Source organism: Flagellimonas meridianipacifica, assembly GCF_003001695.1.
Lineage (GTDB): Bacteria > Bacteroidota > Bacteroidia > Flavobacteriales > Flavobacteriaceae > Flagellimonas > Flagellimonas meridianipacifica.
Genome location: NZ_PVYX01000002.1, coordinates 922,747 through 980,417, shown reverse-complemented (window position 1 = coordinate 980,417; position 57,671 = coordinate 922,747). Strand labels below are relative to the sequence as shown.

The window sequence follows — 57,671 nt, the reverse complement described above, 5'->3', positions numbered from 1 at the left end:
ATTTTAACGCATAGTTTAAACCGCTGCCATTTCATACATTTTCTCCCGCTGTGCTTTGATGTTCTTGTCAGACATATAGTCATCAAAACTCAAGTAGCGGTCTATGGCTCCTTTAGGCGTTATTTCTATGATTCTGTTAGCGACCGTTTGCACGAATTCGTGGTCGTGGGTGGTTAAAAGTACCGTCCCTTTAAAATTTTTCAAAGAGTTGTTGAAGGCTGTAATACTTTCTAAATCCAAGTGATTTGTAGGTTCATCCAATAATAGAACGTTGGCTCTTAAGAGCATCATACGGCTCAACATACAGCGTACTTTTTCACCACCTGATAAAACGGTGCTCTTTTTAAGGGCTTCTTCACCACTGAACAACATTTTTCCCAGAAAGCCTCGAACGTATACCTCTTCCCTTTCTTCTTCTGTTTTGGTCCACTGACGTAACCAGTCTACCAAATTGATATCGTCTTCAAAATATTCGGCATTATCGGCCGGCAAGTAGGACTGTGTAGTGGTAACTCCCCATTGATAGGTGCCGCTATCGGCCTTTGTCTTGCCTGAAATGATATTGTAGAAAGCAGAGGTTGCTCTAGAATCCCTTGAAATGATGGCTACTTTGTCTCCTTTGGCCAAATTGATATCCACCCCTTGGAACAATATATCTCCATCATCAGAAGTAGCTGCCAGTTTTTCAACATTCAGGATTTGGTCCCCAGCTTCACGCTCACGTTCAAATATAATTGCTGGATATCTTCTGCTTGAAGGCTTTATTTCATCTATCTTGAGCTTATCCAACATTTTCTTCCTAGAAGTGGCTTGCTTACTCTTAGCTACGTTCGCACTAAAACGTTGAATGAATTCTTGAAGCTCTTTAGCTTTCTCCTCGGCCTTCTTGTTTTGTTGGGCTCTTTGTCTGGCTGCCAACTGACTACTTTGGTACCAAAACGTGTAATTTCCAGAATACACATTGATTTTCCCAAAGTCAATATCCGCAATGCTAGTACATACCGCATCCAAAAAGTGCCTATCGTGAGATACTACAATAACAGTATTGTCATAGTTGGCCAAAAAATTCTCCAACCATTGAATGGTCTCGTAGTCCAAATCGTTGGTAGGCTCATCCATAATCAACACATCTGGATTCCCAAAAAGGGCTTGAGCCAAGAGCACGCGAACTTTCAGCTTGGAATCCATATCGGCCATTTGAGTGTAATGTAAGTCTTCAGGAATGCCCAAATTGGACAAAAGTGCAGCAGCATCACTATCGGCATTCCAACCGTTCATTTCTTCAAACTGCACTTGTAACTCCCCTATCTTCTCAGCATTTTCATCCGTATAATCAGCATAAAGGGCATCTATTTGAGTTTTAATATCAAAAAGAGGCTTGTTACCCATCACCACTGTTTCCAAAACTTGGTGTTCGTCATGTGCATTGTGGTTTTGTTCCAATATGGACATTCGCTTCCCTGGCTCCAAATGCACATGTCCAGAAGTAGGGTCTATTTTTCCCGACAAAACTTTTAGAAAGGTGGATTTCCCCGCTCCATTGGCACCAATAATGCCATAACAGTTGCCTTCCGTAAAAGCCACATTTACCTCATCAAACAACACTCGCTTACCAAACTGGACCGATAAATTGGATACTGATAACATCTCTCAAAATTTTTGGCAAAAATAGATAAAACCCTTATGTATTTCCAATAGAAATGGAGATATTTAAAAATCAGAAAAGCAGGGTTTTACAACATTTAACTAGCCATTAACAAGGCAGTCGTCAGGTATGTTTAAATTTGTAGGTCGAATATGATGGAGATTTTTGTATGACTAGACTATTACTCGGCCTCTCTTTCCTATCTATAATTGCGTGCTCCGACAAAGCTAAAGAGTGTCCGTCCGTTATTCTCAGCGGAGAAATTGTGAATCCCACTAGTGACTTTGTGGTTTTGTATAAAGACGATGCGGTTATAGATTCTGCCAAGCTGAACAACAACGACCATTTTTCATTCAAACTCCAGGGTATTGAAGAAGGGCTTTACCATTTTGACCATAGCCCCGAATTACAATATGTATATCTTCAAGAAGGAGATAGCCTACTTATCCGTTTAAACACCATTGAATTTGATGAATCGTTGGTCTTCTCAGGCGAAGGTGCCGAAATAAATAATTTTCTTATTGAAATGTTCTTGGCCCATGAAGATGAGGAAATGATGATTTACAATTTTTATAAACTACCTCCAGCTGAGTTTAGCCAGAAAATAGATTCACTTCGTTCAAAGAAAATTCAACATCTAGAAGAATTGGTCAAAGAGAATGATTTAACAGAGAAGGTTTTCTCTATGGCCAAAGCCTCAATTGACTATAACAGTTATCTCTATAAAGAAAAGTATCCATTCTACCACAAAAAGAAGACTGGAGAGGAAACCATTCATGATTTAGACAATTCTTTTTATGGATACCGGAAAACCTTGAATCTTAATGATCACAACTTAACATATTTCCGGCCCTACTTTGATTTCATGAAACATCACCTAGGAAATCTAGCGTACATGTCATGTATGAAGGACTGTTCTGCGAACGGAGAGGTTGTAATCAGTCATCTTCATTTTAACAAGCATATCCTAAAATTGGTGGATAGTTTGGTTCAAGTGCCTGAGATAAGAAACAATCTGTTCCGAAACGTGGCTATGGATTACTTACTTAAAGAACATAACACCAATGAAGAATCAAGGATTTTCATAGATAAGTTCAAGAGGCTTTCTACTAATGAAGAGCATAAAAAGGAAATCGCATACCTATATGAAGGCATTCAAAGTCTTCAACCCAATAATAGCTTACCCGATCTTCAGGTTTGGAATGCAAATAACCAACAAGTACATCTCAAAGAAATCAGTAAGCAGAAAAAGACCGTTTTCTACTTCTGGACCTCTACCCAAAAAAAGCATTTAAAGAATATATTATCTCACGTAGCCTATCTGGAGAAAAAACATCCTGACCACAATTTTGTGGGTATTAGTATAAGAACCTCTCAACCTCAGTGGCTTAAAACTCTTGAGGAGTTTAATCTCGACAAAAGTAGACAGTTTAGGGGAGAAGATTTTGAGAAAGTACAAACCACAATGATTGTGGATGGCCTCAACAAATGCGTTATTGCTGAGGACACACTGATAGTGGATGCCTTTGCCAACCTTTATAAATCTTTCTAAATAAAAACAACCCTGAACTTTCATTCAGGGCCTTGGTAATCATAATATCTTAATTGTTTTTTCTTAAGAATTTCCCTTCTTGTAATCTGCCAAGAACTTTTCAAGACCTATGTCTGTCAAGGGATGCTTCAATAATCCTTCGATAGCCGACAACGGACCGGTCATCACATCAGAACCAATTTTAGCACAATCAATAACATGCATGGTATGGCGTACCGAGGCGGCCAATATTTGCGTTTCAAAACCATAATTGTCATAAATTGTTCGGATTTCCGCTATCAGATTAAGCCCGTCGGTTGAAATATCGTCCAATCTGCCAATAAAAGGAGATACATAGGTGGCGCCAGCTTTAGCCGCCAACAATGCCTGTCCAGGAGAGAATACTAGTGTGCAATTGGTTTTAATGCCCTTATCTGAAAAGTATTTTAATGCCTTTACCCCATCTTTTATCATAGGCACTTTTACCACAATCTGCTCGTGCAATGCGGCAAGCTCCTCTCCTTCTTTCACCATGCCCTCAAAATCAGTGGACACAACTTCCGCAGAAACATCGCCTTCAACGATGGAGCAAATATCAACATAGTGCTTTAAAATATTCTCTTTTCCGGTAATCCCTTCCTTAGCCATAAGTGAAGGGTTTGTGGTCACCCCATCCAAAACCCCAAGTTGTTGGGCTTCTCTTATTTGGTCAAGGTTGGCCGTATCGATAAAAAATTTCATACGTTCTTGTTGTTTAGATTTTAATCCAATTTCTGGCTAATTTACAACAATAAGAGGCCTTTGCATTCAAAATGATGTAAAATAAATGTAGCGTTTTGAGGGCTAACCTTTTTATTCAACAATTATGGTTTCCCTCAATGACACTGGAATACCTTTTTTGGAGAACCCCTCAACACATATTTCGAACTCCCCCTTTATATCGGAGGTAAAAAAGGTGAAACTCCCAGATTCGTTGATAAAGACATTGGGCATCCACAGAAGTTGATAGCGAAAATCAGGAATACTTTGGTTGTTTAGGTCTTCACTCTCCAAATACCTTTGTATAAAATATTTTTTCCGAGCTTGGGGTTTAACCAATTTTACGCTCATTCTTGATGTACCATCTAAAGGAAAGTTGTAATCCTTCTTAAAGGTTTCAATGCTTATTACCCCATCATATACCTCTTTACCAAAAACATACCGCCCCCGTCCGACAGATATTTTTTCGATTTGCCGTGCATTATACTCCATAAGGCTCTCATGATTCAATACCTGAAGTCCATCCATCAACACCAAAGGCTTTTTATCAGATTCCGAATACGGTGGATTCACACGCACTTTAAAGGTTCTTTTCCCTGAAGACTCTCTTTTTATCCAAAGATGCTCCAAAATCTCAACCACCGTTTCCCTTAAGGTTGGGAATCTTGTATAGTCATCCAAAATATACTCCAAATTATTCTCCAGAAAAAAAGGGGTTTTCGAACCAATGGTCTGGACGGTATCCGGCTTAACACTAAAAAAAGCATTTTCAATTTGGTTGTGAAAGCTACGCTCTAAGATACCTGCTTCCATCTCTTCCTCTAATTGAAAAGAGAAGAAATCCTCTTCTTTTACTATGGGTTGTTTATTATCGAATATTTCAAGTTTGTATGCTTCATTCTCATCGCCAAGAATTTGAACTATAGCTGTTTCCCCTCCATAATCGTCTTGGATGGAAAAATGAAACGTTCCATCTAGATTAGTATAAGCTGTTTTAAAGTGTGAATTATAACCGGAAATGGAAAGAGAAACTCCCATTGCCTTAGCGGGTCTCATTGTCGACTTATTCAAAATTCTTCCGGAAATCAACTCTCCCCTTATCTCTGGAAGATAGGGATAGGAATTTGATTGGGAAGACGGTTTAATAGCATCCTTACCTTCTAAAGTCTTCATGAAATGTGAGGAGACGAGACTAGGTGAGGGCATGTAAGGTTTTCTCCTCACGGAGACAGAAACGCTGTAATCTTTAGTCTTTAGTTCTTTTAAAGCTAATTGGAAAACCACCTTTTCCCTAGTACCGAATCTAGAGGATTCAAGCTTGATGGCAAGGTCAGTTGCAATATTAGATGTTAAATCATTGCCTTTTAAAACTTGTGTTTGAATTACCGAGGATGACTGGGCAAGTGAATCCGGTCCTTGTTTCAGAAACACCCTTTGATCGCTGGTATACGGATTTATGACGGTAATATTTTGCCTGAAAAATTCTTCCCTGTCAAAGTTTTGCATCCACTGGGTGTACCCAATCAACTTATAGTTTCCTGAAACTACGGTAGTGGGAATAAAAAAGTCTGAATATGATCGACCATCGTTCAATTTAACCTTTTGTTGAAAAACCAGCTTGCCATCTTCACCGATTAAATCCACATAGGCAATCTTACTTATCCTGCTGGGTTTACGTGTTTCTTCATCTAAGCAATAGATACTATACAACAAATACTCTCCCACGAAAGCTGTGGTCGAATTCACATGCACATACACCCTTTCCTTTGGAAATTGATTCTTGTTTGTTGCCATATTCTGACCAAATCCTTCGGAAGTCACCAGAAGCATGAAACCCAACACGCTCACTAGGGCTGTAATGTCTTTCCGATATATTCTTTTAGTACCCATCATTCCTCCCAAAAATCCGGTATCACATTACTTCCTAAAGCAGTACAATCACCGCATGGACGACTAACGAGTACAAACGGTCTGCTATCATCACCTGTAGATTCAACAAATTTTTGTCCTAAGCTATTTATGGCCTGCACCAGGGGAGAAGGTCCATCAGGTGAGCCTGGCAAAAGATCAGGTGTGAACTCAAGGCTACAATCACTCGCATATGGTGGTAAGGGCTCTCCTGGGAAAAAATCCTCATAATCAAAAAAGATTCTTCTGGAAGTTACCGATGATACTTCAAAAAAACCAAGAACGTTCTCCGATTCGCTCTCCAACGAGAATACATTACCAATCAAAAAACCGGGCTGAATCTGGGAGAACAGGCTTTCGGTCCGGGAGGAAAACTCGTTCAAGGTCTCATAAAAAGCAAAGGCCTCCCTGGTTTGCGCAAATTGCCTAACCAGAATACTATATCTATGGGATATGATAAAGTTATCCCTGCCAATAAACCGAACTGGGAAACGGGTAAGGCCATTTTGATCGGTATTTTCAGTGTCTCCCAAGATTATGGTATTTGAAAGTTCCGTATTGTAACACACTTGTTGTTCCTCAGTTTTGGGTTCAAGAATAACAATTGCCGGAGGTGGTCGGTCCCTTACCACTACGGCATCAACCGCGACCCACCTTGGTGCAATAATCTGATATGTTTCTTCATATTCAAACCGAAAGGACTGTGTCCCTGATTGACTCCCTTGGTTATCCACTAAAATGGCAATACCGTCCTGACCGTTCGAATTCTCTTCCCGCGAAGCGTACAAATCAAGTATTTGCGATTCTGGGGTAAGGGATACGGACTCCGAGCCATACGTTCTTCCATCCGATGTAGCAATGGAAAGCTGATATTGTCTATTGGGCACTGCAGAAAATGGTAGTGCTGATAAATACCTCCCTGGTTCCACTTCTTCAAAAACAAATTCATTTTGTTGGTCATCGATGACTCGCACAGTTGCCGAAGACTCAGGGTTGGGACCATCCTCTTCCAACCGAAAAGTCCTTGTCAGTAGGACTTGTTGTCTTTTATCCTCATTCGTAATGGCTGCTTCCACAATAAGAACACTTTCAAAAACCTCTGTTTCAGGTTCAAAAGTCTCCACACAAGAAGCGAAGAACAGGGAAAATACAAAAGGAACCACTAAAAAAGAGGAACCCAAGTACTTTGAAACAACATCTATTCTCATGTTTTAGAATTTGAAATTGTAGGTTATTGATGGAATAGGAATCGCAAAAATGGAACTTTGCAATGCCTTTACTTCTCCGTTCTCTGTTAGAAAAAATACAGAATACGGGTTATTTCGACCCAGTACATTATAGACCGAAATTGTCCAAAAACTATGGGCAAACTTTTTAATCTTGTGGTTGCCCTCAATATTCAAGCCTATATCCAATCGGTAATAATCCGGTATCCGAAACTCATTTCTATTGCTGAAAAGAACGAACTCAGAATTATTGAAATTAAACGAGCCTACCGGAAACGTAATTGGTCGTCCGGTTTGATAGACAAAATTGGTTGACAGACTGAATCGTCGTGTTAATTTATAGTTGGCAACCAAACTTACATCGTGCGGCCTGTCAAAATTAGAAGGAAAAAAATCCCCATCATTGATTCGTTCCTCCCTAAAGTCGCTATCAAACCGTAAAAAAGAACGAGAGTAGGTATACCCTAGCCAACCGTTCAACTTTCCTCGATTTTTTCTCATCAATAACTCTACGCCATAGGCTTTTCCTTCACCTTGCAGAATCTCTTGCTCAATCTCTTCATTCAACAATAAATCAGCTCCCACCTTAAAGTCCAGTACATTATCAGAAGTTTTATAATATCCTTCAAGGCTTAATTCATACATATCTTCCTGAAGATTTTTATAAACGCCCAAGGAATATTGGAACGCTCTCGCAGGCTCAATGTTTGTATCAGAAAGTTTCCAGGTATCAATAGGTGATACCGTTGTGGTATTTGAAAGCGTATGAATGTATTGAAAGGTATTGTTGAAACTCGCCTTGACCGATAAATCAGGAGCCAATAAATACCTTGCAGAAAGTCTAAATTCAGGTCCAACATAGGTAGTAATGAAATCCCCCGAACCAAATTCACGCTCCTCTATTAATGTACCTTCATTGCGTGGTTGATTCTCTTCATAGATTCTTTGGGTAGACGGCCCCAAAGCTGAAAAAAGAGAGACGCGGACTCCTGCATCGATAAGGAACTTGTCGCTTAGTTTATAATTATCTGAAATGAAAACCGCGGATTCCAACCCTTTTTCCCTAGGAATTTCAAGGGATTCTATCACGGACTCATTATTTAGTGGGTCACGATTGCCAGGGTCAACCAAATAGAGTTTTGAAGAAACGCCAAAATCCACAGTGTGCCTGTCATTCAAAACATGAACAAAATTCAGTTTTGCCTCGGTTTCATTAATTGTATATCCCAATTCAAAATCCTGATTCGAGTTTCCATCAAATTCGATATCAAAATCATATTGGCTGTTGGTCAAAATCAATTGGCCTTTTGTTTTTTCACTGAACTTCCTATCCCATTGTAAAGAAGCCATCCGGTTTCCAAACCCAAACAAGGAGTCAGAGGTTATACTAAAATTATCCTTGCTATAATAAGCAGTAGCACTTAGGTTATTGTTCTCATCCAACTTATGGGTGTACTTTGCAATAAGGTCATAAAACGATGCCTCGCTGTTATTCAGCGCTTCATCATCCAGAGAACGTAGAATCCAGTCAGAATAGGTTCCCCTTCCCCCTATCAACAAAGAGGCCTTATCCTTTACAATGGGGGTTTCCAAAACCACATTGCTGGTCACCGGTCCGATGGAGGCCTCGGCAGAAAAATCAGAAGTGTTTCCATCTTTGGTCGAAATATCAAAAACCGAAGAAAGCCTTCCTCCAAACCTGGCTGGAATATTTCCTTTGTAAATAGTGGCGTCTTTTACAGCAAAAGGGTTCAATGCTTGAAAAATTCCGAAAAAATGGGAAGGATTGTAAATTACCGCTCCATCAAGGAGTATTAGGTTTTGGTCAGTATTTCCACCCCGCACATTGAATCCTGCGGCACCTTCACCTGCAGTGGTAATACCCGGTAGTGTGGTGGCTACTTTCAGCACATCACGCTCACCTAGAACGAGCGGAATATTTTTGGTCTCTTCAGAAAGAATCTGATTTGATCCCGTAGTGGCATCCTCAACATTGGTCCTCGCAGAACCCTCTACTACCACCTCCTCCAATTGTTCAAGACTTTCATTCAATGCGAAATCATACTGCCCGTTATTGAACATTATGACATTGGTTTCGGAATCCGCAAAACCCAAAGATTTGGTAATCAGGGTATTTTTTCCGTAGGGAAGTTCAATCTGGTAATATCCTCGGATGTTAGTAACAACACCTTCTTCACCTCCCTTTACAATAACTGCCAGATTAGGTATGGGTTCTCCAGTGGAGTTGGATTTTGCAAATCCCGTCAGTGTATACTTTCTGTTGCGAGCTTGAGGACTTGCTTTTCCAATCCGTACGGTTTCAATTTCCGAGGGTCCATCGACTTTATCCAAATTCAGAAAAATAGGATTTGAATCTTCCGAAGGGCTTACTTCTGTGGTAATATCTTCTTGAACTGACTTCCTTCCAAAAAAACCTGAGGGCAGTTCATCATAAATGATTTGGTTACGAATAAGATATATTTTCTTGTCCGGCCCTAGATGATATTGAATATTGGTTTCCTTAAAAAGGAAATCGAGTAATTCCGAAAGTTCCACGTTCTCAAAATTTCCTGATAATACCCTGGTCCCCAACCACTGCGGAACGTAAAAGAACTGATAATCCGTCTCCTCTCTCAACTGCTCTACAATTTCCGTCGGGGTTTTATCCTGAAAAGCTATTGAAATCCTAGGGCTGCCATCCTGAGCGGTCATCAAAATTGGCAATGAAAACATGAAAACCCAGAGAACTCTCTTCATACCCCCCTACCCCGATTTTTTTGTTAAATGCGCCTCAATTTCCTGAAGGAGTAAGCGAAGCCCGGTATCGGTAAGTTCCTTTGCCATTTTTTTCGCTAAAAATTCCTTTTGGATATCCTTGGAAATAGGAAAAACACTGATCACATCTCTTCGGTTTTTAATTTCATAAAACACGCCTTTGTATGCCAGGGCATACTCATTCTTCTCCTTAAACTCGTAGTACACTCTATTTCTATTAAGCTTCCTAACATCCGTTTTTCGATGTTTCTTTAACAAAGTGAAATCCGTACCCTTTAAAAGCACTTCGAAAAATCCATTTACAGGATTAGACTTAGTGTCAACAATGCTTTTCTTCACAAACTTTCGGTTTTGTATCTGAAAGCTATCCACTTTAGCCAAATCCAGTTTAACCGAAGACGCTCCTGATATGCCTTTAGGGTATACGATTATTTGGTCTTCAAAAAGGTCATATTTTAAAAAGACCTTATGAAAGGGTATGCTTTTTTGCCATAGCGTTCCAGTAAGGTAATTCGGAGATTCAAAAAATCGGTGTTTATCATTGATAACCTGATATTCCTCTACATATTCTTGGGAAGCATAGAGTCCAGTATTTAATAGGCCTATTTGTTCATCAAACCATAGATATAGGGAGTCCGTCGGCGTGTTCTGTCCATTTAATGCAACGGTGTAACCGCAGAAAATGGACAAAAGAAGTGCAATCGTAGATTTCCTCAAGGATACTTGGGGCATTTATGTAATTGGTTTCAGGTGGCCAAGTCCACCGGACTTGAATTAGCTTACATAAATTTAAGGAATAAACTCCAAAACGAACCTGCTGGTTATCCGAAAGTTGAATTTATTATAAAGGCTCCTTTGATTTTATCAAAACGTAAATTTTACCTCCGAATAAATGTAGTCCAATCAAAAAGGCATTATAGCTGTGCCTCCATTTTTTTTGCGTAATTCATTTTGATGCTCTCTGGATTCCTCTAATCCTTATTTGATTTATCGAAAATCAATCTATGACCTGTAGGGTAAACTCACGTATATCGGATTCTGAACAAGTTGGACTGCCATCAAATCCATCGAAATCAAATCTTTCTACAAAGAGTTCCACTTGAAATCGGTAGACGCCTGATTCTTCAGGCACTCCAAAAATATCGACGGACCTTCTGTTGAATTCAACCAAAATTCCAGGAGGGAGTTCTCCTATGACATCGAAGAAATAGTCATAGTCATTGTCGTTGACCTCATTGTTTATTTGAGCCGTTATTCGGTCTCTATAGCGTTCTCCTACTACACCCACAACCAGCTGCTTTTGGTTGATCTGAGGATTGATATTAAAAACACATTCCAAAATCTCGTCACATCCACTGAAAATGAAGACAAACGAGGCAACAATACAAATCTTGAACAATCGTGTACTTTTCTCCATGTCTTTTGTCAATCAAAAAACATGCCATCACATTACAGCTTATAGTGATTGAGCAACATTTTTTCATACACCTTATCGGGCAAAATCCGTTTTAGCCGCAAAGAAAACTTCTGTAAAAAAGCGCCTACCGGATTATGAACCTTAGGATGGTTCTGTTGGATAATGCCATATATCTTTTTTGCAACATCAATTGGGTTTCCCCCTGAGTCTACATGGTCGTCCATGGAGGTAAGCGCGCTGGAATACGGTTCTTTATATGGCGAATCCTCCAATAATGGCGAATGATAACGCCCTGCGGCTATATTGGTAGCAAAATCGCCTGGTGCCACATTGGTGATTTTTATACCAAAACCTTTGGTTTCCATACGAATACTTTCAGTAAGGATACCCAAAGCTCCTTTTGAAGCGGAATAGAAGCCTCTGTATGGTAATCCCATAAACCCCGCTATGGATGTAATATTAATGATGAGTCCAGAGTTTTGCTCACGCATTTGTGGGAGCACCGTCTTCATCATGCGGACTGGACCATATAAATTAATGTTGAATACATTTTCAATAGCATCTTGAGAAGTTTCTTCAACGGGTCCCGTAATGCCCACGCCAGCATTGTTTATCAAAATGTCCAATCTCCCTTCTCTTTCCAGAACGCGTTCTACAGCAAGCTGGGCACTGGCATCGTCTCGAACATCCAAATCAATCAATTTAAATGCAGTAAAATCTGGGTATTTTTGGACATCCCTGGCAGTGCCATAAACTTTGTATCCTTTTTCGGTTAGGAAGGTACCAATGGCCTTTCCAATACCGGAAGAACCACCTGTTATCAATACAACTTTGCTATCCATGAAACACCAATTTTGCTGGGGAACAATGCATAGTTAGGTAAATTTAGGGAACAAAAAAAGGCAAGCTACCTACATCGCACCGCTACGACCGCATACCCTTGCTGCGTTCCCGCCCTGGGGGATTTTGCAGGAGCTGGTCGTGTAGGACTTGCCAAATGCAAATATACGACCTTTTAAATTTGCCGCAATCCTATTTGATCCTTAATTTCGAGGGAGAATGATATATAATGAAAGATACATTGAAAACCATGTTTAAACTCATCTCCTCTGGATTTCTACTTTTATTTATGGCTTGTGGTGGCAATGGAGACCCAACCACTTTCTTTGAAATTCAACTGGAGGGAAACAAGAAAAAAATACAGAATGGAGAGGTAATCGGCGTTGCCATCAACAATAAAAAAAATATTGATATCAATAGTATTTCGTATAGTTTGGACAATACAATATTGCCCCTTTCCGACGGAAAAATCACCTTGGCCTCAGAAACACTTGGAAACAAACTCCTTAAGGCCAATATTAATTATGAGGATGGTGCTTCCATAGAGGTTTCAAAGAAAATTCAATTATTGGCGGGTTCTTCCCCAGACATTTATACCTACGAAATTTTGAATACCTATCCTCATGACCCCTCTGCATACACCCAAGGGTTGGAGTTTTTTCAAGACACTTTGTATGAAAGCACAGGAAAGAAAGGGGCATCAACAGTTAGAAAGATTGATTTCAGAACCGGTAAAATCTTACAGAAAATCGATTTGGACGATTCCGTTTTTGGAGAAGGGATTACCCTCCTCAACAACCAGTTATATCAATTGACCTGGCAAAGTGGTTTAGGCTACGTATACAATCCAAATACCTTGGAAAAAATTAAAAACTTCAGTTATGGGGAAAGCCGCGAAGGTTGGGGATTGTGCAACGATGGAAAACAAATCTACAAAAGTGATGGTACGGAACGTATCTGGCATTTGGACCCTGAAAGCCTTCAAGAGGTGGGTTATATAGAAACGGTAACCAACAAATCCATTTTCAACAAAGCCAATGAACTGGAATATGTAGATGGAAAAATCTATGCCAACGTATACCAAAAAGAAAGCATGATGATAATCAACGCTACTTCTGGTGCCATTGAAGGGGTTGTCAATTTTGGTGGGCTTAAGTCACAAGTGACGAGAGGCCCCCAGTGGGACGAAATCAACTCCGTTCTCAACGGTGTGGCCTATCATAAAGAACGAGGCACTTTCTTTGTAACCGGAAAGAACTGGGACAAGCTCTTTGAGGTTTCCATACGAAAAAAGTAGTGGATGCGATTCTACGACAAAACACTAACCGTAGGGCCTGATGACCTGGATGAATTGAATCACGTCAATAATATTCGATACATCGATTGGGTACAACAAATTTCCAAGGAACATTGGGAAACCGTGACCACTCCCGAAATTCGAAGTGAACTTATTTGGGTAGTTCGCAAACATGAAGTCAACTATTTCAAATCTGCGGTTTTAGAAGATGTTTTGACCATACATACTTATATTTCCCAAAACAAAGGTCCTATTTCAACAAGAATCGTTGAAATCTGGAACAATAAAACCAATGACCTTTTAGTTAAAGCTAGTACGGATTGGTGCCTTTTGGATGCATCTACCTTTAGACCCAGGCGAGTACCTGAGCAAATTGCTACCCTATTTGAATAGTGTGACCCAAAACTTCACAAAATATAGCGTCCTTTCCCTGCTATTTCTATCAGCACTGATTTGGAGTTCTTGTCGTAATGATTTTGATTTTGAAGCCAATAGCGGTAATCTCACTTTTTCCAAGGACACTGTTTTTTTGGATACCGTATTCACCAATATTGGAAGTAGCACCTACACCTTAAAGGTGTACAATGGGCTCAATCGGGATATTTCCATTCCCTTCGTGGGTCTTGAGAATGGACCCAACAGTAGCTATCGCCTTAATGTGGATGGTGTGGCTGGAAAGGAATTTACCGACGTCCCCCTTCTGGCAAGAGACAGTCTCTTTATCTTTGTTGAAACCACTTTTGATGTTGCCCCGACTGGAGAAAATGAATTTTTGAACACCGACCGCATTCTTTTTGGGGAAGGTGCTTCCCAACAAAACGTGGAACTGGTGACCTTGGTAAAAGACGCCATCTTTTTGTACCCAGTCACAAACGCTGATGGAACACGGGAAACCATTCCAATTGGGATGGATGAAGAAGGAAATGAGATTGTTGTTGAAGGCTTTTATCTGGAACCCCAAGAACTCAACTTTACCAATGAAAAGCCATATGTAATTTATGGATATGCTGCCGTACCCTCAGGAAATATGCTGACCATAGATGCCGGTACTCGAGTTCATTTTCATAGGGATTCAGGTATTTTGGTAGATTCGGGAGCGTCCCTACAAATAAATGGAGCACAGAGTGAAGACCAGGAACTTTTGGAAAATGAGGTCATCTTTGAGGGTGACCGCCTGGAGCCTTCATTCTCTGATGTCCCCGGGCAATGGGGCACTATCTGGATTCGCTCTGGAAGCACCAACAATACCATCCAAAATCTAAGGTTGAAGAACGCAACGGCGGGATTGATTGTAGAAGGTAATCTATCCAATCCAGAAGCTACCTTGACCCTAAGCAACTCTCAAATCACTAACAGTTTGGAATTTAACCTTTGGGCATCAGGTGCACGCATAACTGCTTCCAACTCTGTATTTGGAGGTGCTGGAGCCACATCTGTGCTATTGGGCAATGGGGGCAATTACCAATGTACCCACTGTACTTTCGCCAATTATTGGGGCAACGGACCTCGGGGTGGAGTAGCCTTATTATTGGACAATACCAACGCAGATTTGGAACAAGCCAATTTTATCAATTCCATCGTGGATGGTTCTTCCCGTTTGGAGCTTTCATTGATTGAGGACACCAACTTTGCCTTCAACTTTAGTTTCTCCCATACCGCCATTCAATTTGAGGATAGTAGTGGCTCCTTCCAAGGCGACCCTTTATATAATTTTGATGACGAAAATCTGTACCGTAATATCATCTTAAATGGTGAAATGGATTTTGAAGCTCCCTTTCAGAATCAACTATCAATAGGTCCCGATTCTGATGCCATTGATATGGGCGACCCCAGTTTTATGGTCACATTTCCAAACGATGTTTTGGGGACACCAAGAGATCCCAATCCCGACATGGGAGCCTTTGAATTTGTTCCAGAAAACTGATTTTTTGAGGAAAAACTCCCCAATAAGAGAGAAAAATCATTGTTTTTGAGGGAAATCCCCAGTTTTTTTAAGGTAAAACTGTAATGGGATTTTTTTAGGCCTTAGTAACTTGCACCCAGTGTTTTACGCATGGATTATACCTACACCATAATAGACTCGGACGCTAGCTCCAAGCTCCAACTTCAAGTGTATCTTGAGGAGTTTGAGGATTTCGTGTGTGCAGGCTTCGCCCACAACTCCGTTGAGGGGCTTAATACCATCTTAAAATATTCTCCCGATGTGGTCCTGGTCAACCTGAATGATGACAGCATGTCCTATTTCCAAATGGTAACGGAACTGACACAATACATGAACTCGCTTCCGGTGATTATTGGATATTCCACTTCTACAAAATACGCGTACAATGCCATAAAAAGTGGTTTTTTTGATTATTGGATATTGCCACACAACGAATTTGATATCCGAAAGACCATTTTTAAGTTAAGAAAGCAACACCCCAAAGAAAACTTCCCTTCCACTATATGTATAAGGTCGTATAATGATTATAGGTATCTGGACACTAAAGAAATTCTGTATTTAAAATCGGATAACAACTCCACGGATTTCTTTTTGGCCAATGGCAACGTGGTAAGTGCGTTTAAGACTTTAAAGTCTTTTGAGGAGCAACTGCCTGAAAACTTTATCCGTATTCATCAGAGCTATATTCTGAATACCAGATACGTTTCCCGTATCAACTATGGTAAAAATTTGTGTACCCTTCGCAATCCCAAAGAGCAAGAAATCCCCTTTTCCAAAAAGTACAGGGAACGCATAGACAAACTCAAGGAAAAACTCTCCAAAAAGGCTGTAGGAGCTTCTAATTAACCGAATTCTAATAGAATAGGCCCAAATACCCGCATTTCTCCGTTAAATACTAAGATGCTTTTGTTGTGACTGGCTAAAAAAGAGGTCAAAAATATATTAGCCACAGGAAAACTAAACTTATCTAAACATTAAACGGAAAGATTATGAAAAAAGTATTTGGTATTGTAGCTGTAGCTGTATTTTCTTTAGGGATGTTCTCTTGTGAGTCCGAAACCAACGTTCAAGAAACAGAAGCCCTTTTTGAAACTTTAAAAGTAGATGTAAATTCAGGTGAGGGAGATGGTCAAGTAGATCCTGATAGAACCTAAGTATAATCTTCAAACATATCAAAAACCCCAAATCTTCTTTGATTTGGGGTTTTTTAGTACCTTGTAGTAAAAGAACTGGGCTTTTGCCCTATTTTTCAACCAATCACTCTTGAAAAAGATACAGTTACTTCTCTTAGTATCAATTTTTTTCGCTTGCAAAAACTCAACCGATAGTAAATTGCAAGTTGGCAATCCACTTGTTACCCAAGCGATGGAAAAGGTGCGCATTGCAAAAGATAGTACTGAATTACCCATGAGTGTAAGAAAAGATTATCTGCGAGCTGGGTATAAACTACTTAAACAAAATGATAGCGATTCAACTTATCTTAAAAACCTTTCCCAAATATCAATTACAGGGTATCGTATAAAGGATTCTTTGTTTTATCGAAATGTATACGAAGAGTTATCGAGCCTTGCAATTAAGTCTAATGACTATCAAATCCTTGGAGAAGCTCATTGGGATATGGCTGCATTTTTAAAGAGTTACTTAGTAATTGATAGCTCATACTATTATTATCAGTTAGCCTACCAAAGTTTTGATAAGCTACCCACGGATTCACCCTCCGAGTACTTAAAGGCAAGAATGCTATATTCAATGGCCCAAGCCCAAGATGATTTAAAGGACTACTTAGGTGCCGAAAGTAATGTCTCTAAAGCGATAAAAACATTTGCGGAACAAAAAGATGATTATTGGCTATCAGCAAGCTATAATTTATTAGCGAGTATCCAAAGTGGTTTTAAAAACGAAGATAAAACACGAGAATATCTTAAAAAAGCTGGAGATTATCTAGAATCTTTGAATGATGAAAATTTAGTATGGATTAACAAAAATAACTTAGCCAATAGCTATCTGCGTGAAGAAGATTATGAAAGTGCCATTCAAGAGTACAAACCATTACTTCAGAATGACGAATTCAAACAGCAAGATCCAGAGCTTTATTCTAAGGCTTTGGTAGGACATACTTACGCTCGTTTTAAACTGGGGGAAACCGACGAAGAACTTAATCAAGAGTATTTAAAGGCCATTAATACGTTTATTAAGATTGATGAGCCACAAGATTTAGGGTGGGCTAGGCAAAAGCTAGCTGAACTCTTACTAGCGCAAGGCAAAAAAGATGAAGCAGTTAAATTGGCAAAAGAAGTAAAGCAATTTGCTGAAGAGACCCAAAACAATGACCGCCGTTTAGAAGTACTCAAGTTCCTTACAGAAATAGACTCTGAAAATGCAGTGGCCTACTCCACTGCTTATTACAAACTTTCCGAGCAACTAAAAGAAGAAGAACGGGCCACTCGTGATAAGTTCGCGCGCATTCGTTTGGAAACCGACCAAATCATTGAGGAAAACGAAGTGCTTTCACGACAAAAACAGATTTGGATTGGTATCACCTTAGGGCTTATCCTTTTTGGAATATCCTTGTTCACTATTATAGCCCAGCGCATTAGTAATAACCGCCTCAAATTCCAACAAAAACAACAGGAAAGCAATCAGGAGATTTATAACCTCATGCTGGCTCAACAAGGAAAATTTGAGGAGGGCAAAAAACTGGAACAAAAGCGCATTTCAGAGGAACTGCACGATGGCGTGCTCGGTCAAATGTTAGGTATCCGACTGGTACTCACAGGGCTTAATGAAATGGCGGACGAAAAGTCCGTGGAACAACGAGCGGAGCTCATTGAAAAACTGCGTGAGACAGAGGAGGAAATCCGCACCATTTCGCATGAGCTCAATAATGCTTCTTATCAAAAAATTCATAACTTTATTGTATCCCTCGAGGATATGATAAACTCCATTGGAGCATCTTCTGGGATAACATGTTCTTTTACGTATGATTCATTACTGGAATGGGACAGTTTGGAGGGCGATATCAAAATCAATGCCTATCGAATTGTTCAAGAGTCCCTGCAAAATTGCGTAAAGCATGCCAATTGCAAAAACGCTTTTGTAAACTTTGAGTGTGAAAACAATTTCCTTAAGTTGAGCATTAAAGACGATGGTAAAGGCTTTGACATCAACAAAGGAAAAAGAGGAATAGGGCTTCGAAACATCATTTCCAGAGTGAAAAAAGTAAACGGGACCTTGGATATTGAGAGTAAAAAAGGGAAAGGTACCACCATAAAGGTGAGCATTCCCATGAATTACGCCAAACAAACAGAAATTCTTGAGGACTTTGAAATAAAACAAACAGCGAAGGCATAACCCCAAGAAATTAAAATATAGCACATGAAGACACTTCGAATTCTAGCCATTGACGACCATGAAATGACCATGTTAGGCTATAAGTTCATTCTGGAACGCATTGTTTTTGAAGGGCATTCCATTATCGTGGATACAGCCAATACTTTTGAAACAGGGAAACGTATGATTGAGGAATCTGTGAATTCATTCAAGTACGATATTCTCTTCTTGGATGTGCAGATGTATCCACCTAATGAACACCAACCCCAAACCGGAGAGGATTTGGGAATCTTGGCACGCAAGCTTGTTCCCGAAACCAAAATTGTGTTTATGTCCTCTTTTAGCGACAACTACAGAATAAATAGCATTTTACAATCCGTTGACCCAGATGGATATTTGGTCAAAACGGACATTGACCCCAAGACCCTGGAAGACGCCGTGAAGACCGTGACCTTGAGTCCACCTTATTATTCTTCCAAGGCGCTTGCTGCCATACGGAAGAAAATGACCAATGATATTAGGTTGGACGAGAAGGATAAAAAAATACTCTATCATCTTTCAATTGGCACAAAAAACAAAGATTTGGAGAAGTTTATCCGGCTTTCCCCATCCTCCATTGAAAACAGGAAACGTCATTTGAAATCCCTATTCGGAACTGAAAATGAAAATGACCTTGCGCTAATTCTTGCGGCCAAAAACAGGGGATTTATTTAGATAGTTTTATAAAGATGTTTAATTAACTCACAGAATATCTTACCATTCTGAAGGCCGTTTAGTGGAACAAATACAAGGAAATCCATAGAATTTTTAAGGATTTCGTGCAATCCCAAAAAAAACATTCGTTTTAACTTTGAATTACGAACGTAGGTTAAACGGATGAGGATGCGACCAGACAAAAAACGAGATTCACTTTTCCCCTTAAGTGACATAACTACTTTCGTGACCTGTAATGGTCTCGAAGACTTTTTAAAGGTTTTGGAGCGGGATTTCTTTGCTGAGATTTCGGCTCAATGCAGATACAATATAAAAAAGCAACAAATAGATATCGTTCTGGATATCCATTGCAATTTTGGGCTTACAGAAAGTCTGCACCACTTTAATAGTGGAAACTGGGGAGGCATATCCCCTCAAAATGAAGGATGTAACATTCCGTCAAAATTTGATGAAAGTTTTCAAAAGCTTTGTGCAGACAACAACCATGCCTTGGACATCGCCGAACTCTCCCTACATTTTAAGGACACCTCTGTCATTGTAAATAGGATACACGATTATAGCATCCCGGAAGAATTGCCAGGTATTATGTCTAAATTGAGTGAAAACTTTGTGTATTTCACCAAAGGCTTAACAGAAATGCCCTATGAAATTTTTGTCCCCGTTTTTGAAGATACTGACCAAGGAGCCATATCAGCAGAGGGCCATAGAGACCAATACTATGATTTCTGGGGTCTTTATTTTGATGACAAGCTAAATCATGATGTCATGATTTATGAAGTAAAAAATAGAGAACTTACCAACGAGGATTTTTTCCTTTTGGACTAGTTGAAAATATATTTCCTTAGGCTTAACCTAAGAACACCCTTCGTAATTAGCTATTAAAAAGAGGTCTGTGCTTCATCAAAGTATGGACCTTTTCTTTTATCTTGGATATACCTGCTTCATCTTCAGGACTCATCAGCACTTCGTCAATCAAATCCACTATGGTTTCCATATCGGATTCAACCAACCCCCGGGTTGTGATAGCCGGTGTCCCAAAACGTATCCCCGAAGTGATGAACGGAGATTGGTCATCAAAAGGCACCATGTTTTTGTTTGCCGTGATCGCTGCTTTTTCCAAAGCTTTTTCCGCATCCTTGCCAGTAATGCCTTTATTTCTAAGGTCGATGAGCATCATATGGTTGTCCGTTCCTCCAGAAATGACTTTGTAATTCTTCGCCATGAAAGATTTGGCCATGGCTTCAGCATTCTTTTTCACCTGAAGCATATAATGCAGAAAGTCGTCAGAAAGTGCTTCACCAAAAGCAATGGCTTTCGCAGCTATGATATGTTCCAATGGGCCACCCTGATTACCAGGAAATACTGCTAGGTCCAATAATCCGGACATTTTTCTTAGGTTTCCGTTCTTCAACCGAATACCAAACGGGTTTTCAAAGTTCTCTCCCATTAAAATAAGTCCGCCTCGGGGACCACGCAGTGTTTTGTGCGTAGTGGTTGTTACAATATGGCAATGAGGGATAGGGTCGTTTAAAATTCCTTTTGCTATCAACCCGGACGGGTGGGAGATGTCCGCAAGCAATATGGCGTTCACACTATCCGCAATTTCCCGAAAACGTGCAAAATCCATGTCTCTGGAGTACGCAGAGGCCCCGGCAATAATCATTTTTGGTTTTTCCTTGTCGGCAATCTCTTGGATTTTGTCATAGTTCAGGGTTCCGGTTTCCTCATCAACCCCGTAGAATGTAGGTCGGTATAACTTTCCTGAGAAATTTACGGGAGAACCATGCGTAAGATGCCCACCATGGGCCAAATCAAATCCAAGAATCGTGTCACCTGGCTGCAAACAAGCGTGATACACGGACGCATTGGCTTGGGAACCCGAATGGGGCTGTACGTTAGCGTATACTGCTCCAAAAAGTTCCTTCGCCCTTTCTATGGCCAAGGTTTCTATTTCGTCCACAACTTCGCATCCACCATAATACCGTTTTCCAGGATATCCTTCAGCATATTTATTGGTAAGGACAGAACCTGCGGCCTCCATCACCTGAGGGCTTGTAAAATTTTCGGAAGCAATCAATTCAATTCCTTGCACCTGTCTTTCCCTTTCCTTTTCGATAAGGTCAAAAATGGTGGTGTCTCTCTGTGTTAGGACTTCAGTTTTCATTTTTCAAAAATACAAAGAGAAATAAGTATTTCAACTAAAAAATAGAGCGGCAAAAGAGATATTATCCACTAAGAATCAACAATTGAAAAGCAATCCGGTATAATCCAAAAACCACAAAAAAACCTGCATTTCACCGATAATATACTACAGTTGAGCCTGAAACGTTACTAAAGTGTGGCTTTTTGGCACGGCAGTTGAACTCTACTAGAAAATCACAAAACCAAAAACGATGAGAAAAACTCTACTTTATAGTACCATTTTGATACTACTTTCCTGCGGAGGGGTTAAAAAGACCCAAGAGGCGGTGAACAGTGGTAATTACGTTACGGCCATGAACAAGGCCATCAAAAACTTAACGGAAAACAAAACCAGAAAAGGACATCAGGCCTATGTTACTCTCTTGGAAGATGCCTTTGCAAAAAATGCACAAAGGGAACTGGAGCAAATCAGTTTCATGGAAAAAGATGGAAATCCTGCAAATTTGGAGACCATCTACCGTAAATACAATGCCTTGAAGGATATTCAAGCCAGAATCCAACCTTTATTACCCCTATCCATTTATGAAGAAGGACGTGAAGCCCGATTTGATTTCGTCAATTATGACAATGCCATTTTGGATACCAAAGATGAGCTTTCGGAATATCTGTATGCCAACGCAAGCGATTTGTTGAAAAACGCTAGATATAAGCAAGACTTTAGAAGTGTTTTTAATGATTTGAAGTATCTATCCGAAATCAATCCTGGTTACAAACAGACCGTTCAGAAAATGGACGAAGCTTACCAAAAAGGATTGGATTATGTGAAGGTTCAAATTGATAATGAAACCCAACAGATTATTCCGGAGCGATTAGAAGACGAGTTATTGGATTTCAATACCTACGGAATAGATAACTTCTGGACCAAGTTCCACTCCAAGCCGCAAAACGGCATGAACTATGATTTTGCACTAAACCTGGGCTTTAGGGAAATCAATATTTCTCCAGAGCGGGTGAACGAAACGCAAATTGTACGCGAAAAGCAAATCAAAGATGGGTATGAGTATCTATTGGATGAAAATGGAAATGCCATAAAGGACAGTTTGGGTAATAGAATAAAAGTGGACCGATTAAGAACAGTTACTTGTAACTTCTATCAGTTCACACAGTTCAAAAGTGCCCAGATTGGAGCAAAGGTGAGCATTACTGATTTGACCAGTGGACAGGAAATCAACTCCTACCCGCTTGCCAGCGAGTTCATTTTTGAGCATATATATGCCAACTACAAGGGAGATAGGAGAGCATTGGACAACGACTTGGTAGCTTTATTGGATTTGGCGGCAGTCCCTTTTCCAACAAATGAACAAATGGTCTATGATGCCGGCGAGGACCTCAAGGCCCGATTAAAAGGAATTATTCGAAGACATCAATTTGATTGATAAAAAAGCCCTGCTAATCGCGGGGCTTTTTCTTTACACATATTCTTTCAGGTCTATATCCGCTATCGAACCGTGCGAGGTATGAAAACTGACCTCTCCATTTTTGACAATGAGAAGCTGTGGTGATTGGTGCATAACCCCAAATTTAGTGGCCACTTCGTTAGACACATCGCGATGGGCATGCAAGTCCAAAAAGTGTAAATCGGCAGTATCTCCCAAATTATAGGAACCTGTAAACATATTTAGAACCATCCTACTTATTCCACAGGTGGTGGAATGCTTGAAAATAAGCTGTGGTCTTTCATTGGACTCCACCGTTATCTCATCCAGTTGGCTTATGGAAGTCAACGGATTCCAAGGCAAGGCATTGGATTTTTTTCCGCTCGTTTCTTTATTTCCAAAAAGGCTGTCAAAAATTCCCATATTATTTCTTTACTAGATAGGTCGGCTAGCTTTTCAAAGCTTACAATCTGCCGAAATGTCTTTTATTTTCAAGGGTTTAGCGACATTTTGTCGGTTTCATTGCCTTGGTAGGATTGTTGAAATCCAAAGACAAAAGATTGAAAATGAACTTTAACAATTTTACGATAAAATCACAAGAAGCCATACAACAAGCGCAACAAATTGCGCAAGGATATGGGCATCAGCAGATAGAAAATGAACATTTGTTCAAAGCTATCATGGAAGTGGACCAAAATGTATTGCCGTTCATTTTGAAGAAATTGAATGTCAACACCAACTTGGTAGAACAAATTTTAGATAAAGAAATGGAAAGCCTTCCCAAAGTTTCGGGAGGCGATATCATGCTTTCGCGAGAAGCTGGTAAAACACTTACAGAGGCCAGTGCCATAGCCAAGAAAATGGGGGACGAATATGTTTCCATTGAGCATTTGCTTTTGGCCATCTTCAAATCCAAAAGTAAGTCGGCCCAAATGCTGAAAGACCAGGGAGCTACAGAAAAGGATTTGAACGCTGCCATTCAAGAACTTCGAAAAGGAGGAAAAGTTACTTCACAAAGTGCAGAGGACACCTATAACTCTTTGGACAAGTATGCCAGAAATTTGAATCAATTGGCGGATGATGGAAAATTGGACCCCGTGATTGGAAGGGATGAAGAAATACGACGTGTTTTGCAAATACTCTCCCGTAGGACGAAAAACAATCCTATGCTCGTAGGTGAGCCTGGGGTTGGTAAAACAGCAATTGCAGAAGGTCTCGCCCATAGAATCGTACAAGGTGATGTTCCTGAAAACCTAAAGGACAAAATTATTTATTCCTTGGACATGGGTGCTTTGATTGCCGGGGCCAAATACAAGGGCGAGTTTGAGGAACGCCTGAAATCCGTCATCAAGGAAGTAACCACTTCTGATGGGGATATTGTACTCTTCATTGATGAAATCCACACTTTGGTGGGTGCTGGTGGTGGACAAGGTGCCATGGATGCAGCCAATATTTTAAAACCTGCTCTGGCAAGGGGAGAACTTCGTGCCATAGGAGCCACTACCTTGGATGAATACCAGAAGTATTTTGAAAAGGACAAAGCTTTGGAGCGTCGTTTTCAAAAGGTAATCGTTGATGAACCGGACACGGAAAGTGCCATTTCCATTTTGAGGGGTATTAAAGAGAAGTACGAAGCCCACCATAAGGTGCGCATCAAAGATGAGGCGGTGATTTCAGCGGTAGAACTATCCCAGCGCTATATTACGAACAGATTTTTACCTGATAAGGCAATTGACTTAATGGATGAGGCTGCTTCCAAACTTAGAATGGAAATCAACTCAAAACCTGAGGAACTGGACGTCCTAGACCGAAGAATCATGCAATTGGAGATTGAGATTGAGGCCATTAAACGAGAAGATGATTCTGCCAAATTACAGAGCCTCAATCTGGAGTTGGCTAATTTCAAGGAAGAACGGAACGAGATATTTGCGCAATGGGAGAGTGAAAAAAGTGTGGTGGACAATATCCAAAAGACCAAACAGGACATTGAAAACTACAAATTGGAAGCGGAGCGCGCGGAACGAAATGGGGATTATGGCAAAGTAGCGGAACTGCGTTATGGAAAAATCAAGGAATCCCAAGAAAAACTGGAAAGTCTGCAAGAAGAGTTGGCAAACCAACAAAGTGCCGGTACCCTTATCAAAGAAGAGGTGACCAATGAAGATATTGCCGAAGTTGTGGCAAAATGGACCGGTATTCCCGTAACCAAGATGTTGCAAAGTGAGCGTGAAAAGCTATTGAATCTGGAAAGTGTACTGCACAAACGTGTAGTTGGCCAAGAAGAGGCCATAGAGGCTGTCTCGGATGCTATTCGAAGAAGTCGAGCAGGACTTCAGGACGAGAAAAAGCCGATAGGTTCCTTCTTGTTCTTGGGAACTACAGGAGTAGGAAAAACCGAGTTAGCAAAAACTTTGGCGGCTTATCTTTTTGATGATGAAAATGCCATGACACGGATTGATATGAGCGAATACCAAGAACGTCACTCAGTGAGCAGATTGGTTGGTGCACCTCCAGGATATGTGGGTTACGATGAAGGTGGCCAGCTTACAGAGGCGGTAAGGAGAAAGCCCTACTCCGTTGTGCTATTGGACGAAATTGAAAAAGCCCATCCGGATACTTTCAACATACTTTTACAGGTGCTGGATGAAGGAAGGTTGACGGATAATAAAGGTCGTGTTGCAGATTTTAAGAATGCTATCATCATCATGACCAGTAACATGGGAAGTCATATAATCCAAGAGAAATTTGAAGATGTTGGCGACAATTTGGAAAGTGCGACTGAGGCGGCCCGCGTAGAAGTTATGGGACTGTTGCGAAAAACAATTCGTCCCGAGTTCCTAAACAGGATTGACGATATCATTATGTTCACACCTTTGAGCAAGTCAAACATTAAGGAAATTGTTGGGCTACAGTTGGACCACTTGAAAAGATTGGTATCTAAGCAAAATATAACTTTAGATGCAACAGAAGAAGCCATAGACTATTTGGCACGAAAAGGGTATGACCCGCAGTTTGGTGCAAGGCCAGTTAAACGGTTGATTCAAAAAGAGGTTCTTAACAATCTGTCAAAGGAGATTTTAGCTGGAAGAATAACAACAGATAGTATTGTCCTTCTGGATTCTTTTGATGACAAATTGGTTTTCAGAAATCAGAACGAACTGGTAGAATAATTCCTAATTAAACATGGTCTAATGCCCTTATTTTGTTAAAAGTAAGGGCATTTTTCATTTAAAATACCATACAGTATATGTTTTTTATATCTTCGCTTACACCTTACCAAGCCTGAACCAAAATGTCCAAAAAAGCAGAAAGAACCACCGCTTACATCATTGAGACCGTAGCACCCATATTCAATAAGTTTGGATACGTGGGAACGAGTATGAGTGATATTACCGAAGCTACAGGGCTTACCAAGGGTGCCATCTATGGTAATTTTGAGAATAAGGAAGCACTTGCGCTATCCGCTTTTCAATACAACCAAAAACAATTGCTGGCCGTTGTGGATGAGAAACTCAATGTGGAAGGAGATTCTTTGGACAAAATATTTTCTTTAATTCGTTTTTATAGACAATACGATGTTTTCACACTTCCTTTTGGAGGATGTCCCATTCTGAATGTAGGAGTGGACGCCCAAAACAACAACAGACTTTTGGCGGCGGCTGTAAAAGAAACTATCAATGAAATAGAAGGAAAAATAGCTTTGGTTCTTGAAAATGGAGTTAAGGCCAATGAAATTAGAATCCCCGTTCCCCCATTGCAATTTGCCAAACAACTGTTTACTATGCTTCAAGGCGCCATCTCCATGGCTACCATGACCCGGGATAGAAAATATCTAGTAAACACCATTGCTTATTTAGAGCATCTTGTTCAAAAAGAAATAAAAAACTAAGGGAATAAAAGATGATAATAAAACCAATAAAGAACCACCTACTATTTTTAGCATTTGCATTTTTATTTACCGCTACAAGCTGCAAGGATGAACCTGAAGAGCCCATAATATCAACCTTTTATCTTATCCGTCATGCAGAAAAAGATAGGACGAATCCTGAAAACACAGACCCAGAACTTAATCAAGACGGACTGAACCGAGCACTTAAGTGGGCAGAAGTTTTCGACCCCGTAGAGTTGGATGCCATATATTCCACCAATTATGAAAGAACTACCATGACCGCGGCTCCAGTATCTATAAAGAAAGAAATTGAAATCGAGTTTTACGACCCAGGTGCAGTGGACATTGATAGCTTCAAAGAGACACACAAAGGTCAGAATGTCTTAATAGTCGGACACAGCAACACTACTCCTGTATTTGTCAATCAGCTGCTGGGAGAAGACAAGTATCCACAAATGGAAGACGATGACAATAGCAGCCTTTTCATCGTCAGGTACATTAACGATGGCACAACTGATTTTGTCTTAAAAATGGATTAATTCTCCAGCACTTGAATTTCTTCCAATTCTATTTTGGATAACAAATCCAAACTATCTTTTTCAAACAAATATCCTATTTCCATTAAACTAGCACCTTTTCCCTTAGGCTTATAATTGTTGTAGTCCACAAAACGGATGCCGTTAATGTACCGCTCGTTATATGCTTCCCTAAACCGTTGACCTCCACCGTTCACGTGAAAATCATATGCAAGATAATCAGGCAGCATGGTTTCTTTGTTGAACCAGTACAAGTACGTGTCATCAAAGTCATCGCCTCCCCCAGCTTGATCAAAGGTGACCTTTACTTTGTAATAAGAAACTTCCTTGATAGTTTCTTCGCCCATGTATTCTTTGTTCACCGCTTTGTCATTTAATCCAAAGGGGAGTTTTGAAAAATAGTGTACAGAGTTCACAGAATTGGCATACCTGGTTTTTAAGGAATCGGGCAAAGGAATCAAACTATCATTGATAAACCTTTCGAAATCGGTATTGGATTTTTTGTCGGCAATCATATTGGAATCCAAAAATGTGTAGCGTTCGAGCATCTTTTGGCCATTTACATAGTAAGAAGTATACTTCCGATTTCTAAAATAGAATGAGACTTTATGGTCTTTAAAAGACTCACCGCCACTTTTTACTATGGAGCTATCAATAATGGATTGCGCATCAGGTGTCTTTTGCACTTCATTTTTGCAGGATACAATAAGAAGCAACATAAGTGGAATAAGTCGTAGTTTCATGAAGTTTTGTTTTCTCAATAATCGTAAAAAGCTTCACAACATTACAATTTTCTACAATAAGAGTTTATATTTTTGCGCACCATGCAGAAGAATATCAACATAAAGAACAAGAGAGCTCGTTTTGATTTTGAGCTACTGGATACATATACTGCTGGAATTGTGCTATCCGGAACTGAAATAAAATCAATCCGTTTAGGCAAGGCTTCCTTGTCCCAAAGTTTCTGTGAGTTCAATGAAAAAGGAGAGCTTTTTGTAATCAACATGCAAGTTGATGAGTATAGCCATGGCAGCTATTATAATCACAAACCTAAAGCGGAACGTAAGTTATTGCTTAACAAACAGGAGCTGAAAAAATTAAGAAAAGAAGTTACCACCTCTGGACTGACCATAGTTCCCTTGAATCTCTTCATAAATGATAGAGGGTTGGCCAAAATGAACATTGCATTGGCCAAGGGGAAAAAACTCTATGATAAAAGAGAGAACATTAAGGATAGAGACAACAAAAGAAATCTGTCTCGCATCAAGAAAAACTTCAACAACTAGTTCTTATCCTCCAAAAGGGGGACAAACTTGAAAAGACCCAATTCCTCCTTTTCAAACTCCTTTTCCGATTTTCGAGTGTAGCGCGTCATAATCTGTTCATCGGTACCTACAGGTATGACCAACCTACCCCCCACTTTTAATTGGGACAACAAAGGTTTAGGGACAAAAGGAGCTCCTGCAGTTACTATAATACCGTCAAATGGCGCATCAGATGGAAGTCCTTTATAACCATCTCCAAAGATGATTTTTTTAGGTCGGTACCCCATTTTTTCAAAGAAAAGTTTAGTTTTTTTGAATAGTTCTTGCTGTCGCTCTATGGTAAATACTTTGGCCTTAAGTTCCAAGAGAATGGCAGTCTGGTAACCACTTCCAGTTCCTATTTCCAGAATGGAATCATTCGGTTTTACCTCTAGTAATTCTGTTTGAAAGGCAACCGTGTATGGTTGGGATATGGTTTGACTTGCTCCGATAGGGAAAGCCTTATCTTGATACGCATGTTCCTCAAAACTACTATCTAAAAAAAGATGGCGTGGTACTTTTCGAATGGCCTTCAATACGTTTTTGTCCTGTATGCCCTTCTTGGCAATTACCTGTGCCAACTTGTTGCGCATTCCGCTATGCTTCAATGTATCCTTCATGGTCCTGGTCTGGTGTTCGAATTTAAAAAGTTCCCTTGAATTTTACATCCAGGGTTCCGTTTTATTTTATGCCAACTGATTACAGAATCGTATTTTTGAAAAAAATCAGAAAACATGTTAAAAGTTGGTGTCCTAGGCGCAGGACATTTGGGAAAAATCCATCTTAGACTCTTAAATGAATCCGAAAAATATGAACTGATAGGATTTTATGACCCCGATGAAATCAATGCCAAAAAAGTAGCTCAAGAATTTGGATACACCTACTTCGAAAACATGAACATCTTAATGGATTCAGTTGATGTGGTGGACATTGTAACTCCTACCCTATCCCATTTTGAATGTGCGAAAAAAGCGATTGAAAAAGGAAAACATATCTTCATAGAAAAACCTATAACCAATACCTTGGAAGAAGCAGAGGCACTACTAGAATTAGTTACCAAACATGGAGTAAAAGGACAAGTAGGACACGTAGAGCGCTTTAATCCAGCTTTTATTTCGGTCAAAGAAAAGGTTGAAAACCCAATGTTTATTGAGACGCATCGTTTGGCTGAATTCAACCCGAGAGGAACCGATGTGCCGGTAGTCTTGGATTTGATGATTCATGATATCGATGTCATATTGAGTGTTGTCAACTCCCCAGTCAAACAAATCAATGCAAGCGGTGTTTCGGTAATCAGTAGTTCACCGGATATTGCCAATGCAAGAATTGAGTTTGAAAATGGATGCGTCGCCAACCTCACTTCCAGTAGGATTTCATTGAAGAATATGAGAAAATCCCGCTTCTTTCAAAAGGATGCCTATATCTCTGTAGATTTTCTAGAGAAAAAAGTAGAAGTGGTAAAAATGAAGGACGCTCCTGAAAACCCTGGGGATTTTGATATGATTCTTCAAAACGCAGAAGGCGTACGCAAGCAAATCTATTTTGAGAATCCCGACATTCATGCAAACAATGCTATCTTGGATGAATTGGAGACTTATGCGGATGCTATCAATAATAATACTACCCCCATAGTCAGTTTGGAACAAGGAACCAATGCGCTTAGGGTGGCCCTTCAAATTATAGAATCGTTTAAACAATAGAGATAGAATGAATACAATTGCTGTCATTGGTGCAGGCACTATGGGCAATGGAATTGCCCATGTTTTTGCTCAAAGTGGTTATCAGGTGAATTTGGTGGATATATCGGAAACCTCCTTAGAAAAAGGATTGGCTACCATTTCGAAAAACTTGGATAGGTTGTTGGCCAAAGAAAAGATTTCAGCAGACCAAAAATCCGAAACCCTTGGCCGTATTTCCACCTATACTGAGCTGAAAAAAGGAGTTGCCAATACGGATTTGGTTGTAGAAGCAGCGACCGAAAATCTAACCATAAAACTTAAAATATTTGAAGATTTAGATAAGCTGTGTGATGCCAATACCATCTTGGCCACCAACACCTCTTCCATCTCAATAACACAAATTGCTGCGGTGACCCAGAGACCTGACAAGGTAATCGGCATGCACTTTATGAATCCTGTACCCATAATGAAGTTGGTTGAAATCATTCGAGGCTATAGTACTTCGGATGAGGTGACCCATACCATTATGGAGCTATCCGAAAAACTGAGCAAAACCCCCACCGAGGTAAACGATTATCCTGGATTTGTGGCTAACCGAATCCTAATGCCCATGATAAATGAGGCCATTGAAACCCTTTATAACGGTGTAGCTGGGGTACAGGAAATTGATACCGTTATGAAATTGGGAATGGCACACCCTATGGGACCACTTCAGTTGGCAGATTTTATTGGACTGGATGTTTGCCTTTCTATTCTCAACGTGATGTACGATGGTTTCAAAAACCCAAAATACGCACCTTGCCCGCTGTTGGTCAATATGGTAATGGCAGGGAAGTTGGGTGTAAAGTCTGGGGAAGGGTTCTATGATTATTCCGAATCCAGAAAAGCGGAAAAAGTATCATCACAATTCAACTAAGCACCCGTGGCCCTTATTAAACCGTTTAAGGCCATACGACCTGCAAAAGACAAAGCACCTTTTGTGGTCTCCCGTTCGTATGAAAAATATGCAAAAAAGGAATTGCGCTCTATTTTGGAGTACAACCCATTCTCTTTTCTGCATATCATAAACCCTGGTTTTAAATTCCATAAAACCATTTCGGGTAAAGAACGCTTTAAGTTGGTCCACAACCGGTACATGGAATTTTTAGAGGAAGATATCTTCGAAAAAGATAAGGAAGCGAGTTTTTACTTGTATCAGACTGGAAAGGGAGACTTTCAAAGTCTTGGATTTTTCTGTACTTGTAGCCTTCAGGATTATGCTGAGGATATCATAAAAAAACATGAAGATACTATACAACGCAGGGAAAAGCTTTTTGCTGATTATCTTCATACCGTTGGTTTCAATGCAGAACCTGTATTGATAACCTATAAGGACAATCCACGTATTGATCAAGTGTTGCAATCTGAACTGGAAAAAACACCAGAATATGATTTTACCACTACGGACAAAATACGACATCGGCTCTGGAAAATTTCAGATGAAGAAACACTTAAGGAGCTTATGCAAACATTTAAGGAAATGGATGCACTTTACATTGCAGATGGGCACCACCGCAGTGCGTCTTCACATTTGTTGGCCAAACGTAGAACAAAAGAGAACAAATTCCATACTGGCTCCGAAGCCTATAATTATTTTATGGCATATTTAATTCCAGAATCGCAGATAAAGATTTATGAATTCAATCGTGTGGTACGAGATTTAAATGGCTATTCCATTGAGGAGTTTTTGATTAAACTGGATGAATTCTTCCGAATTGAAAAAAAAGAGGACGGGCTTTACAAGCCCACAAAAAAACATCATTTTAGTATGTACTTGGGGGGTGAGTTTTATTCACTCTACTTGCGAAACACTAAGTATACCTTTACGGATGCGCTGAGCAAATTGGATACGCAAATCCTGTTCAAAACCATTTTGGAGCCCATTTTGGGAATTCACGACTTGCGAAATGACAAGCGCATTTCTTACGGCTACGGCAAGCATAACATCATCAAAATGAAGGATAGTATTGACAAGGGAGACTTCAAAGTAGGTTTTAGTCTGGTACCTATCACAATGGATGAGATAAAGGCCATTGCCGATGCAGGATTGGTAATGCCTCCAAAGAGCACCTATATTGAACCAAAACTACGAAGTGGCATGGCCATTTACGAGCTATAAATTGTTCTACAGATGAGCATTACAGAGAATTTGAACCAAATAAAGGCCACACTTCCATCTCATGTAATATTGGTGGCTGTATCCAAGACCAAACCCAATGAAGACATTCTCGAGGCCTATGGAACGGGCCATCGGGTTTTTGGTGAAAACAAAATTCAGGATATGACCCAGAAGTGGGAACAGCTTCCCAAAGACATTGAATGGCACATGATAGGACATGTTCAAAGAAACAAAGTCAAGTATATGGCGGAATATGTTTCCATGATACATGGCGTGGATAGTCTACGTTTACTATCAGAGATAAACAAACAAGCCAAAAAACACAATCGTACCATTTCATGTCTTTTTCAAATGCATATTGCCCAAGAAGAGACCAAATTTGGTCTGGATATTGAAGAATTGAAAGAAATAATAGCATCCGATACATTTAAATCCCTTGAGAACGTGAAAATTGAAGGATTAATGGGAATGGCAACATTTACAGAGGATAAAGCTCAGATTCGCCAAGAATTTGTTCTTTTAAAATCAATGTATGATTCACTTAAGACAGATTTACCAGAAATGGATATTCTATCTATGGGTATGAGCGGAGACTATGATATCGCCATTGAAGAAGGAAGCAATATGGTACGTATTGGAAGTAGTATCTTTGGAGCCAGAAATTACCACTAGTAATCAACACCAATTCTATGTACGCCATTCTCGACATTGAAAGTACCGGAGGTCAATACAACGAGGAAGGTATAATGGAAATAGCCATTTACAGATTTGACGGTCATGAAATTGTAGACCGATTTATGAGTTTGGTTAATCCAGAAAGGGAAATACAACCTTTTGTATCAAAGCTTACCGGAATCAATAACAAAATGTTGCGAACGGCTCCTAAATTCCATGAATTGGCCAAACGAATCGTGGAAATTACGGAAGGTGCTGTAATCGTAGCTCACAACGCTCAATTTGATTATCGTATTCTACGTACTGAATTTAGGCGATTAGGGTACGATTATCAAAGGAAGACCCTATGTACGGTAGACCTGTCCAAAAAACTACTTCCCGATGCTGAATCCCATAGTCTGGGCAAACTGGTTCGTTCTTTGGGAATACCCATGAGTGACCGCCACAGAGCCAATGGAGACGCACTTGCTACAGTCAAGCTATTTAAATTGTTGTTGGCAAAAGATTCAGATAAGACTATTATTCAAGAGGTAATGCGCGATGCCGAGCATGGTGAGTTATCTGAAAATCAATTACAAATAGTCTCCAATCTACCTTCCAAGACTGGTGTGTATTATATGCATGATAAGGATGGCCATATCATTTTTTTAGGAAAGACAAAAGATATTCAAAAAAGGGTCAACCAGCACTTTACCAACGTTGGCCAGTTGGCCAGAAGGCTCCAAAAAGAAACGAAGAAAGTTTCCTTTGAATTAACTGGCAGCGAACTTATAGCCATATTAAAAGAATACCAAGAAGTAAAACGCACCAGACCCAGACACAATCATGTTACGAAAAAGAAACTGTATTCCCACGTTATCAACTTTTCATCCAACGGAACCGCCGAGATAGAACTTGAAATTGTGAAACGTTCGTATCGAATACCGAAAAGTATCGGATTCAATGGGATTTCTTCTGCAAAAAGCTTTATCAAAAAAATGTCGCTTGAACATGAACTGGAAGCTTTAAAAGAGATTTCCCTAAATGGTGAGGATATTCAAAATGAAAATCAAAAATGGGAGGTGATTTTTGAAAAATATAGCTTGTTTTCCAAAAACATAGCCCTTTTTGACAAGGGTAGAGAAGTTGGTGAAAGTAGTTTTATACTTATCAAAGATGGTCATTTAAAGGGATATGGTTATGCCGAACTCAACCATCAAATGAATAATATTCATATATTAGAATCGCTATTGACCCCAATGAGAAGCGATGAGAATACGACTTTTATAATTGAATCGTATTTAAGAAAAAAGCACAGACTCAAAATTTTAGAGTTAACCCCTGCCCTTTGAAAGCGCAAAAAAAACATTCTGGTTGGAAAAATTCCCTTCATGAAGTCATTTATGAAGCGGACACCCCTCTCGGGAAACTCTTCGATATTGTATTGGTTATCCTTATCGTGTTGAGTGTTATACTCGTAATGCTGGAAAGTGTCAAGGAGGTAGACGTAAAGTACCATCAAATTTTATTCACATTGGAATGGGTAGTCACGGTCTTTTTCTCTTTTGAATACATTGCCCGGATAATCAGTATTAAAAAACCTTGGAAGTATATTTTCAGTTTTTATGGTATTATCGATTTTTTGTCCACTATACCCCTCTATCTTTCATACTTGTTGGCAGGTTCCCAAGTACTTCTAGCTTTAAGGGCATTTCGTTTACTCCGTATTTTCAGGATTCTGAAATTGGTAAAATTTTTGGGAGAAGCGTCGCAATTACGAGATGCTTTGAGAGCAAGTAGAACGAAAATCATGGTATTTATCTATGTGGTCATTATACTCTCCATTATAATGGGTACCCTAATGTATCTGATAGAAGGAAACGATGCAGGATTTACCAGTATTCCCCGAAGCATTTATTGGACCATTGTAACCCTCACCACTGTAGGGTATGGAGATATTGCGCCCCAAACCAATCTTGGACAGTTCATGGCAACGGTTATCATGATCATGGGTTATGGCATCATAGCTGTTCCTACTGGTATTGTAACGGTCGAGTTTAACAAACGTAGGGAAAAGCAATGGGTGCATACCAACACACAGTGTTGTCCGAGCTGTTCTGCCGAAGGACATAGGGATGATGCTAAGTATTGCTACAATTGCGGAGAACTACTATGAAATCCAAAAAATTGATTGTTGTGGTTGGTCCTACTGCAATTGGAAAGACCAAATTGGCCATTGCCCTTGCCGAATATTTCAAAACCCAAATCATATCTTCGGATTCTAGGCAGTTTTTCAAAGAGATGAGAATTGGCACAGCGGTACCCTCGGAAGAGGAGCTTGCATCGGTACCCCATCATTTCATTCAACACACCAGCATTGAACAATCTTACTCCGTTGGGGATTTTGAAAAAGATGCTATCAATCTATTGGAAGAGCTATATAAAGACAATGATTATGTAATAATGGTGGGCGGAAGCGGTTTGTACACAGATGCGGTCATCCATGGATTGGACACATTCCCAGAAGTACCTCCTAACATAAGGAAAGAACTCAATACAACCCTTGAACAAAATGGTATTGAAAGTCTTCAAAAGGAACTTTTTGAAAAAGACCCAGTGTATTATCAGAAAGTAGATTTAATGAATCCACACCGTGTAATAAGGGCTTTGGAAGTCATTCGCCATTCAGGCAAACCTTTTTCCTCATTTTTGAGAAAAGATGCTGAAAAACGTTCGTTTGATGCAGTATATGTTGGCATCACTGCCGAAAGGGAAATCATTTACGAGAGAATCAATTTGCGAGTGGATGAGATGATAAAACATGGTTTGTTGGAAGAAGCCAAATCCTTATATAATCATCGGAAATTAAATGCATTGCAAACGGTTGGATATAAGGAACTTTTTCGATTTCTAGATGAGGAAATAACCTTGGACTTTGCCATTTCAGAAATCAAAAAAAATACCCGGAGATTTGCAAAAAGACAACTGACTTGGTTACGAAAGAACCCCGATATCCTGTGGGTCCCGTACGATGCGGACTTTAAGGAAATTGTTTCTCAGATCAATTCAAAAATTGACGGCCATGGTTGAAAGAAAACAAATGGTTTTTATCATTATGGGTGTTTCAGGGACCGGGAAGAGCACCATTGGAAAATTGTTATCCCTAAAATTGAACATCCCCTTTTTTGATGGTGATGATTTCCATCCGGAGGCTAATATCAAAAAAATGGCTTCCGGTAAACCCTTGGACGATGAGGACCGATATGATTGGCTCGTTGCGCTAAATCAACTCGCACAAGAACATAAATCCAGAGGAGCCGTTATTGCCTGTTCAGCCTTAAAATCATCATACAGAGAAATTCTAAAGAACGATATGGGGTCTTCCCTCAAATTTGTCTATTTAGAAGGATCTTTTGAGCTAGTGAAATCCCGTTTAGAAAAGAGAAAGGCACATTTTATGCCCATTGATTTACTTAAATCCCAGTTTGAAACCTTGGAACCACCTACAGACGCCATCAAAGTTTCCATTGCACTTTCTCCAGAAAAGATTGTCGAGTTTATTACGAATCCTGCCGAATCCTAAATAAGTTTTAACACTTCTTCACTTTCTTTTGGGGTATCTTGTGAAAATTTACATCGTTTTCGTAACGAAAACCTCTTGTTACCGTCTAATGGTAAGACTAATTTAATTTAATGCTTAAAATGAAAAAACTATGCTTTTTTACAGCTACAATGCTTGCTTTTGTCAGTTGTAAACAGGAATCAAAAGAGACCGCCCAGGTCGAAAAAATACCGGGTATTGTTCTTGAAAACATGGACACTACGGTAAGTCCAAAAGAAGACTTCTATAACTATGTAAATGGAAGTTGGATGAAAAATACCGAGATTCCAGAAGACCGAACCCGTTGGGGTGGTTTTTCCGTACTCCGCAAATCCACAGATGCGGATGTGCTTCAAATTTTGGCCGATGCCAAAGAAAGTGGAAAATATGACGCCACTACAGACCAAGCCAAAGCTTTGGCCATTTTTGACACCAAATTGGACTCGGCTGCCCGTGATGCAGCTGGAATTACCCCTCTACAACCCGCATTGGATGCCATTGAAGGAATCCAGAATTTAAATGATTTACAAACCGTACTTGCTACCAACCCCTCGGTAAGCTCACCTTTTTTCGGTATAAGTGTGTTTCCTGATTTAAATAACAGCAAAATGAACGCCGTGTATATGGGTCCTTCCGGTTTGGGTCTGCCGGATAGAGATTACTATTTGGATGATGATGATAAATCAAAAGAAATCCGGGAAGAGTACAAAAAGCATATAGTACGGATGTTACAGATGATTGGGGACAGTGAAGAATCTGCCACCGCGGCCTCAGAAAAAATATTGGAATTGGAAACGCAATTGGCGAAACCCCGATTGACCAAAGTTGAGCGAAGAGATGCCAGAAACTTGAATAATCCAAAGACTATTAGCGAAGCTGATGAGATGTTGAGCAATATTGATGTAAAGAAGATGATAAAGGATTTAGGTGCTACCAAGCCTTTTGACACGCTATTTGTTACTCAATTGGATTATACAAAAGCATTGAATAGCTTTTTAAAGGATACTCCCATTGAAGACCTTAAAACACTGATGAGATGGGACACTTTTAATAGTGCAGCAGGTAGGCTTTCTTCCGAGATAGAAACTGCCAATTGGGAGTTTTATAGCAAATACCTGAGAGGAGCGGAAAAGCAGAGACCTTCAGATGAAAGGGCTTTGGCCACTGTAAATCGTTCAGTAGGCGAAGCGTTGGGTCAATTATATGTGGATGCCAAGTTCCCTCCAGAAGCGAAAGCTAAGGCCGAAAAGATGATTGCCAACATCATTGAAGCCTACAAAGCCAGAATCCAAAAATTGGACTGGATGGGCGATTCTACCAAGCTAAAGGCTATTGAAAAGTTAAACAAGTTTACGGTCAAAATCGCATATCCAGATAAGTGGGAAGACTATTCTGCTATGGATGTGTCTTCTGACAAGACTTATTTTGATAATATGGCTGCCGTAGACAAGTGGCAGCAGGACGATAACTTCTCTGATATTGGGGAGCCTGTTGATAAAAGTGCTTGGGGCATGTCACCACAGACAGTAAATGCATATTTCAATCCTCTGAATAATGAAATTGTGTTCCCAGCAGCTATTTTGCAACCTCCTTTCTACAACTATACTGCGGATGAAGCGGTGAACTATGGTGGAATTGGAGCAGTAATTGGACATGAGATTTCACACGCTTTTGATGATAGTGGTTCTCGTTTTGATTCAGATGGTAACTTGAAGAACTGGTGGACTGAGGAAGATTTGGCTGCTTTTACAGAAAGAGGCGGTTCATTGGCTGCACAATATGACAAAGTTGAAGTATTGCCCGAAGTTTTCGTAAACGGTAAGTTCACCTTGGGTGAAAACATTGGTGACCTCGGTGGGGTTCTAGGAGCTTATGATGGTTTACAAAGACATTTTGCCGAAAACGGTCGTCCGGAGAATATAGATGGATTTACACCAGAACAACGTTTCTTTATGTCTTGGGCAACGGTTTGGAGAACCAAAATAAGGGATGAAGCTTTACGTACCCAGATAAAGACGGACCCTCACTCCCCAGGTCAAATAAGGGCAATTCAACCTTTATTGAACGTTCAAGAATTCTATGATGCTTTTGACATTGTTGAAGGAGATAAAATGTATTTAGCACCAGAAGAGAGAGTACAAATCTGGTAATTCGGTTTTTAACCTAAATAGATTAAAGGGCAAACCGTATGGTTTGCCCTTCTCTTTCCAAAAACTCCAACCCTCATTCTTTTCGCTATATTTGGAGGCATTGCGTACAGAAAAAAAATACCTTCAAACCAATTAATATGACCACTACCCTAGTTATCGCAGTGATTTCAGGAATTGCCCTATTACTTTTTCTAATTCTAAGACTAAAAATCAACGCTTTCATTGCCTTGCTCATAGGTAGTATAACTGTTGGATTGATTGCCGGCTTGGATGCCAAAGAAATAATAGGGACCATTCAAAAAGGAATGGGAAATACATTGGGTTTTGTGGCCACCGTAGTAGGATTGGGAGCTATGTTTGGGGCCATTTTGGAGGAATCTGGTGGTGCTAAAACCATCGCTGATTTTATGATATCCAAGTTTGGATTAAAAAAAGCGCCGGCGGCCATGGTAGTATCTGGCTTCCTAATTGCCATTCCCGTATTTTTCGACGTAGCTTTCATCATCCTAGTGCCCATGATTTATGCACTACAACGTAAAACGGGTAAGTCTCTGTTATTGTATGCAATACCCTTATTGGCAGGTTTGGCCATTACCCATGCTTTTATTCCACCAACCCCTGGTCCTATTGCCGTAGCAGATATTGTTGGTGCCGATTTGGGATGGGTTATTTTGGTTGGCTTTCTAGCTGGAATTCCAACAGCCTTAATTGCTGGTTTGTGGTTTGGAAGACGAATCGCGGCCAGAATACACGTGGATGCCCCCGCCAAGGAAGAAACTCAAGAACTGCTGTCGCTTCCACCAATAGGGCAAACTTTATCAATAATTGCCCTGCCCATTTTTTTGATTCTTTTGAATACCATAACCGCGACCGGAGTATTTGGAATCCAATCGGAATGGCTGCTACAGGCAATTGCTTTGATTGGGCATCCGTTTGCCGCACTTATTATTGCCAACATTCTGGCTTGGTATGTTTTCGGTATTCGGAGAGGATTTTCCAAAAAACAATTATTTGACATTACCACAAAATCGCTTGCCCCAGCAGGGACCATTATATTGCTAACAGGAGCTGGAGGAGTTTTCAAACAGGTACTGACCGATACTGGAGCTGGGGAGCTGCTGGCCACTTCCCTCAGTGACGCAGGAATTCCCGTATTGGCTTTTGCATTCATTAGCGCTGCAATTGTACGAATTATACAAGGGTCTTCCACTGTAGCTATGATTACAGCTGCAGGATTGATTTCACCCTTACTGATTGGTGCCTCCCTTAAGCCCATAGAACTGGCCTGCATGGTTATTGCCATTGCTTCGGGTGCAAGTATTTTTTCCCATGTAAATGATAGCGGTTTTTGGTTGGTAGGTCAGTATTTGGGCATTTCCGAAAAGCAGACCTTTAAATCATGGACAGTTATGACCACTATTTTGGCATTTGTTGGAATCTTAACCGTGAGTTTAGTCTATGTTTTGGTATAAAAAAACCACCTAAAAGGTGGCTTTCTTATAAAACTATGTCAACTTTTCTATTGGTTTTCGGCCTTTATGACCAATCGGAAACCTTCCCCATGAATATTGAGAATTTCAACAACATCATCCCGCTTTAAGTACTTTCTTAATTTGGCAATATATACATCCATACTTCTGGAAGTAAAGTAGTTATCATCCCTCCAAATTTTGGTCAACGCCAATTCTCTTGGCATCAAATCATTTTCATGAAGGGCCAAAAGACGAAGCAATTCATTTTCTTTTGGAGATAATTTTATAGGCTCTTCTTCTTTATATTTAAGGAAACGAAGCTTGGAATTCAAATGGAAGTTTCCAATTTGAAATTCAAATTGTTTGCTGTCTGCCAAAGTACTGGAGGCTTTGCGTTGAAGTATTGCTTTTAGCTTCATCAAAAGCACTTCTGAGTCAAAAGGCTTGTTCAAATAATCATCAGCACCAGCTTTATAACCTTTTAAGACGTCCTCTTTCATGGTTTTCGCAGTGAGAAAAATAATCGGCACGTTCTCATTCTTCTCCCTGATTTCCCTAGCCAAAGTGAATCCATCTTTATAGGGCATCATAACGTCCAGGATACAGACATCATAATTGTCTTTCTTGAACTTCTCAAATCCTTCCATGCCATTTTTTGCCAATACCACGTCAAAATCATTCATGGAAAGATAATCCTTTAGCACAATACCGAAATTTGGATCGTCTTCGACCAATAATATTTTTTTGTTTTCTGTTTCCATAGTTTTTTAAATTAAAGGAAGTTTGATATAGAAAGTACTGCCTTTTCCTTTTTCACTTTCCGCATAAACTTCTCCCTGATGATCTTCTATTATTCGTTTAACATAGGCCAATCCCAGCCCATGACCTTTTACATTATGTATATCTCCGGTGTGTTCCCGGTAAAATTTCTCAAATACTCTTTTTAGGACGGCTTTGCTCATTCCAGCACCTTGGTCCTTAACTTTGATAATGATGTGATTTTTAGCCAGCTCAGTATACACATCAATTTTCGGAGCTTCTGGGGAATACTTCACGGCGTTGTCCAACATATTTACCATAACATTGGTAAAGTGGACATCATTGGCCAACACTTCAGACCTTTCTGCATCCAAATGTGCCTTCACATATCCGCCTCTATCTGCTACTATCAACTCTATGTGTGTCACTGCATCATTAATAATATCATGGGCATCCACCCTATCTTTACTAATGTCCAGCTGGTTCTTTTCCAGTTTGGAAATACGCAACACGTTTTCTACTTGGGCATGCATTCGTTTGTTTTCGTCCCTGATCATTCCAAGATAGCGCAAAACTTTATCGGTATCCGAAATAGACTTGGGATTCCTAATGGCTTCTACTGCAAGATTAATGGTGGCAATCGGAGTTTTAAATTCATGGGTCATATTGTTGATGAAATCCGTTTTAATTTCAGAAATCTGTTTTTGCTTTATCAATTGATAAATGGCACTTGAATAAGCAACAACAATGACCAAGGTGAAAACCAATGACAAAATCGCCATACCCATTATGGACTTGAACAGGAACCGTTTCATTTTAGGAAAGGTGAGCAACAAAGAAAAATTGGTACTGCCCTCGCTGTCCTTAAAAATCGGAGCCCTGTACATTTTAGTATCCGAAAACTTGAATTTCTTGGATTGTACTTTGGTAGGGAATCCCTGACTGTACACCCCATATTCAAAATCGATATCTATCTCCCTATTGTTCAGTTCTTGAGCGAGAAGCAATTCAATTTCCTGCTTGGATACCCTTTTATGAATGGGCCTACTTTTGGCATATTCCATAAAAACGTCCTCCCAAACTGCCTTGTCGATACTGGATAATCCACCAATTTTTTCAGCTTTCTGGATTGGTGTGAGACTATATCGCTTTCCATCCAATCCAAACTCCTCTTTGAATACCGCTTTTGTACGCTTGCTGGTGTAATTCTTAAAGGTGGTCGTATCCTCCCCGTTTTGATTATCAAAGAACGTAGATGTTATATTGTAATCCTCTTCCAAAATTCCATGGGAATAGAAGAGAATTTCATCTGAATTCAAATCCCTGTCTACAAACAAAAAATTTCTGAACTGAGTGGTCTTAGGTTGTCCAATGCTATCTACCAAAGAAGCTAGACGGTCTGAATAGTCCTTCATCTCCCTCTTTTCCACCCTGTTCGCTACCCTATCCAGTATTCCGGTAACTGTCCTTGAGAATTGTTCTTCCTTGTCCTTGACCGATGTTCTTATCCAATAAACCTGCACGAAAATAATGCCAGTTAAAGACAAGCTCATGAGAATGACGAGAAGAACAAAAAGCTTCTTGTTCATTGCGGTAAAATTAGAAATTTAACATTTAGCCCTTTTATCGTTTAACCAAACCTTAACAAAAATGTTAAAATTTGAAACTATGCGCTTGATTTAACAATTGCATTATGAATCTCAAGGACTTTATTTTGAGTAGTTTCCAAATCAATATTCTCAATGTGAAAATGGGCTTTATCCTCTTTTTCCCTGTCCTTCATTTGATTTTCAATACGCTGCATTACGTCACTTGCTTCGCTGTTATCCCTTTTAACTACTCGTTCCACACGAATTTCCTCTGGTGCGGTGACCAATATTACAGCGTCATAAAAATCTTCTTTTCCATTTTCAAAAATCAGGGCACTTTCCTGAATTACGTATTCCGAATCCTGTTTTTGGGTCCAATCCAAAAAATGTTCTTTGACCGCGGGATGCACAATTTTGTTTAACTTTTCAAGTAATTTAGGGTCGGCAAAGACCTTTCCCGCTATATATTTACGATTTAGCACCTCACCTTTAAAGGCATTTTTACCCAAAAGCTGCACAATCGCCTTTTTTAGTTTTTTCGAATGGGACATAAGTTCCTTGGCCTGAGCATCCGAATCGTATACCGGAATACCCAATTCGATAAACATTTTTGCCACAGTGCTTTTTCCACTGCCTATTCCTCCGGTCAACCCTACTTTCATCATTTCCTTTCCAAGACAAAATTAACGGTTCGTTGTTGTAAACGTACCGCATAAACAGTACCAGGTTTTTTCGCCACTTTTAAAAAAAGACTATTGTTGGCATTCCCACCTAGCTGTTTATAGTCCGCTATAATCTCAAAACTTCCTGGGTCCAACGTTTTAAGTTGTTCCAATGACGCCTTACATACAAGTGAAACGGTATTCGGGAACATTTTTACTTCATAGTCATCAGGAAAATTCACAGGTTTTACCTCCACTTCAAACACCTTTTCGGAAAACTTTACAACATGACCTGAGACTTGGGTTCTGTTAGAGGAAAATATACTATTATCCAAACCCTTTGGAAAAACTATCGATGCTTCTTCAGAAAAATCTTCGGAAAGATTATTTAAAATGATTGGTTCAGTTTCAACCTCAAACAAAGTATCTATTTCGCTAGCCGGACCTTTAACAACAATGGAATCCGGTGAAATAGTTAAAACGCCATCCAAGATATGATTGGGCTGAAACTTGAGTTCTATATTCGGTTTTATAGCTAATGCCTTCTGGGAGACTTGGTACAAATCAACAACCCACCGGGAACGGTCCAAATCTAAAAGCGAAACATTTTGGGATAGCTGTTTGTCCATCTGTTTCTTAAGGTTGTCTTCAGTAATTACGTATTCGCCATTTTGGTAGCCTACATTGGAAAGGTCTACATCGATTTGCTTGCTGAAAAACCTGTAATACATCAACTGAAACCCACTAGTTCGCACTTTCGCTTCCAGGTTTTTGGACGCTTTATTACCTAAAATCAAAGAATCTGGTAAACTTTTATAGTTGAGGGTGAAATTTGTCCGGGATTCATAGGAATCTGAAAGATTGCTTAAAAACCAGGCCAGAAAGGAGCATACCAAGAACAGGAAGAAGATTTTTCCTTTTCTTCTGTTAAGTCCAGTAATGAGGTTACCTTCCATTTTTTATGCTTTCTTGAAGAACAACTTTGGAAAAAGTACTTCAGGCTTCTTCTTGCTAAAATTAACCAAGAAAGTGGATTTTAGAAAACCATAACCATATCCTAAAAACTGGACTAGGGCAGCATAAATAGAAAGGAAGGCCACAATTAGGCTCTTATTCTTTGCCAAAGAATCTATGAACAGGAGCAAAAAATAAAAGAAATATATCAATAACGGCCAAACTATTCCCAGAAGGAACAATGCAACCGCAGCGATTATGCCGAAAAGAAAAAAAGTGGGAAACCAATAAGTAATCCGTGCGGTTTTGGGATGCCATTTGGTCAATATAGGTCTTACCATTCCAAATTTGTTGACCTGGATATAGAACTTGTTCCAGTCCACCCGCCTTTTATGATACACATATGCATTCGGAAATAGCCGAGTATCATACCCTGCTTCCCAAATCCTGAAAGTCAAATCTGGGTCTTCCCCAGGATGAATCCGCCCAAATCCTCCAGCTTTTTGAAATGCTTCTTGCGAGATGCCCATGTTAAAACTCCTAGGTTGGAATTTTCCAACGGCCTTTTTACCACCACGAATACCTCCTGTGGTCCAAAAAGAAGTCATTACATAATTGATGGCTTTTTGAATTGTGGTAAAAGACGAATCAGCTGCATCGGGTCCACCAAAACAATGCACAAAATTGGATTTCAACTCTTTGTAAACCTCGTCCAAGTAGTTTGGAGGTAAAATACAGTCAGAATCCAATACAATAAAGTAATTGCCTTTGGCTCTTTGCATTCCGTAATTTCTGGAATCGCCAGGACCCGTATTTGATTTGAAGTAGTAGGAAATCTGCAAACTATCTTCAAACCGGGCAATAACTTCTTTGGAATCTACAGTGGAACCATCTTCAACAATCACTACTTCGTATTCTCCAGAATACTTTTGTTCCAAAAGACTTTCCAATAGTTCCCGAATTTCTTCAGGTCTATTGAATACGGGGATTATTAAAGACAGTTTTATATCCATTAAAAAAGAAAGCCACCCAAAAAAGGATGGCTTATTGTTTTACGTTCTTATATCTTACTTAGAGAATTCGTCAATAACCTCCTGGCTGACCCCAGTGTTTGAGAAACCTCCATCATGAAACAGATTCTGCATGGTCACTTTTCGTGTAAGGTCAGAAAACAGAGTTACTGTATAGTTGGCACAATCATCCGCAGATGCGTTGCCCAAAGGTGACATTTTTTCAGCATAACTGATAAATCCATCAAATCCCTTTACTCCTTGACCAGCCGTAGTTGGTGTTGGCGACTGGGAAATGGTATTTACCCGTACTTTTTTCTCTTTCCCAAAGAAATATCCAAAACTTCGTGCAACAGATTCCAAATAGGCTTTGTTATCCGCCATATCGTTGTAATCAGGGAAGGTTCTTTGCGCCGCCATATAGGTTAAAGCCACAATACTCCCCCATTCACTCATAGCATCAGCCTTAAAAAGGGTTTGCATTACCTTATGGAAAGAAAGTGCGGAAACATCCCAGCCCTTGGTTGTGAAATCATATTTTTCATCCGTGTAGGCCCTACCTTTTCTGACGTTTACAGACATTCCAATGGAATGCAAAACAAAATCCAACTTCCCTCCCAAGATTTCCATGGATTTTTCCACCAAATTTTGAAGGTCCTCTTCATTGGTAGCATCTGCTGGAATAATCTCAGAGTTAGTTTTTTCTGCGAGTTGGTTAATCTGCCCCATACGCATGGCGATGGGAGCATTGGTAAGTACGAAAGTACCGCCTTCTTCATGAACGCGCTCCGCTGTTTTCCATGCAATGGAATTTTCATCAAGAGCTCCAAAAATGATACCTCGTTTTCCTTTTAATAGATTGTACGCCATAGTATTTTATTCGCGTTGGTTTAGCCGCAAAGATATTTATTCTTTCTGATTATACTATCTAAAAAGAATAGAGCAAACTAAGGTTGTTTCAAGAGCTCTCGAGCATGTGCCATAGCAGAGTCAGAAAGAGCCTTGCCACCCAACATTTCAGCAAGTTCCTCTATCCGTTCGTCTTCCGACAATTGTCTCATTTGAGTAGTATCCATGCCATCTTGTTCGCTTTTGAATACTTTGAATTGATGTTTTCCTTTGGAAGCCACCTGAGGTAAATGTGTAATGGAGAAAACCTGCATGCTTTTGCTCATTTCCTGCATAATCTCTCCCATCTTTCCAGAAATCTCACCGGATACTCCAGTGTCAATTTCATCAAACATCAGAGTGGGTAACTGTTCGTATTGGGCCAAAATGGATTTTATTGTCAACATAATACGGGAAAGTTCCCCTCCAGAAGCCACTTTCTTTAACTCACCATAGGATGAACCCTTGTTCGCTGAGAAAAGAAAGCTTAAGTCGTCTTTACCGTTGGATTTGAAATCTTGAGCGGGATTTATCTCTATTTTGAAAGTAGCAGAAGGCATTCCCAGTGTATAGAGGCTGTCCTGTAGTCTGCTCTTAAGTTGAGGAATTACGGAATTACGGGCATCCCTTATCTTCAAAGCCATTCCTTCCAAAACCTTTTCGGTAACCGAACATTCCTTTTGCTTTTCATGAATATGGGACTGTATATTCTCCACAGCATCTACTTTCTTTTCCAACTCACTTTTTACTTCAACTAACTCCTCTACCGAACTTACTTGATGCTTCTTTTGTAAATCATAAAGCTGCTGCAACTGACCATTTATACTTTCTAATCTCTGTGGGTCTGCTTCAACTCCTCCTTCCACATTTTCAATTTCAGAAGCAATGTCATCCAATTCAATATATACGGATTCAATCCGTTCACTGAGATTCTGATATGTGGACCCATATTGCGAAAGGTTTTGAAAAATGCGTTTAAGCTCTTGAACCTGTTCTGCGATGCCCACTTGTTCCCCATTCATCAACTGGTGCCCCTGGGTAAGTAATTCCATTATTTGCTCTACATTGCTAAGTTGTTCCTGTTCGGTCTCCAATTCTTTTTGAATTCCACTTTTTAGCTGTACCGTTTCCAACTCTTTCAACAAGAAGGAATTATAATCATGTTCCTTATTTGCACCTGCTTGAAAGTCCAGTAACTGCTGTAGTTCCGAGCTTAGTTTTTTGTAGGCATCCAATTCTTGCTTGTAAGTGGTAATTCGTTCCCTATTGTTTGCAAGGGCATCCACAACCTTCAATTGAAAATCATTTTCAGTCAACCTTAAGGTTTGATGTTGGGAATGTACATCCACTAGTCGTTCTCCCAGAGATTTTAGAATATCAAGAGTAACAGGAGAATCATTTATAAAGGCCCTTGATTTACCACTGGGCAAAATCTCCCTTCGCAAAATGGTTTCATCCTCATAATCCAAATCATGGTCTGCAAAAAACTCATGCAATCCATACTTTGATACGGTGAACTCAGCTTCAATAATGCACTTTTGTTGGTCGTTCTGTAAACTGGATAGGTCCGCTCGTTTTCCAAGGGCGAGGGCCAATCCTCCCAAAAGAATGGATTTTCCAGCTCCGGTTTCGCCTGTAATAGTAGTGAAACCTTCTGAAAAGGAAACATTGATATCGTTTATCAATGCATAATTTTTGATGGAAAGATGGGTAAGCACATTCTATGTTTTACCCGATAAAGATAAATGTCTTTGGAGAAATGGGCTAGTAATTTATTTCATTCCAAATGTTGGAATAAAATGGTGCCACACTGTTCAAGGTTTCTTTCAAGCGAACAATGTCAACTTTGGGACCATCAGAAAAGATATTTTGTATTTCTTCTGATTTGGCATCAAAAAATGTTTGAATCAGAAAAGCGTTGGGTCTTCGTTTAATAAGTGTCTCAAAAAGCCTTAAACTTCCCGCTATCACCTGTTTCCCTGTACTATTATTATCTCCCAAAATATCCAATCCTTTGCGATGGTAATTGTACATGGCTATCCGGTACTCCCTAAAAGAATTGCTCAAGAGATTGTCCACCAACTCAAAACGTGAACGGGTCCCAGTTTCTTGACTCCAACCTGCCGAGTTGGTCCCTTGGGCTTGCGTTACTATGTTTTGTGCCCTTCTGTAATAATCATCTCCTCCTTGAAGCGAAAACGTATCGGCATCCAAACCAATGATAATGTAAACGTAATAAGCCACTACCGCGATTAGGTTGGATTCGAATACATTCTCATTATATACCAAGGGCTGAAATTCTTGATAAATGAAGTTAAACGCGTTGTCTTTGTAATTGAAAACGGGACTCTCATAAGAAGTGTTATAAACCGGTCTTGAGGATTGAATTTGGATATTAGCCTCAAATCGGTCTGATTCATATTGGGTCACGGTGATGAACATTCTCGCATTAATGCGTTCGTTCTCCCGAAACACCCGATTTGTCCATTTGTTTTTATTTACAAAGTCGTTCAAAGAACGCTCCAGGGTCCTAAAAATCTGTTGATTGGTTTGATTGACTTGGTCTGAATTGACGACAACTTCGCAGTTCAATTCCTGGGCAACTCCAAAGGCACATATTGCAAGAAAAGAAAAAAAGAAAAGTAGTTTACGCATGAATTCTGGCAATGATTTCATTCCAAATGTCTGAAGCGACTTCAGGCTTTGTCTTCAAAGCAAACGTTTTTATCTCCAAATTCTTATCGATAAATGAAACTTTATTGGTACCCGAACCAAAACCAGCTCCGTCATCCTTCAATGAATTCAGAACAATGGCGTCCAAGTTTTTTCGTTCCAGTTTATCCTTCGCATTTTCCATTTCGTTTTCAGTTTCCAATGCGAAGCCCACAAGAAATTGATTCTTCTTTTGTTGCCCCATGGACAGAAGAATGTCAGGGTTGCGCTCAAGCTCAATTACTAAATCCCCTTCTTTTTTTTTCATTTTTTCTGCATGAACCTCTTTGGGACGATAGTCAGCAACGGCGGCGGCGCTAATGGCAATATCCATATCCGCATAGTACTTATGGCAAATCTCATACATTTCCTGAGCCGATGTAACACGAACAAGCTGAATCCTGTCGTGGACAACATCCAAATTGGTAGGTCCAGAAACCAAGACCACTTGAGCTCCCTTATTTGCCGCAGTTTTGGCCAGTTCAAACCCCATAGTTCCTGAAGAACGATTTCCTAAATACCTTACAGGGTCAATCGCTTCGTGGGTTGGTCCTGCCGTAATTAAAACCTTTTTGTCCCTCAAAGGAAGTCCGGAAACTAAATCATTTTTAATGAAAGAAAGTATAGTTTCTGGCTCTGCCATACGTCCTTCTCCGTGCAGACCGCTGGCCAGTTCACCACTTTCAGCCGGAATCATTTTGTTTCCATACGAAATCAATGTATCCATAGTGGCTTTCGTGGATGGATGCTTGTACATATCCAAATCCATAGCAGGTGCAAAGTATACGGGACATTTTGCAGATAGATAAGTGGCCAATAGCAGATTGTCACAAGTACCGTTTGCCATTTTGGAAAGGGTATTGGCCGTGGCCGGGGCAATTATCATTAAATCTGCCCATAATCCCAATTCCACATGATTGTTCCATGAAATACTGCCGTCTTCTTCGCTTACAAAATCGGTAAGCACAGGATTTTTGGAAAGAGTGGATAGCGTAAGTGGGGAAACAAAAGAGCTGGCACTTGAGGTCAGAACTACCTTCACCTCGGCACCAGCTTTTATCAATAACCTCGTTAAAAAGGTGGTCTTGTATGCGGCAATTCCCCCGGTAACCCCCAAAAGGACTTTTTTACCGCTGAGCATAATTTATGCGTCTTTCTCTGTGTTTCTGTAATAGATTTTATCCTCAAGCCATTCAATGACCGCCAAAGCGTGTGGCTTTGGAAGTTTTTCGTAGAACTTGGATACCTCAATTTGCTCCTTGTTCTCAAAAACCTCTTCCAAGCTATCGCTATATGTAGCAAACTCTTCCAACTTTTCCAACAACTCTTTCTTTATCTCTGAGTTGATTTGTATCGCTCTTTTCGCGGTAATGGAAATTGCCTCGTAAATATTCTCCGTTTTGTCATCGAATTCGTTTCGATTCAATGTTTTCGTAGAAACCGGAGCTTTGGTATTCTTTAAATCGTGCATGGTGCTTAACGTGTTTATTCTCTATTTGCTTTCCTCGGGAAACCTATTTAGTTCTTTCTGAATTCTCTCCTGAAGGTTATCCGCTCTTTTCTTGAACTTGGTCTCAGGAAAATATCTTAACAATGTATTGTACGAATCCTGAGCCTCTTCCAGACGTTCCTTTTTTCTATTGTCAGTACTGTTCATAGCCAGATTAGTGGCAGCTTCAATCTTATAGTACAAAGCTTCTTCTCTATATATGGAACCTGGATTGTCCGATACAAAATTGTCCAAAGCTGTCATGGCCGATACTAGAATTGGAAAATTAAACTCTCCCAACTTGTTGAATTGCTTTGCTATTTCTATTTGCTTTTTCTCCTTTTTTGACGTCAATTCTTTTGCCATAGCGTTGGCTTCAGCAAAATATTCAGACTCTGGATACGTATTAATGAAGGTCTGAAGCTTGGAAAGTGCCTTATCCGTATCAGTTTGATCTAAGGAATATTTGGGAGAAAGCATATAATAGCTTTTAGCTCCCAAAAAAGAGGCTTCTTGAATCTTATCGCTCTTTGGATACGATTTCACAAAACGTTCAAATTGATATCCTGAAAGGTAAAAGTCCTGATTCTTGTAATAAGTGTCAGCAAAGAAAAACATAACACGTTCTCCCTGTGGTTTACCAACATATCTGGGCGCTATCTGTTCAAACAACCGTTGCGCGCGCTTGTAGTCACCTTCTTTATAGAATTTCTCTGCAAGCTCATATTTGGCCTTAACATCATCTTCCTTAAGTACTTTTTGGTACTCACTGCAGCTTGTAAAAACAAAAAAGCCTGCGATTATTATATAGAAAAAGGATATCCTCATTTTCAAAAACATTTTGCAAAAGTAGCTATATTCCGTGGATTTAAAAAACGGATTAACACCCTAAAAATAAAGGTAGTTTTGATACCGCCGTAGATTTTAGCTAAGCTTTAACGAAGTGTTATGCGCTTACCTGATTCAAAGACTTTAGATAGCTTGTAATCTTCCCTTTGAGTTGGTTTGAAGCTTCAACTAAGGGCAAGCGAACGGAGGCAGTACTCAACGCCAAATGTTCAAAGATACTTTTTATACCTGCCGGATTCCCCTCTTCAAAAATCATATGCATCAAAGGCATCAATTGATGATGAATTTGAAATGCTTCTTTAGGTTGACTTTGCAATCCTAACTGTATCATTTGTGAGAATTCTTGAGGCAATCCCTGACCCAATACAGAAATGACTCCTGCACCACCGGCCAAAACAGTTGGTAAAGCTGTAAAATCATCACCGGAAATCACCAAAAAGTCTTCAGGCTTTGTTTGCAGAATAGCATCTATCTGAATAGAATTGCCACAAGCCTCCTTTATACCAATTATGTTCTCAAAATCCTCTGCCAAACGTACCGTAGTTTCCGGCAACATATTACTACCTGTACGCGAAGGCACATTGTACATGATTATAGGCTTAGAGCTTACCTTGGACAATGCTTTGAAATGTTGATAGATTCCTTCTTGTGTGGGTTTATTATAAGACGGGGATACGGAAAGCACCCCATTGTATTCTGATAAATCGGTTTCACGTAATTGTTGCGCCACCGCCGAAGTATTGTTTCCACCAATACCCAAGACCAGAGGTAACCTTCCTGCATTTACTGTACTCACTTTTTGGGCTACCTGTTGTTTTTCCTCCTTGGTAAGTGTTACCGATTCTCCAGTAGTGCCCAATACTACAAGATAATCCACTCCTCCTTGAATGGTATACTCAACGATGCGCTCCAATGCTGGGAAATCTATTGCGCCGCTCTCCGTAAAAGGTGTTACCAATGCTACCCCTGTCCCTCTGAACTGTTCCACTATATCTCGTTTAAAACCTTTAAATACTTTTTCAATTCGCTCTTAAAAAGATTAAAATCCTTAAAAGGGGTATTTAGAATCAAATCGTTGAATTTCGGGTCCAAAGCACTAAATCCAACTTTTAAGCGCGCCGGAGTTCGAATGGAAAGTAGCTTTAGCATCAAATTGTCATCTTCATAATAATTAATGAGCAAATCGTACTCCCTGCCTAAAAACTCCAAAACGTATCCGTTCTCAATATCTCCTTTCCAGCCTAAATCCTTATCGGAGAAAATTTGGATGGCATAAGGGGACGTATTGTCAAAATCCCTTTTATAGCCTATTATTTTGATGGCATTTGGTCTCAGCGAAAAATCATCAATCAACTCATAAAATCGTTCGCCATCCACGAAATTGTCCAAATCCACAATGCATCCAACACGGGTAATGCCTTGGTCCCTTTTCACAGGGGTTTGGGGCCTCTCCATTTCTTCCTGCAAGAATCTTTGCCCGGATTTAACTTTAAATTTATCTTGGAGTCCTTTGAAAAACATAATTTTCGCCCATTTTTGCAAAGGTAAATATTCTGCCAAGATTACTTTGCAAAGATAATTAAGAGGATGAATCCAAAAATACAACATTTTGTTATAATCATAACACTCTTTTCTTTTGCTTGTAAAACCGACCAAACTCAACTTACAAGTATAGAAGGCACCCGATTGAATATTGATACCTCACTAACCGAAATTGATTCAATAGAAAATTTCATCTCCCCTTTTAAGGAAAGGGTTGACACTGTTTTGGATAGCACTCTTGCCTACGCTCCACGCTCTTTGGTTCTGAATGATGGAAAGCGAAACACATCGATGGGTAATTTCGTGGCGGATTTAGTTTTCGAGGAAACTTCTCCCATAGTTAAACGAAAAATAAATAAACGTCTCGACTTTGTAGTTTTGAATCGGGGCGGAATACGTTCCATTCTTTCTGAAGGAACTGTAACGGCCAGAAATGGTTACGAAATAATGCCTTTTGAAAATTACATTTCAGTTGTTAAGCTAAACGGAACCCAGGTTAGGGAATTGATTCTCTTTTTGACCAAATCTAAAAGGACCCATCCTTTTTCGGGAATGGAAATTGTTATTGATTCGTCCGGGTCATTGGAATCAGTAAACATTCAGGGGGAACCCTTTGACGAAAGTAGAAGTTATTACGTAGCCACTTCAGACTATTTGGTATCTGGAGGTGCAGATATTGGTTTTTTCCCTGCGGTGGATTCAATTTTAGATACCGAATATTTGCTTAGGAATGCTATAATCGATTATTTTAAAAAACAAGATACCTTGACTGCAAAGGTGGACGACCGTTTTATTCAATTGAACTAGAATGAAGAGAAGAGATTTTATACGAAACACGGCGGCGACCTCTACCCTACTTACCTTGGGCGGCTTGGGCTTGGAATCTTGTTCGTCCTTTGGTCAAAAAAAGGTAACCATACTCCATACAAATGATGTGCATAGTCATATCGAACCATTTCCTAGCAGTCATTCCAGGTGGGCCAATCTTGGGGGCGTTGCTCGCAGAGCCGATTTGGTGGCCAAAATCAGAAACGAAAACCCCAATACACTTCTTTTGGATGCAGGGGATATTTTCCAGGGAACACCTTATTTTAACTTTTATGGAGGGGAACTGGAGTTTAAGCTTATGAGCAAACTCAAATATGATGCAGCCACTATAGGAAATCACGATTTCGACAATGGTGTAGAGGGGCTTTTAGCCCAAATTCCTCATGCAAGTTTCGATTTGCTTTCAGCCAATTACAATTTTTCCAATACGATGTTGGATGGATTTGTGAAACCATATAAAGTCTACGAAGTTGATGGTTTAAAGGTTGGGATTTATGGCATTGGTATTGAACTTGACGGCCTTGTATTGAAAAAAATGTATAAGGAAACACAATACCTCAACCCCTATGAGTTGGCGTTAGACTCCGAAAGGATACTTAAGGAAGAAGAAAACTGTGACCTCATCATCTGTTTGTCCCATTTAGGATATACCTATCAAAATCCAGAAAGACCTTCGGATACCCAATTGGCTCAACGTACGGAACATACCCATCTCATCATTGGTGGACATACCCATACTTTTTTAGACAAACCGGAAGTACGCACCAATAAGTTGGGCAATCCTGTACTTGTTAATCAAGTGGGGTGCTTTGGTATCCATTTAGGGCGTATTGATTTCTATTTCGACTCTAAAAAGAATATCTCTTCACAAGGTGTGAGCATTAAGGTTTAGTTTTTTTTAATTCCTTAAAGGTGAACATAATTGTTTTCAATTTTTCCATTCTGATTACCTTCCGTAGCTGTTTGTAATACTTCCATAAAAAACCACTCAAAAACAAACTTTAGGAGTGGTTTCTTGAATTTATGAATTAAGAACTATTATGGGCAGATAAATATATTGATTATACCAGGAAAGGACCAACCATTATCATTGGCCAAGAAGGCACCTGCGGCATCTGCTGCAAGACCACAAATGGTAATACCATCCATACCACAACTGACATCGGTAGGAACTCCATTCAGTCCAACATAGTTGGACCAACCAATCAAGGTGGCGTTTGCACTGCTAGGGGTCATACCAGAATCATCAAACATGTTTTGCATGCCAGTTCCGAACCCATCTTGAACTATACTGCCTATGTCCCATCCACCAAGATTTTGGTCAAACGACGCTGCATCTTGAAACATACGGGACATATTGGTAACATTCTCGGTGTTCCATTCGCTTAAATCTTGATTAAATTGAAAGGCGGAACGGAACATCTCACTCATATCAGAGACATTATCCACATGCCAGTTATTGAGGTCTTGATTAAAACTATCTGCACCATGAAACATTCCAGACATATTGGTGGCACTTACTGTAATCCACCCGCTTATATCTCGGTTAAATGCCTCCGCTCCAAAAAACATATCCTGCATATTCTGAACATTATCAACTTTCCAATCACCAATGTTTCCATTGAAAGAGGCAGCAAAAAAGAACATGAAGCCCATATCCTGTACCTTGCTAACATCCCAGTTGCCTATTTCAGCATTAAAAGATACCGCTTGGAGAAACATCCGGTTCATATCGGTAACTGCCTCCAAATTAGGTATGTCAACTGCAGTATACTCATCAAGCAAAGCGCAAAAATAGAATGCGCTATTCATCGTCTGCCACTCAATATCCCCCCATTGGTTGATACCCTTTAAGGCAAGACGCGAATCCTCAAAGGAATTGAACATATTGATTGCTGGGAATTCTCCCTGGATTGCAACAACATAGGTGTCCGCCACATCGTAGGTATGTGTGAAGTTTTCGGGATTCATTACATTTATTTCTTCCACCGTGCCATCGCCCCAGTCTATAGTGAAGTCATAGTTATAATTTTCATTGGTACCGATAACCAGTTCAAAATTGTTGGAAGGTATCTCCCAGGTTGTGATAAAGGATTCAGGTTGTTCAGCCAACGTGTCGCTATCGTTTGTTACAGTAATGGTAATTTGGGCTTCAACAGGTTCATTTATCCCATCTGAAACTGCCACAATAATTATGTGTTCTTCACTGGTCTCAAAATCTAGGTTTTGTCCTGTTTGCAACACCAAGTTACCATTCTCCGTAATATCGAATAGGTCGTTATCGTTTTCAGAAATTTCAAATGTTATTGAGTCATTTTCGGGGTCAGTGGCCTGTACGGTACCGATAATATCGGTTTCGGAAATGCTCTCGATGGTCTGGAATCCTTGTTCTTCAATTAGAGGGGGCTCATTTACGTCTTGTACGACAACCGTTACAGAATTAAAGAACTCTCCTTTTCCATCAGTAACACGTATGGTGAATTGATGTTCCTTTGTAGTTTCAAAATCAAGAGTCTCTCCCTCAATTAGGCCAAAGTCACCATTGTTTTTCATTTCGAACAGATTTGATTTGTCCAGAGCTATTCTCAGAGAAAGAGCATCGCCATTGGGGTCATCTGCTTGAACCGTGCCTATAAGCTCGGAATCTGTTACCGATTCTAGGACTTCAAATGTTTGCGGATTGATTTCAGGTATGCCCCGGCCAACTTCTTCATTGTCATCACTGCAGGACAATATTAAGAGCCCTAAAAAAATGCTACTAAATAGAAATTTTAACTTCATCATTATATGATTTTATCTACAATTTCTCTAATACGATGATTATTCTTCCTCTTTAATTGATGAATAGATAGTTTGGATTGATAAATAATGTAGTAGTCCCATTTTCTAGGTTTAGACTTGTGGAACTAAAAAACCACTAGAATAATTCTAGCGGTTTCATTTGGTATAGTTTTAAGTTATTTAGAGTATCCAATTATAGGACTATAAACATATCGCTAACTGATCAAGACCCGCATCGTTAATATTCCACTGTGAAATACCTTCAAGTATGCCTTTGGCCGTTTGGCCATCACAGTTTGTATTAATACCCTCAGCACCAAGGGTAACACCATTTTGAACGTTTTGTTCTGACCAGCCCACCAATGTGCTGGAATAGTTATTGGTAGACATTCCGGAGTTATCGAACATTCCAGTCATATCTGTTACATTGGAAATATTCCAATCACCAAGATTGGCGTTCAAAGCACTTGTGTCTTTAAACATGAAGGACATATCTTGAACTACACTCAAATCTGGCATATCTTCCGCATTGTATTCTAGGTTAGGACATCCATCAAACGCTCCGTTCATGGATTCCCAAACAATAGCACCCCACTGTTCTATGCTTTTTAAGGCATTCTTGCTATCGCTTTCACCAAGTCCCATAAAAATTGCCGGAAAATTACCTTGAATTGCCACGGTATAAGTATCAGGTTCCTGATATACATGGGTTGTACCTCCTGTAACTTCCTCCACGGTACCATCTCCCCAGTCTATGGTGTAGTTATATTGAAAATTACCATCGTCGACCGTAAGGGTCAACTCAAAATCAGGAACTGGAATTTCCCAAGTAGTAATAAAGGATTCTGGTTGTTCCGCTAGGGTATCTGGAACGTTTTCCACCGAAATTCCTACTTGAGTAATACTAGTTATTAAACCGTCAGAAACTGAAATTTCAAGGGTATGCTTTTCTTTGTTTTCAAAATCAAGGGATTGGCCTTCCAACAAGCTTATTTGGCCATCATTGTCAATTTCAAACAAAAAATCTCCATTGTCATTAAGTGTAAACTCCAACATCTCTGGATTGTCTAAATCCATTACCACAACGGTTCCAATGATTTCAGTATCCGGAATATCTTCTGGCTTACTAAACTCATAAGATTCCTGGCTAAATGTTGGCGATTCATTCTCAGTTACATTGACCGTAAGTGTTGCCGTATTCTT

General features: G+C 39.8%; 54 protein-coding genes and 1 other RNA gene (2 of these 55 only partly in view). 27 read left to right on the top strand and 28 right to left on the bottom strand.

What is annotated here, in order from left to right:
* Window positions 1-14: the 3' portion of a hypothetical protein gene (locus tag CLV81_RS14540; protein WP_106145815.1), read on the top strand. The gene continues 706 nt to the left of window position 1, outside the view; 14 of the gene's 720 nt are visible here — the last part of the coding sequence; its start codon lies off the left edge, out of view; the stop codon is at window positions 12-14.
* A 1-nt stretch (window position 15) separates the two neighbouring features.
* Here CLV81_RS14540 and CLV81_RS14535 read toward each other — a convergent pair whose 3' ends face one another.
* Entirely contained in the window at window positions 16-1,647 is a 1,632-nt protein-coding gene (locus CLV81_RS14535) for an ABC-F family ATP-binding cassette domain-containing protein (protein ID WP_106145814.1), read from the bottom strand.
* Window positions 1,648-1,814: 167 nt separating this feature from the next.
* Here CLV81_RS14535 and CLV81_RS14530 point away from each other — a divergent pair, with 167 nt between their 5' ends.
* Window positions 1,815-3,197 carry a TlpA family protein disulfide reductase gene (locus CLV81_RS14530; RefSeq protein ID WP_106145813.1) on the top strand — a complete coding sequence of 461 codons (1,383 nt, stop codon included), beginning with the start codon at window positions 1,815-1,817 and terminating at the stop codon, window positions 3,195-3,197.
* A 63-nt stretch (window positions 3,198-3,260) separates the two neighbouring features.
* Here the strand turns inward: CLV81_RS14530 and fsa are convergent, their stop codons facing one another.
* From fsa to ffs, 8 genes are all read right to left on the bottom strand, one after another.
* Complete coding sequence (gene fsa, locus CLV81_RS14525; protein WP_106145812.1) at window positions 3,261-3,917, bottom strand: fructose-6-phosphate aldolase; 657 nt, start codon at window positions 3,915-3,917, stop codon at window positions 3,261-3,263.
* A gap of 111 nt (window positions 3,918-4,028) precedes the next feature.
* Window positions 4,029-5,828: a hypothetical protein gene (locus CLV81_RS14520; protein ID WP_106145811.1), complete on the bottom strand. Its 1,800-nt coding sequence runs from the start codon at window positions 5,826-5,828 to the stop codon at window positions 4,029-4,031.
* Entirely contained in the window at window positions 5,825-7,051 is a 1,227-nt protein-coding gene (locus tag CLV81_RS14515) for a DUF4249 domain-containing protein (protein ID WP_106145810.1), read from the bottom strand. Before CLV81_RS14515 ends, CLV81_RS14520 begins: the two co-directional genes overlap by 4 nt.
* A 3-nt stretch (window positions 7,052-7,054) precedes the next feature.
* The gene (locus tag CLV81_RS14510; protein ID WP_106145809.1) at window positions 7,055-9,826 is read right to left on the bottom strand and encodes a TonB-dependent receptor; all 2,772 of its coding nucleotides are present in this window, start codon (window positions 9,824-9,826) and stop codon (window positions 7,055-7,057) included.
* A gap of 6 nt (window positions 9,827-9,832) precedes the next feature.
* On the bottom strand, window positions 9,833-10,576 hold the full coding sequence (locus CLV81_RS14505) for a hypothetical protein (RefSeq protein ID WP_106145808.1): 744 nt from the start codon (window positions 10,574-10,576) through the stop codon (window positions 9,833-9,835).
* Between the two features lie 265 nt (window positions 10,577-10,841).
* Window positions 10,842-11,261, bottom strand: a complete 420-nt coding sequence (locus CLV81_RS14500) for a hypothetical protein (protein ID WP_106145807.1) — start codon at window positions 11,259-11,261, stop codon at window positions 10,842-10,844.
* Window positions 11,262-11,293: 32 nt separating this feature from the next.
* A complete protein-coding gene (locus CLV81_RS14495; RefSeq protein ID WP_106145806.1) occupies window positions 11,294-12,103 on the bottom strand; it encodes an SDR family oxidoreductase in 810 nt (269 codons plus the stop codon).
* A 55-nt stretch (window positions 12,104-12,158) separates the two neighbouring features.
* Window positions 12,159-12,257: signal recognition particle sRNA small type (gene ffs, locus CLV81_RS14490), an RNA gene on the bottom strand.
* Window positions 12,258-12,330: 73 nt separating this feature from the next.
* Here ffs and CLV81_RS14485 point away from each other — a divergent pair.
* The 8 genes from CLV81_RS14485 to CLV81_RS14450 all read left to right on the top strand — a co-directional run bounded on the left by CLV81_RS14485 (window position 12,331) and on the right by CLV81_RS14450 (window position 20,209).
* The gene (locus tag CLV81_RS14485) at window positions 12,331-13,398 is read left to right on the top strand and encodes a glutaminyl-peptide cyclotransferase (RefSeq protein WP_245912035.1); all 1,068 of its coding nucleotides are present in this window, start codon (window positions 12,331-12,333) and stop codon (window positions 13,396-13,398) included.
* Between the two features lie 3 nt (window positions 13,399-13,401).
* Window positions 13,402-13,791, top strand: a complete 390-nt coding sequence (locus CLV81_RS14480) for an acyl-CoA thioesterase (protein ID WP_106145805.1) — start codon at window positions 13,402-13,404, stop codon at window positions 13,789-13,791.
* The gene (locus CLV81_RS14475) at window positions 13,733-15,322 is read left to right on the top strand and encodes a hypothetical protein (RefSeq protein WP_245912034.1); all 1,590 of its coding nucleotides are present in this window, start codon (window positions 13,733-13,735) and stop codon (window positions 15,320-15,322) included. The genes CLV81_RS14480 and CLV81_RS14475 overlap by 59 nt, the downstream gene beginning before the upstream one ends.
* A gap of 129 nt (window positions 15,323-15,451) precedes the next feature.
* Entirely contained in the window at window positions 15,452-16,186 is a 735-nt protein-coding gene (locus CLV81_RS14470) for a LytR/AlgR family response regulator transcription factor (protein ID WP_106145804.1), read from the top strand.
* A 143-nt stretch (window positions 16,187-16,329) separates the two neighbouring features.
* On the top strand, window positions 16,330-16,494 hold the full coding sequence (locus tag CLV81_RS20590; protein ID WP_158259130.1) for a hypothetical protein: 165 nt from the start codon (window positions 16,330-16,332) through the stop codon (window positions 16,492-16,494).
* 109 nt (window positions 16,495-16,603) lie between these two features.
* Window positions 16,604-18,691 carry a tetratricopeptide repeat-containing sensor histidine kinase gene (locus CLV81_RS14460; protein WP_146129903.1) on the top strand — a complete coding sequence of 696 codons (2,088 nt, stop codon included), beginning with the start codon at window positions 16,604-16,606 and terminating at the stop codon, window positions 18,689-18,691.
* Window positions 18,692-18,715: 24 nt separating this feature from the next.
* Window positions 18,716-19,384, top strand: a complete 669-nt coding sequence (locus tag CLV81_RS14455; protein ID WP_106145801.1) for a response regulator — start codon at window positions 18,716-18,718, stop codon at window positions 19,382-19,384.
* A 168-nt stretch (window positions 19,385-19,552) separates the two neighbouring features.
* Window positions 19,553-20,209 (top strand): hypothetical protein, encoded by a 657-nt coding sequence (locus CLV81_RS14450; RefSeq protein ID WP_106145800.1) that lies wholly within the window; start codon window positions 19,553-19,555, stop codon window positions 20,207-20,209.
* Between the two features lie 46 nt (window positions 20,210-20,255).
* Here CLV81_RS14450 and CLV81_RS14445 read toward each other — a convergent pair whose 3' ends face one another.
* On the bottom strand, window positions 20,256-21,548 hold the full coding sequence (locus tag CLV81_RS14445) for a serine hydroxymethyltransferase (RefSeq protein ID WP_106145799.1): 1,293 nt from the start codon (window positions 21,546-21,548) through the stop codon (window positions 20,256-20,258).
* Between the two features lie 229 nt (window positions 21,549-21,777).
* On the opposite strand from CLV81_RS14445, the gene CLV81_RS14440 reads away from it, so the two are divergent.
* On the top strand, window positions 21,778-22,962 hold the full coding sequence (locus CLV81_RS14440) for a hypothetical protein (protein ID WP_106145798.1): 1,185 nt from the start codon (window positions 21,778-21,780) through the stop codon (window positions 22,960-22,962).
* Between the two features lie 33 nt (window positions 22,963-22,995).
* Here CLV81_RS14440 and ytxJ read toward each other — a convergent pair whose 3' ends face one another.
* Window positions 22,996-23,385 carry a bacillithiol system redox-active protein YtxJ gene (gene ytxJ / locus CLV81_RS14435; RefSeq protein ID WP_106145797.1) on the bottom strand — a complete coding sequence of 130 codons (390 nt, stop codon included), beginning with the start codon at window positions 23,383-23,385 and terminating at the stop codon, window positions 22,996-22,998.
* 143 nt (window positions 23,386-23,528) lie between these two features.
* Between ytxJ and clpB the strand changes: the two genes are divergently transcribed.
* The 3 genes from clpB to CLV81_RS14420 all read left to right on the top strand — a co-directional run bounded on the left by clpB (window position 23,529) and on the right by CLV81_RS14420 (window position 27,390).
* Window positions 23,529-26,132 carry an ATP-dependent chaperone ClpB gene (gene clpB / locus CLV81_RS14430; protein ID WP_106147583.1) on the top strand — a complete coding sequence of 868 codons (2,604 nt, stop codon included), beginning with the start codon at window positions 23,529-23,531 and terminating at the stop codon, window positions 26,130-26,132.
* A 122-nt stretch (window positions 26,133-26,254) separates the two neighbouring features.
* The gene (locus CLV81_RS14425) at window positions 26,255-26,851 is read left to right on the top strand and encodes a TetR/AcrR family transcriptional regulator (RefSeq protein ID WP_106145796.1); all 597 of its coding nucleotides are present in this window, start codon (window positions 26,255-26,257) and stop codon (window positions 26,849-26,851) included.
* 11 nt (window positions 26,852-26,862) lie between these two features.
* Window positions 26,863-27,390: a SixA phosphatase family protein gene (locus CLV81_RS14420; RefSeq protein WP_106145795.1), complete on the top strand. Its 528-nt coding sequence runs from the start codon at window positions 26,863-26,865 to the stop codon at window positions 27,388-27,390.
* On the opposite strand, the gene CLV81_RS14415 is transcribed toward CLV81_RS14420, so the two are convergent.
* Complete coding sequence (locus CLV81_RS14415; RefSeq protein WP_106145794.1) at window positions 27,387-28,130, bottom strand: DUF6503 family protein; 744 nt, start codon at window positions 28,128-28,130, stop codon at window positions 27,387-27,389. The genes CLV81_RS14420 and CLV81_RS14415 overlap by 4 nt on opposite strands.
* A gap of 81 nt (window positions 28,131-28,211) precedes the next feature.
* On the opposite strand from CLV81_RS14415, the gene smpB reads away from it, so the two are divergent.
* Window positions 28,212-28,673, top strand: a complete 462-nt coding sequence (gene smpB, locus CLV81_RS14410; RefSeq protein WP_106145793.1) for an SsrA-binding protein SmpB — start codon at window positions 28,212-28,214, stop codon at window positions 28,671-28,673.
* Here smpB and CLV81_RS14405 read toward each other — a convergent pair.
* Window positions 28,670-29,311, bottom strand: a complete 642-nt coding sequence (locus tag CLV81_RS14405) for a protein-L-isoaspartate(D-aspartate) O-methyltransferase (protein WP_106145792.1) — start codon at window positions 29,309-29,311, stop codon at window positions 28,670-28,672. The genes smpB and CLV81_RS14405 overlap by 4 nt on opposite strands.
* A 114-nt stretch (window positions 29,312-29,425) precedes the next feature.
* Between CLV81_RS14405 and CLV81_RS14400 the strand changes: the two genes are divergently transcribed.
* From CLV81_RS14400 to CLV81_RS14355, 10 genes are all read left to right on the top strand, one after another.
* Window positions 29,426-30,391, top strand: a complete 966-nt coding sequence (locus tag CLV81_RS14400; RefSeq protein WP_106145791.1) for a Gfo/Idh/MocA family protein — start codon at window positions 29,426-29,428, stop codon at window positions 30,389-30,391.
* Window positions 30,392-30,398: 7 nt separating this feature from the next.
* Entirely contained in the window at window positions 30,399-31,286 is an 888-nt protein-coding gene (locus tag CLV81_RS14395) for a 3-hydroxybutyryl-CoA dehydrogenase (RefSeq protein WP_106145790.1), read from the top strand.
* Between the two features lie 6 nt (window positions 31,287-31,292).
* Window positions 31,293-32,528, top strand: coding sequence for a DUF1015 domain-containing protein (locus CLV81_RS14390; protein WP_106145789.1), 1,236 nt, complete (start codon window positions 31,293-31,295; stop codon window positions 32,526-32,528).
* Between the two features lie 12 nt (window positions 32,529-32,540).
* Window positions 32,541-33,200 carry a YggS family pyridoxal phosphate-dependent enzyme gene (locus CLV81_RS14385; RefSeq protein WP_106145788.1) on the top strand — a complete coding sequence of 220 codons (660 nt, stop codon included), beginning with the start codon at window positions 32,541-32,543 and terminating at the stop codon, window positions 33,198-33,200.
* 17 nt (window positions 33,201-33,217) lie between these two features.
* A complete protein-coding gene (locus tag CLV81_RS14380) occupies window positions 33,218-34,534 on the top strand; it encodes an exonuclease domain-containing protein (protein ID WP_106145787.1) in 1,317 nt (438 codons plus the stop codon).
* Entirely contained in the window at window positions 34,531-35,358 is an 828-nt protein-coding gene (locus tag CLV81_RS14375) for an ion transporter (protein ID WP_106145786.1), read from the top strand. The genes CLV81_RS14380 and CLV81_RS14375 overlap by 4 nt, the downstream gene beginning before the upstream one ends.
* A complete protein-coding gene (gene miaA, locus CLV81_RS14370) occupies window positions 35,355-36,272 on the top strand; it encodes a tRNA (adenosine(37)-N6)-dimethylallyltransferase MiaA (protein WP_106145785.1) in 918 nt (305 codons plus the stop codon). The genes CLV81_RS14375 and miaA overlap by 4 nt, the downstream gene beginning before the upstream one ends.
* A complete protein-coding gene (locus CLV81_RS14365) occupies window positions 36,265-36,765 on the top strand; it encodes a gluconokinase (RefSeq protein WP_245912032.1) in 501 nt (166 codons plus the stop codon). The genes miaA and CLV81_RS14365 overlap by 8 nt, the downstream gene beginning before the upstream one ends.
* Before the next feature lie 110 nt (window positions 36,766-36,875).
* Window positions 36,876-38,933 carry a M13 family metallopeptidase gene (locus tag CLV81_RS14360; RefSeq protein WP_245912030.1) on the top strand — a complete coding sequence of 686 codons (2,058 nt, stop codon included), beginning with the start codon at window positions 36,876-36,878 and terminating at the stop codon, window positions 38,931-38,933.
* Window positions 38,934-39,070: 137 nt separating this feature from the next.
* Window positions 39,071-40,405 carry a GntP family permease gene (locus CLV81_RS14355; protein WP_106147577.1) on the top strand — a complete coding sequence of 445 codons (1,335 nt, stop codon included), beginning with the start codon at window positions 39,071-39,073 and terminating at the stop codon, window positions 40,403-40,405.
* A 47-nt stretch (window positions 40,406-40,452) separates the two neighbouring features.
* On the opposite strand, the gene CLV81_RS14350 is transcribed toward CLV81_RS14355, so the two are convergent.
* The 13 genes from CLV81_RS14350 to CLV81_RS14290 form a co-directional block, all read right to left on the bottom strand.
* Window positions 40,453-41,166, bottom strand: a complete 714-nt coding sequence (locus CLV81_RS14350; RefSeq protein ID WP_106145784.1) for a response regulator transcription factor — start codon at window positions 41,164-41,166, stop codon at window positions 40,453-40,455.
* Window positions 41,167-41,172: 6 nt separating this feature from the next.
* A complete protein-coding gene (locus tag CLV81_RS14345) occupies window positions 41,173-42,753 on the bottom strand; it encodes a sensor histidine kinase (protein ID WP_106145783.1) in 1,581 nt (526 codons plus the stop codon).
* 77 nt (window positions 42,754-42,830) lie between these two features.
* Complete coding sequence (coaE, locus tag CLV81_RS14340; protein WP_106145782.1) at window positions 42,831-43,418, bottom strand: dephospho-CoA kinase; 588 nt, start codon at window positions 43,416-43,418, stop codon at window positions 42,831-42,833.
* Window positions 43,415-44,371 (bottom strand): CdaR family protein, encoded by a 957-nt coding sequence (locus CLV81_RS14335; RefSeq protein ID WP_106145781.1) that lies wholly within the window; start codon window positions 44,369-44,371, stop codon window positions 43,415-43,417. Before CLV81_RS14335 ends, coaE begins: the two co-directional genes overlap by 4 nt.
* A 3-nt stretch (window positions 44,372-44,374) precedes the next feature.
* Window positions 44,375-45,382, bottom strand: coding sequence for a glycosyltransferase family 2 protein (locus CLV81_RS14330; protein ID WP_106145780.1), 1,008 nt, complete (start codon window positions 45,380-45,382; stop codon window positions 44,375-44,377).
* Window positions 45,383-45,436: 54 nt separating this feature from the next.
* Window positions 45,437-46,249 carry an enoyl-ACP reductase FabI gene (locus tag CLV81_RS14325; RefSeq protein ID WP_106145779.1) on the bottom strand — a complete coding sequence of 271 codons (813 nt, stop codon included), beginning with the start codon at window positions 46,247-46,249 and terminating at the stop codon, window positions 45,437-45,439.
* 77 nt (window positions 46,250-46,326) lie between these two features.
* Complete coding sequence (recN, locus tag CLV81_RS14320) at window positions 46,327-47,985, bottom strand: DNA repair protein RecN (RefSeq protein ID WP_106145778.1); 1,659 nt, start codon at window positions 47,983-47,985, stop codon at window positions 46,327-46,329.
* Between the two features lie 46 nt (window positions 47,986-48,031).
* Window positions 48,032-48,922, bottom strand: coding sequence for a type IX secretion system protein PorD (gene porD / locus CLV81_RS14315; RefSeq protein ID WP_106147575.1), 891 nt, complete (start codon window positions 48,920-48,922; stop codon window positions 48,032-48,034).
* Window positions 48,915-50,120 (bottom strand): bifunctional phosphopantothenoylcysteine decarboxylase/phosphopantothenate--cysteine ligase CoaBC, encoded by a 1,206-nt coding sequence (coaBC, locus tag CLV81_RS14310; protein ID WP_106145777.1) that lies wholly within the window; start codon window positions 50,118-50,120, stop codon window positions 48,915-48,917. The genes porD and coaBC overlap by 8 nt, the downstream gene beginning before the upstream one ends.
* Before the next feature lie 3 nt (window positions 50,121-50,123).
* Window positions 50,124-50,450: a DNA-directed RNA polymerase subunit omega gene (locus tag CLV81_RS14305; RefSeq protein ID WP_106145776.1), complete on the bottom strand. Its 327-nt coding sequence runs from the start codon at window positions 50,448-50,450 to the stop codon at window positions 50,124-50,126.
* A gap of 21 nt (window positions 50,451-50,471) precedes the next feature.
* Entirely contained in the window at window positions 50,472-51,308 is an 837-nt protein-coding gene (locus CLV81_RS14300) for an outer membrane protein assembly factor BamD (protein WP_106145775.1), read from the bottom strand.
* 106 nt (window positions 51,309-51,414) lie between these two features.
* Window positions 51,415-52,305, bottom strand: a complete 891-nt coding sequence (gene dapA, locus CLV81_RS14295) for a 4-hydroxy-tetrahydrodipicolinate synthase (protein WP_106145774.1) — start codon at window positions 52,303-52,305, stop codon at window positions 51,415-51,417.
* Window positions 52,305-52,838: a DUF6913 domain-containing protein gene (locus tag CLV81_RS14290; protein WP_106147573.1), complete on the bottom strand. Its 534-nt coding sequence runs from the start codon at window positions 52,836-52,838 to the stop codon at window positions 52,305-52,307. Before CLV81_RS14290 ends, dapA begins: the two co-directional genes overlap by 1 nt.
* 66 nt (window positions 52,839-52,904) lie before the next feature.
* Between CLV81_RS14290 and CLV81_RS14285 the strand changes: the two genes are divergently transcribed.
* Together CLV81_RS14285 and CLV81_RS14280 are read left to right on the top strand one after the other, a co-directional pair.
* Window positions 52,905-53,666: a 5'-nucleotidase C-terminal domain-containing protein gene (locus tag CLV81_RS14285; protein ID WP_106145773.1), complete on the top strand. Its 762-nt coding sequence runs from the start codon at window positions 52,905-52,907 to the stop codon at window positions 53,664-53,666.
* Between the two features lies 1 nt (window position 53,667).
* A complete protein-coding gene (locus tag CLV81_RS14280; protein WP_106145772.1) occupies window positions 53,668-54,579 on the top strand; it encodes a bifunctional metallophosphatase/5'-nucleotidase in 912 nt (303 codons plus the stop codon).
* Between the two features lie 146 nt (window positions 54,580-54,725).
* Here the strand turns inward: CLV81_RS14280 and CLV81_RS14275 are convergent, their stop codons facing one another.
* Both CLV81_RS14275 and CLV81_RS14270 read right to left on the bottom strand, forming a co-directional pair.
* The gene (locus tag CLV81_RS14275; protein WP_106145771.1) at window positions 54,726-56,471 is read right to left on the bottom strand and encodes a BspA family leucine-rich repeat surface protein; all 1,746 of its coding nucleotides are present in this window, start codon (window positions 56,469-56,471) and stop codon (window positions 54,726-54,728) included.
* A 198-nt stretch (window positions 56,472-56,669) separates the two neighbouring features.
* Window positions 56,670-57,671, bottom strand: partial view of a BspA family leucine-rich repeat surface protein gene (locus CLV81_RS14270; protein WP_158259129.1) — the 3' portion only. Its footprint extends 330 nt past the window's final position; the window shows 1,002 of its 1,332 coding nt (coding positions 331-1,332); the start codon falls outside the window, past its right edge; it ends in the stop codon at window positions 56,670-56,672.

Bases quoted from the DNA above. Each gene is read 5' to 3' on its own strand.
- CLV81_RS14300 (WP_106145775.1), bottom strand. From the start codon at position 51,308: ATGTTTTTGAAAATGAGGATATCCTTTTTCTATATAATAATCGCAGGC.
- CLV81_RS14385 (WP_106145788.1), top strand. From the start codon at position 32,541: ATGAGCATTACAGAGAATTTGAACCAAATAAAGGCCACACTTCCATCT.
- smpB (WP_106145793.1), top strand. From the start codon at position 28,212: ATGCAGAAGAATATCAACATAAAGAACAAGAGAGCTCGTTTTGATTTT.
- CLV81_RS14415 (WP_106145794.1), bottom strand. From the start codon at position 28,130: ATGAAACTACGACTTATTCCACTTATGTTGCTTCTTATTGTATCCTGC.
- ytxJ (WP_106145797.1), bottom strand. From the start codon at position 23,385: ATGGGAATTTTTGACAGCCTTTTTGGAAATAAAGAAACGAGCGGAAAA.
- CLV81_RS14275 (WP_106145771.1), bottom strand. From the start codon at position 56,471: ATGATGAAGTTAAAATTTCTATTTAGTAGCATTTTTTTAGGGCTCTTA.
- CLV81_RS14405 (WP_106145792.1), bottom strand. From the start codon at position 29,311: ATGAAGGATACATTGAAGCATAGCGGAATGCGCAACAAGTTGGCACAG.
- CLV81_RS14280 (WP_106145772.1), top strand. From the start codon at position 53,668: ATGAAGAGAAGAGATTTTATACGAAACACGGCGGCGACCTCTACCCTA.
- CLV81_RS14510 (WP_106145809.1), bottom strand. From the start codon at position 9,826: ATGAAGAGAGTTCTCTGGGTTTTCATGTTTTCATTGCCAATTTTGATG.
- CLV81_RS14420 (WP_106145795.1), top strand. From the start codon at position 26,863: ATGATAATAAAACCAATAAAGAACCACCTACTATTTTTAGCATTTGCA.
- CLV81_RS14345 (WP_106145783.1), bottom strand. From the start codon at position 42,753: ATGAACAAGAAGCTTTTTGTTCTTCTCGTCATTCTCATGAGCTTGTCT.
- CLV81_RS14395 (WP_106145790.1), top strand. From the start codon at position 30,399: ATGAATACAATTGCTGTCATTGGTGCAGGCACTATGGGCAATGGAATT.
- CLV81_RS20590 (WP_158259130.1), top strand. From the start codon at position 16,330: ATGAAAAAAGTATTTGGTATTGTAGCTGTAGCTGTATTTTCTTTAGGG.
- CLV81_RS14350 (WP_106145784.1), bottom strand. From the start codon at position 41,166: ATGGAAACAGAAAACAAAAAAATATTATTGGTCGAAGACGATCCAAAT.
- CLV81_RS14305 (WP_106145776.1), bottom strand. From the start codon at position 50,450: ATGCACGATTTAAAGAATACCAAAGCTCCGGTTTCTACGAAAACATTG.
- CLV81_RS14535 (WP_106145814.1), bottom strand. From the start codon at position 1,647: ATGTTATCAGTATCCAATTTATCGGTCCAGTTTGGTAAGCGAGTGTTG.
- CLV81_RS14500 (WP_106145807.1), bottom strand. From the start codon at position 11,261: ATGGAGAAAAGTACACGATTGTTCAAGATTTGTATTGTTGCCTCGTTT.
- CLV81_RS14505 (WP_106145808.1), bottom strand. From the start codon at position 10,576: ATGCCCCAAGTATCCTTGAGGAAATCTACGATTGCACTTCTTTTGTCC.
- CLV81_RS14480 (WP_106145805.1), top strand. From the start codon at position 13,402: ATGCGATTCTACGACAAAACACTAACCGTAGGGCCTGATGACCTGGAT.
- CLV81_RS14365 (WP_245912032.1), top strand. From the start codon at position 36,265: ATGGTTGAAAGAAAACAAATGGTTTTTATCATTATGGGTGTTTCAGGG.
- CLV81_RS14485 (WP_245912035.1), top strand. From the start codon at position 12,331: ATGAAAGATACATTGAAAACCATGTTTAAACTCATCTCCTCTGGATTT.
- CLV81_RS14440 (WP_106145798.1), top strand. From the start codon at position 21,778: ATGAGAAAAACTCTACTTTATAGTACCATTTTGATACTACTTTCCTGC.
- coaBC (WP_106145777.1), bottom strand. From the start codon at position 50,120: ATGCTCAGCGGTAAAAAAGTCCTTTTGGGGGTTACCGGGGGAATTGCC.
- CLV81_RS14470 (WP_106145804.1), top strand. From the start codon at position 15,452: ATGGATTATACCTACACCATAATAGACTCGGACGCTAGCTCCAAGCTC.
- miaA (WP_106145785.1), top strand. From the start codon at position 35,355: ATGAAATCCAAAAAATTGATTGTTGTGGTTGGTCCTACTGCAATTGGA.
- clpB (WP_106147583.1), top strand. From the start codon at position 23,529: ATGAACTTTAACAATTTTACGATAAAATCACAAGAAGCCATACAACAA.
- CLV81_RS14495 (WP_106145806.1), bottom strand. From the start codon at position 12,103: ATGGATAGCAAAGTTGTATTGATAACAGGTGGTTCTTCCGGTATTGGA.
- CLV81_RS14520 (WP_106145811.1), bottom strand. From the start codon at position 5,828: ATGATGGGTACTAAAAGAATATATCGGAAAGACATTACAGCCCTAGTG.
- fsa (WP_106145812.1), bottom strand. From the start codon at position 3,917: ATGAAATTTTTTATCGATACGGCCAACCTTGACCAAATAAGAGAAGCC.
- CLV81_RS14530 (WP_106145813.1), top strand. From the start codon at position 1,815: ATGACTAGACTATTACTCGGCCTCTCTTTCCTATCTATAATTGCGTGC.
- CLV81_RS14355 (WP_106147577.1), top strand. From the start codon at position 39,071: ATGACCACTACCCTAGTTATCGCAGTGATTTCAGGAATTGCCCTATTA.
- CLV81_RS14445 (WP_106145799.1), bottom strand. From the start codon at position 21,548: ATGAAAACTGAAGTCCTAACACAGAGAGACACCACCATTTTTGACCTT.
- CLV81_RS14455 (WP_106145801.1), top strand. From the start codon at position 18,716: ATGAAGACACTTCGAATTCTAGCCATTGACGACCATGAAATGACCATG.
- CLV81_RS14400 (WP_106145791.1), top strand. From the start codon at position 29,426: ATGTTAAAAGTTGGTGTCCTAGGCGCAGGACATTTGGGAAAAATCCAT.
- coaE (WP_106145782.1), bottom strand. From the start codon at position 43,418: ATGATGAAAGTAGGGTTGACCGGAGGAATAGGCAGTGGAAAAAGCACT.
- porD (WP_106147575.1), bottom strand. From the start codon at position 48,922: ATGCGTAAACTACTTTTCTTTTTTTCTTTTCTTGCAATATGTGCCTTT.
- CLV81_RS14290 (WP_106147573.1), bottom strand. From the start codon at position 52,838: ATGTTTTTCAAAGGACTCCAAGATAAATTTAAAGTTAAATCCGGGCAA.
- CLV81_RS14425 (WP_106145796.1), top strand. From the start codon at position 26,255: ATGTCCAAAAAAGCAGAAAGAACCACCGCTTACATCATTGAGACCGTA.
- CLV81_RS14335 (WP_106145781.1), bottom strand. From the start codon at position 44,371: ATGGAAGGTAACCTCATTACTGGACTTAACAGAAGAAAAGGAAAAATC.
- CLV81_RS14475 (WP_245912034.1), top strand. From the start codon at position 13,733: ATGCATCTACCTTTAGACCCAGGCGAGTACCTGAGCAAATTGCTACCC.
- CLV81_RS14380 (WP_106145787.1), top strand. From the start codon at position 33,218: ATGTACGCCATTCTCGACATTGAAAGTACCGGAGGTCAATACAACGAG.
- CLV81_RS14330 (WP_106145780.1), bottom strand. From the start codon at position 45,382: ATGGATATAAAACTGTCTTTAATAATCCCCGTATTCAATAGACCTGAA.
- CLV81_RS14515 (WP_106145810.1), bottom strand. From the start codon at position 7,051: ATGAGAATAGATGTTGTTTCAAAGTACTTGGGTTCCTCTTTTTTAGTG.
- CLV81_RS14360 (WP_245912030.1), top strand. From the start codon at position 36,876: ATGCTTAAAATGAAAAAACTATGCTTTTTTACAGCTACAATGCTTGCT.
- CLV81_RS14325 (WP_106145779.1), bottom strand. From the start codon at position 46,249: ATGGCGTACAATCTATTAAAAGGAAAACGAGGTATCATTTTTGGAGCT.
- CLV81_RS14450 (WP_106145800.1), top strand. From the start codon at position 19,553: ATGCGACCAGACAAAAAACGAGATTCACTTTTCCCCTTAAGTGACATA.
- CLV81_RS14285 (WP_106145773.1), top strand. From the start codon at position 52,905: ATGAATCCAAAAATACAACATTTTGTTATAATCATAACACTCTTTTCT.